The organism is Marinitoga arctica (assembly GCF_054657315.1).
Window position 1 is genome coordinate 1 of the sequence record NZ_BAAHYY010000016.1, and the last position, 44,600, is coordinate 44,600.

Annotated in this window: 47 protein-coding genes; 25 read left to right on the forward strand and 22 right to left on the reverse strand. The window is 25.0% G+C overall.

The annotated features are described in order from the left end of the window. Positions 1–30: 30 nt before the first annotated feature. Positions 31–588: a 2-oxoacid:acceptor oxidoreductase family protein gene (locus tag ACYQ44_RS05710; protein ID WP_459995883.1), complete on the forward strand. Its 558-nt coding sequence runs from the start codon at positions 31–33 to the stop codon at positions 586–588. Positions 589–624: 36 nt separating this feature from the next. On the opposite strand, the gene ACYQ44_RS05715 is transcribed toward ACYQ44_RS05710, so the two are convergent. Further along, a complete protein-coding gene (locus ACYQ44_RS05715; RefSeq protein WP_459995885.1) occupies positions 625–867 on the reverse strand; it encodes a hypothetical protein in 243 nt (80 codons plus the stop codon). Between the two features lie 173 nt (positions 868–1,040). Between ACYQ44_RS05715 and ACYQ44_RS05720 the strand changes: the two genes are divergently transcribed. Further along, entirely contained in the window at positions 1,041–1,658 is a 618-nt protein-coding gene (locus ACYQ44_RS05720; protein ID WP_459995886.1) for a LexA family protein, read from the forward strand. A gap of 8 nt (positions 1,659–1,666) precedes the next feature. Beyond that, a complete protein-coding gene (locus ACYQ44_RS05725) occupies positions 1,667–2,512 on the forward strand; it encodes a DMT family transporter (protein WP_459995887.1) in 846 nt (281 codons plus the stop codon). Between the two features lie 105 nt (positions 2,513–2,617). Here the strand turns inward: ACYQ44_RS05725 and ACYQ44_RS05730 are convergent, their stop codons facing one another. The 13 genes from ACYQ44_RS05730 to ACYQ44_RS05790 all read right to left on the reverse strand — a co-directional run bounded on the left by ACYQ44_RS05730 (position 2,618) and on the right by ACYQ44_RS05790 (position 17,050). Next, positions 2,618–2,761, reverse strand: coding sequence for a hypothetical protein (locus tag ACYQ44_RS05730; protein ID WP_459995888.1), 144 nt, complete (start codon positions 2,759–2,761; stop codon positions 2,618–2,620). A 539-nt stretch (positions 2,762–3,300) separates the two neighbouring features. Next, the gene (locus tag ACYQ44_RS05735) at positions 3,301–4,314 is read right to left on the reverse strand and encodes a fibronectin type III domain-containing protein (protein WP_459995890.1); all 1,014 of its coding nucleotides are present in this window, start codon (positions 4,312–4,314) and stop codon (positions 3,301–3,303) included. A gap of 29 nt (positions 4,315–4,343) precedes the next feature. Continuing rightward, the gene (locus tag ACYQ44_RS05740) at positions 4,344–6,884 is read right to left on the reverse strand and encodes a hypothetical protein (protein ID WP_459995892.1); all 2,541 of its coding nucleotides are present in this window, start codon (positions 6,882–6,884) and stop codon (positions 4,344–4,346) included. Between the two features lie 1,130 nt (positions 6,885–8,014). Beyond that, positions 8,015–9,991: an excinuclease ABC subunit UvrB gene (gene uvrB / locus ACYQ44_RS05745; protein WP_459995894.1), complete on the reverse strand. Its 1,977-nt coding sequence runs from the start codon at positions 9,989–9,991 to the stop codon at positions 8,015–8,017. A 10-nt stretch (positions 9,992–10,001) separates the two neighbouring features. Next, entirely contained in the window at positions 10,002–11,213 is a 1,212-nt protein-coding gene (locus tag ACYQ44_RS05750; protein ID WP_459995896.1) for a 6-phosphofructokinase, read from the reverse strand. A gap of 91 nt (positions 11,214–11,304) precedes the next feature. Continuing rightward, positions 11,305–12,477 (reverse strand): inorganic phosphate transporter, encoded by a 1,173-nt coding sequence (locus ACYQ44_RS05755; RefSeq protein WP_459995944.1) that lies wholly within the window; start codon positions 12,475–12,477, stop codon positions 11,305–11,307. A gap of 54 nt (positions 12,478–12,531) precedes the next feature. Then, a complete protein-coding gene (locus tag ACYQ44_RS05760) occupies positions 12,532–13,182 on the reverse strand; it encodes a DUF47 domain-containing protein (protein WP_459995898.1) in 651 nt (216 codons plus the stop codon). Between the two features lie 36 nt (positions 13,183–13,218). Beyond that, on the reverse strand, positions 13,219–13,653 hold the full coding sequence (locus ACYQ44_RS05765; RefSeq protein WP_459995899.1) for a J domain-containing protein: 435 nt from the start codon (positions 13,651–13,653) through the stop codon (positions 13,219–13,221). Between the two features lie 100 nt (positions 13,654–13,753). Then, positions 13,754–14,026 carry a thioredoxin family protein gene (locus ACYQ44_RS05770; RefSeq protein WP_459995900.1) on the reverse strand — a complete coding sequence of 91 codons (273 nt, stop codon included), beginning with the start codon at positions 14,024–14,026 and terminating at the stop codon, positions 13,754–13,756. 92 nt (positions 14,027–14,118) lie between these two features. Continuing rightward, a complete protein-coding gene (locus ACYQ44_RS05775) occupies positions 14,119–14,802 on the reverse strand; it encodes a metal-dependent hydrolase (protein ID WP_459995901.1) in 684 nt (227 codons plus the stop codon). 11 nt (positions 14,803–14,813) lie between these two features. Continuing rightward, complete coding sequence (locus ACYQ44_RS05780) at positions 14,814–15,773, reverse strand: calcium/sodium antiporter (RefSeq protein ID WP_459995903.1); 960 nt, start codon at positions 15,771–15,773, stop codon at positions 14,814–14,816. Further along, the gene (locus tag ACYQ44_RS05785) at positions 15,774–16,526 is read right to left on the reverse strand and encodes a hypothetical protein (protein WP_459995904.1); all 753 of its coding nucleotides are present in this window, start codon (positions 16,524–16,526) and stop codon (positions 15,774–15,776) included. It abuts the gene before it with no gap. Next, positions 16,523–17,050, reverse strand: coding sequence for a hypothetical protein (locus ACYQ44_RS05790; protein ID WP_459995906.1), 528 nt, complete (start codon positions 17,048–17,050; stop codon positions 16,523–16,525). The genes ACYQ44_RS05785 and ACYQ44_RS05790 overlap by 4 nt, the downstream gene beginning before the upstream one ends. A gap of 131 nt (positions 17,051–17,181) precedes the next feature. On the opposite strand from ACYQ44_RS05790, the gene ACYQ44_RS05795 reads away from it, so the two are divergent. The 7 genes from ACYQ44_RS05795 (at position 17,182) to mnmG (ending at position 23,915) form a co-directional block, all read left to right on the forward strand. Beyond that, positions 17,182–17,586: a PspC domain-containing protein gene (locus tag ACYQ44_RS05795; protein WP_459995908.1), complete on the forward strand. Its 405-nt coding sequence runs from the start codon at positions 17,182–17,184 to the stop codon at positions 17,584–17,586. Continuing rightward, the gene (locus ACYQ44_RS05800) at positions 17,583–18,416 is read left to right on the forward strand and encodes a hypothetical protein (RefSeq protein ID WP_459995909.1); all 834 of its coding nucleotides are present in this window, start codon (positions 17,583–17,585) and stop codon (positions 18,414–18,416) included. Before ACYQ44_RS05795 ends, ACYQ44_RS05800 begins: the two co-directional genes overlap by 4 nt. Before the next feature lie 4 nt (positions 18,417–18,420). Beyond that, positions 18,421–18,903: a hypothetical protein gene (locus ACYQ44_RS05805; protein ID WP_459995911.1), complete on the forward strand. Its 483-nt coding sequence runs from the start codon at positions 18,421–18,423 to the stop codon at positions 18,901–18,903. Further along, positions 18,896–19,795 (forward strand): ABC transporter ATP-binding protein, encoded by a 900-nt coding sequence (locus tag ACYQ44_RS05810; protein ID WP_459995912.1) that lies wholly within the window; start codon positions 18,896–18,898, stop codon positions 19,793–19,795. The genes ACYQ44_RS05805 and ACYQ44_RS05810 overlap by 8 nt, the downstream gene beginning before the upstream one ends. 4 nt (positions 19,796–19,799) lie before the next feature. After that, the gene (locus ACYQ44_RS05815) at positions 19,800–20,915 is read left to right on the forward strand and encodes an ABC transporter permease (RefSeq protein ID WP_459995913.1); all 1,116 of its coding nucleotides are present in this window, start codon (positions 19,800–19,802) and stop codon (positions 20,913–20,915) included. After that, positions 20,908–21,957, forward strand: a complete 1,050-nt coding sequence (locus tag ACYQ44_RS05820) for an ABC transporter permease (RefSeq protein WP_459995915.1) — start codon at positions 20,908–20,910, stop codon at positions 21,955–21,957. Before ACYQ44_RS05815 ends, ACYQ44_RS05820 begins: the two co-directional genes overlap by 8 nt. 86 nt (positions 21,958–22,043) lie before the next feature. Next, positions 22,044–23,915 carry a tRNA uridine-5-carboxymethylaminomethyl(34) synthesis enzyme MnmG gene (gene mnmG / locus ACYQ44_RS05825; protein ID WP_459995946.1) on the forward strand — a complete coding sequence of 624 codons (1,872 nt, stop codon included), beginning with the start codon at positions 22,044–22,046 and terminating at the stop codon, positions 23,913–23,915. Between the two features lie 10 nt (positions 23,916–23,925). On the opposite strand, the gene ACYQ44_RS05830 is transcribed toward mnmG, so the two are convergent. Continuing rightward, on the reverse strand, positions 23,926–25,656 hold the full coding sequence (locus ACYQ44_RS05830) for an HD-GYP domain-containing protein (RefSeq protein WP_459995917.1): 1,731 nt from the start codon (positions 25,654–25,656) through the stop codon (positions 23,926–23,928). 58 nt (positions 25,657–25,714) lie between these two features. On the opposite strand from ACYQ44_RS05830, the gene ACYQ44_RS05835 reads away from it, so the two are divergent. The 10 genes from ACYQ44_RS05835 (at position 25,715) to ACYQ44_RS05880 (ending at position 34,641) form a co-directional block, all read left to right on the forward strand. Then, entirely contained in the window at positions 25,715–27,157 is a 1,443-nt protein-coding gene (locus tag ACYQ44_RS05835) for an alpha-amylase family glycosyl hydrolase (RefSeq protein WP_459995918.1), read from the forward strand. 10 nt (positions 27,158–27,167) lie between these two features. Next, positions 27,168–27,755, forward strand: a complete 588-nt coding sequence (locus tag ACYQ44_RS05840) for a transglycosylase SLT domain-containing protein (protein ID WP_459995919.1) — start codon at positions 27,168–27,170, stop codon at positions 27,753–27,755. Positions 27,756–27,854: 99 nt separating this feature from the next. Next, on the forward strand, positions 27,855–29,129 hold the full coding sequence (locus tag ACYQ44_RS05845) for a glycerate kinase type-2 family protein (RefSeq protein ID WP_459995920.1): 1,275 nt from the start codon (positions 27,855–27,857) through the stop codon (positions 29,127–29,129). Next, the gene (locus ACYQ44_RS05850; RefSeq protein WP_459995921.1) at positions 29,122–29,448 is read left to right on the forward strand and encodes a DsrE family protein; all 327 of its coding nucleotides are present in this window, start codon (positions 29,122–29,124) and stop codon (positions 29,446–29,448) included. Before ACYQ44_RS05845 ends, ACYQ44_RS05850 begins: the two co-directional genes overlap by 8 nt. Before the next feature lie 81 nt (positions 29,449–29,529). Continuing rightward, the gene (locus ACYQ44_RS05855) at positions 29,530–29,607 is read left to right on the forward strand and encodes a chitobiase/beta-hexosaminidase C-terminal domain-containing protein (RefSeq protein ID WP_459995949.1); all 78 of its coding nucleotides are present in this window, start codon (positions 29,530–29,532) and stop codon (positions 29,605–29,607) included. 156 nt (positions 29,608–29,763) lie between these two features. Next, entirely contained in the window at positions 29,764–30,663 is a 900-nt protein-coding gene (locus ACYQ44_RS05860; RefSeq protein ID WP_459995922.1) for a CotH kinase family protein, read from the forward strand. Then, entirely contained in the window at positions 30,606–31,352 is a 747-nt protein-coding gene (locus ACYQ44_RS05865) for a CotH kinase family protein (RefSeq protein ID WP_459995923.1), read from the forward strand. Before ACYQ44_RS05860 ends, ACYQ44_RS05865 begins: the two co-directional genes overlap by 58 nt. A 10-nt stretch (positions 31,353–31,362) precedes the next feature. Continuing rightward, complete coding sequence (locus ACYQ44_RS05870; protein ID WP_459995924.1) at positions 31,363–33,267, forward strand: CotH kinase family protein; 1,905 nt, start codon at positions 31,363–31,365, stop codon at positions 33,265–33,267. Positions 33,268–33,271: 4 nt separating this feature from the next. Then, positions 33,272–33,958 carry a polyphosphate polymerase domain-containing protein gene (locus ACYQ44_RS05875; protein ID WP_459995926.1) on the forward strand — a complete coding sequence of 229 codons (687 nt, stop codon included), beginning with the start codon at positions 33,272–33,274 and terminating at the stop codon, positions 33,956–33,958. Positions 33,959–33,966: 8 nt separating this feature from the next. Next, entirely contained in the window at positions 33,967–34,641 is a 675-nt protein-coding gene (locus tag ACYQ44_RS05880) for a DUF4956 domain-containing protein (RefSeq protein WP_459995927.1), read from the forward strand. A 37-nt stretch (positions 34,642–34,678) separates the two neighbouring features. Here the strand turns inward: ACYQ44_RS05880 and glgB are convergent, their stop codons facing one another. The 6 genes from glgB to trpS all read right to left on the reverse strand — a co-directional run bounded on the left by glgB (position 34,679) and on the right by trpS (position 41,039). Further along, complete coding sequence (gene glgB / locus ACYQ44_RS05885; protein ID WP_459995928.1) at positions 34,679–36,880, reverse strand: 1,4-alpha-glucan branching protein GlgB; 2,202 nt, start codon at positions 36,878–36,880, stop codon at positions 34,679–34,681. A gap of 185 nt (positions 36,881–37,065) precedes the next feature. After that, on the reverse strand, positions 37,066–38,115 hold the full coding sequence (locus ACYQ44_RS05890; RefSeq protein WP_459995929.1) for a hypothetical protein: 1,050 nt from the start codon (positions 38,113–38,115) through the stop codon (positions 37,066–37,068). 36 nt (positions 38,116–38,151) lie between these two features. Further along, entirely contained in the window at positions 38,152–38,895 is a 744-nt protein-coding gene (locus tag ACYQ44_RS05895) for a pseudouridine synthase (protein ID WP_459995930.1), read from the reverse strand. Further along, on the reverse strand, positions 38,858–39,388 hold the full coding sequence (scpB, locus tag ACYQ44_RS05900) for an SMC-Scp complex subunit ScpB (RefSeq protein WP_459995931.1): 531 nt from the start codon (positions 39,386–39,388) through the stop codon (positions 38,858–38,860). The genes ACYQ44_RS05895 and scpB overlap by 38 nt, the downstream gene beginning before the upstream one ends. Then, on the reverse strand, positions 39,378–40,055 hold the full coding sequence (locus ACYQ44_RS05905) for a segregation and condensation protein A (protein ID WP_459995932.1): 678 nt from the start codon (positions 40,053–40,055) through the stop codon (positions 39,378–39,380). Before ACYQ44_RS05905 ends, scpB begins: the two co-directional genes overlap by 11 nt. Positions 40,056–40,061: 6 nt before the next feature. After that, on the reverse strand, positions 40,062–41,039 hold the full coding sequence (gene trpS / locus ACYQ44_RS05910) for a tryptophan--tRNA ligase (protein ID WP_459995933.1): 978 nt from the start codon (positions 41,037–41,039) through the stop codon (positions 40,062–40,064). Positions 41,040–41,230: 191 nt separating this feature from the next. Here trpS and ACYQ44_RS05915 point away from each other — a divergent pair, with 191 nt between their 5' ends. From ACYQ44_RS05915 to ACYQ44_RS05930, 4 genes are all read left to right on the forward strand, one after another. Next, the gene (locus ACYQ44_RS05915) at positions 41,231–41,836 is read left to right on the forward strand and encodes a DUF4897 domain-containing protein (protein ID WP_459995934.1); all 606 of its coding nucleotides are present in this window, start codon (positions 41,231–41,233) and stop codon (positions 41,834–41,836) included. Next, a complete protein-coding gene (locus ACYQ44_RS05920; RefSeq protein ID WP_459995935.1) occupies positions 41,833–42,477 on the forward strand; it encodes a DUF6115 domain-containing protein in 645 nt (214 codons plus the stop codon). Before ACYQ44_RS05915 ends, ACYQ44_RS05920 begins: the two co-directional genes overlap by 4 nt. 83 nt (positions 42,478–42,560) lie before the next feature. After that, positions 42,561–42,836 carry a LysO family transporter gene (locus ACYQ44_RS05925; RefSeq protein ID WP_459995937.1) on the forward strand — a complete coding sequence of 92 codons (276 nt, stop codon included), beginning with the start codon at positions 42,561–42,563 and terminating at the stop codon, positions 42,834–42,836. Beyond that, entirely contained in the window at positions 42,833–43,405 is a 573-nt protein-coding gene (locus tag ACYQ44_RS05930) for a LysO family transporter (protein WP_459995939.1), read from the forward strand. The genes ACYQ44_RS05925 and ACYQ44_RS05930 overlap by 4 nt, the downstream gene beginning before the upstream one ends. Here ACYQ44_RS05930 and ACYQ44_RS05935 read toward each other — a convergent pair. Next, positions 43,402–44,181 carry an alpha/beta fold hydrolase gene (locus tag ACYQ44_RS05935; RefSeq protein ID WP_459995941.1) on the reverse strand — a complete coding sequence of 260 codons (780 nt, stop codon included), beginning with the start codon at positions 44,179–44,181 and terminating at the stop codon, positions 43,402–43,404. The two genes, ACYQ44_RS05930 and ACYQ44_RS05935, sit on opposite strands and share 4 nt — an antisense overlap. A 224-nt stretch (positions 44,182–44,405) precedes the next feature. On the opposite strand from ACYQ44_RS05935, the gene ACYQ44_RS05940 reads away from it, so the two are divergent. Further along, positions 44,406–44,600 (forward strand): SDR family NAD(P)-dependent oxidoreductase (locus ACYQ44_RS05940; RefSeq protein ID WP_459995942.1); only part of this gene is annotated, 195 nt, incomplete at its 3' end.

Below are 44,600 nucleotides of genomic sequence, written 5' to 3' on the forward strand. Positions count from 1 at the left end.
TAATAAATAATGAAAGTTTTTAATATTTATTTGATTGGTGTTGGAGGACAAGGAATAGGATTATTAAGTGAAGTTATAATAAGAGCAGCAGACAAAGCAAATTTAAATGTTAGAGGTGTAGATACACATGGGTTAGCTCAAAGAGGTGGAACAGTCTCATCTAATATACGCATTGGAGATAATGTTAACTCTCCCCTTATAATGAAAGGGAAAGCTGATTTAGTGGTAGCTTTAGAAAGGCATGAAGCTTTAAGAGGAATGAACGAATATTCAAAAGATTCATCAACAGTAATATATTATGATGCAGTTTGGCAGCCACTTGATGTAAGATTAAGAAAAGCAAAAGAAATAGAAAATGAAACTATACAAAAAGCAGCCAAAAATAGAAATATAAATTTAATTAGAGTTTTTCTAAGTGATTTAAAAGATGCAAGAATGCAAAATATGACAGTTTTGGCAACAATAGCAAAAAAAAGACTTATTCCAAATGTAGAAAAAGAATATTTTTTACAAGCAATAAATGACTTGTTATCAGGAAAAGTTTTAGAAAAAAATATAGATCTTTTTGAGAAAGTATATAATTCTTGAAAAATGAGCCCATTTATATGGGCTCAAGTTTTTTATTTATGCTGAAAGAGGTTGTTTTCTTTTTTGGAACATTTCTTTTATTTCTTTATCTAATAATACTTTAATGTAGGTTTCTAATTCCTCGATTGAGTTAAAAGATATAATTTCTTTTTCAGTAATTTTATTATCTAATCCAATCAATTCAACTAAGTATCTATTTTTTTCTGAGTTTAAAATAAAATTTTTAAAATAATGTTTTTTTTCTTCATACCATTTGATCAACTCGTTTGTTTTAATCATATTGTCCCCTCCTATTTGTTTTTTATACCATTTTTATTCTACGATTTTGTATCTTGATTTTATGTTACTACAAAAAAACAACAAATACAATTAAAATATTGTAAATTTTTGGTAACAAAACTACTATATGGTAGAAAATGGTGTATAATATATATAGAAAGCGAGGTGGGATTATGAAAAACATTATTGGGAAAAGGATAGAATATTTGAGAAAGAAAAAAGGTTTATCAAGGGAAAAATTAGGTGGAATAATTGGAATTGCGGGGAATAGTGTGTATAGAATTGAAGCAGGAATGAATTTACCTTCTGCAGAAGTTATAATTGAATTAGCAAAATATTTTGATGTTCCAACTGATTATATTCTTGGTTTTAATAGCGATCCTAATTCGGAAGTTGGTAGTCTTTCTATGAAAAAAATACCTGTATATGAAAAAGTTGCCGCAGGAGTAACGGGAGTAGCAGAGCCTACAGATTATCCTATTGATGAAATATATCTACCTATGGGATCTAAAGGAGAATTTGCTGTGGAAGTTGTTGGGGATAGTATGGAGCCAGAAATAAAAGAAGGAGACTACGTAATTGTAGATCCAAATGCTTATATTGAATCAGGGAATAGAGTGATAGCATTAATAAATAATGGTTCAGATGCCTTAGTAAAAGTATATAGAAAAATTATGGATGGACCTGTAATGTTGTTTAGCTTAAATCAAAAATATGAACCAATTATTTTGACGGATGATCTAAAATGGCAAATTGTTGGTAAAGTTGTTAGTTTATATAGAAGGTATTAGGTGATAAAATGAAAAGAGTTATATTGTCTGGAATATTGATGTCCTTTATTTTTGGGACATCATTCCTTTTTACTAAAAATGCTTTAGATTTTGTTTCTCCATTTGAATTTTTAGCTTTTAGGTTTACAATTGCTTTTATTTCAATGACTATTTTAATGTTTATTGGAGTTTTTAAACTTAAAAAGAAAAATTACTTAAAATTATGGAAAATAGTTATTTTTCAGCCTATTTTATACTTTATTTTTGAGACTACTGGTTTAAACTTGGTACCTTCATCAGAAGCAGGAATAATAATAGCAAGCATTCCTATAATGATAGCTTTTATTGCACCATTTTTTTTAAATGAAAAACCACCAATAAAACATTATATTTATGTTTTTATAAGCTTTTTAGGAGCACTATTAATTATTGGATTTAATTCTTTTAAAGGAAATGTTAAAGGTGATTTATTGATTTTTGGAGCAGTATTATCAGCTACTTTTTATAATATTATCACAAGATTGATGAAAGATGAATTTACACCTTTTGAGATAACATATGCAATGATGATTACTGGAGCACTATTTTTTAATTTGTTTATACCTGATTACTCTTTAATGCTAAATAAAACAGTGTTAACTTCAGCTATTTATTTAGGCTTTTTTTCTTCAGTAATTACATTTTATCTTTTAAATTATATGATAAGTAAAGCATCCCCTATTCAGACATCCATATTTGCAAATTTGACAACAGTCATTTCTGTATTAGCTGGATTTTTATTCAGAAACGAATCTATAAATTGGTATCATATTGTTGGTATGATTTTAATAATTTTTGGAGTTTGGAAAGTAAATATGGAAAAGATAAGAATGTAATTTCTTTATTAATCAAAAAAATGATAATATTACTAAAAAACAACCCCTGCTTTTGCAAGGGTTATTTTAATCTATATTTTTCTAAACCAAGATATAATTCATAAGTTAAATTATACTTATAGGATCATCAGCTATCCATGAAAAAATTATACTATTTTCTAATGAAATTACATCATTATTTAAAGGATATAAGTATTCAATATAAGTATTTGAGTTAGCTTTATAAAACTTATAAATTTTTAAAAGCATATTTTTCCTCATCATAAACTTATTTTCCAATAATTGATGAATTTAAGAAAGGTTTTTCAAAATTAAATAATTTTTTGTTGAATTTTCAGTTTCTATTTTTGTTTTCCAATTTAATTTATATTCAAGTGTGTCATCATCAATATAAATAAATGAAGTTTCATCAATTGGGATCTCATTAGCTTCTGTATTTATCGCTGTAGCATCTGAAAATTTAATGTAAATAGAATTATATAATTTTTCAACTTCTAATTTTAATAAAGGTTCGAAAGATGATAAAGAGTTTCCTAGTGAAACAAAATCAATTTCAAATTCTCCATAGTATATAATCTTTTTTAAAGAAAATATTTCTTCTTAAGCTATTTTTTCAAAAATCCTAAAAACTTTATTCACTAATATTTTTATAATAAAACAAACCTTTCCTGCGAATCAAGCGGAAAGGTTTGTTTTCAATATGAACAACCATAAGTGATTTCGTGTATTATGTTTATAATTTTTTATTTTTCTTCTAAATTATTATTAATAATCTTCAAAATATAAAACTATTTTAATATTATCCATGAACTAAAATCTGTATCTAACTCTTTGGTTGGAGAAATCAATATAGTAACATTCTTAAAGAAAATCTTTGTATTTGGTTCGTAATTTTTTAAATCAAGTTCTAAAAAATTTCCATTAATATTTCTATTTTCAAAAAAACCAATATCAATAATAATGTTTTTTGAATCTACAGCTGGACCGTATAAAAAATCAGGATTTTCAGCATCATCAATTAAATTCATTTTTTCAATATTTATATTATTATCATATTCCAATGAAAGACTTATTCCTATTATATTTTTAATATCCCTACCTGATAAAATTAATTTATTATTTTCGAAATGCATACTAACCATAGCTTTATCTACAGTTTTAAATTTTATTTCTTTTTTTGATTGGTGGTTATTAACATCCTCTGAAATAATTTTTAAAATATACTCTTTGTCTCTTTCTAAATTATATAATACGTACGTTGATTCAGAAGATTCAGAGATTAAATCATCATTTAAATAAACATTTGTATATTTAAGTTCATCATTTTCCGGATCTGTAATAACCCATGAAAATGTAAAATTAAAAGGTATAATAGAATTATTTTCAAGACCATTAATTTTTATTATAGGTGGATTATTGGGTTTGGAATTAGCATCCGTAGTTGTAAAAGACCAAATGGGACTTGAAACTGATCCGGTATTTTTTTTATCGCTAACTTCAATTTTCCAATAATAAGTAGTGCTATAATCCAAATTTTTCATTTGATACTTTGTATCTGTGAAATTAGAAATTATTTTATTTAATGAATTTCGATTTTTTCCAAAATATAATGTGTAATATAATGTGTCGCCATCCTGGTCATCGCTATTCCATTTTAAAATAGGGTTTATTTCGATATTAATAGATTCATCTATAGGATATATATTTACTGGTATAGAAGGAAGGAAATTTATTCTATCACATGATATAAAAATTAATATAGTTGAAAAGAAAGTTAATATCCAAAATTTATATGATTTCATGTTCTCACCACCACATGATATAAAGGAAACTAATTATTTCCATAATAAAATTCAACACCTTTAGTAATTCTTGTATTTTCATTGGTCCAAATTAAAACGAAAATAGAATATTTATGACCAGATATGAAATTAGAAGAATCAATAGAAAAAGAACTTTCACTAGGTCCTAAATTCCATGAGTAAAAAATAGAATCATCAGTGTTATCGTGTAAATGTATATCTATATGATTATCTGCATAATTAATAATATTATCTCCTAAAACCCAAGAAATATCAACATTACTACTTGCAGGAATAGTATCATTATTCAAAGGTGAAATAATAGAAAAATCATTCAAGTCAGAAGTAGGGAAAATATGACCTAAATGATAAGTCCTTTTTTCAGATGAACCATCATTGAAAAATACCGTAAGAGTATAATCTTGATTTTCATAAACAGGTATATCTATATCGCTAATATTAAATTTATAATAATAATCATTTGGATTATCGTTGGTATCATTATCAGTTAGATTAATATTAAATCCTCCTGATTCATTGGAAACTTCGATGTAGTCAATATTTGAATTATCAGAAATATGAGGGTAAAGTTCAATGATAATGTTATTATTTTCAGTATTGGCTGATACAAAAAAGTCTTCTATTATTGATTTTTCCCCGTAATATAAAAAAGTAGATATTCTATATTTATTATCATAATTATTACTTAGCCAAATTTCAACTAGATATCTTTTCCCTTTTTCAAAATTTTCAAAAAAGGTAGATGGAATATTAATTACACCACTATTTGCATCAAAATCCAATTCATTTATAAGAGAAGAACGCTCTTCATCATAAAAAACTATCCAACTATTAGAATAACTATAATTTTCATCTGTTTTTTCAAATTGCAAAATAAAATTTTGATTAATTTGAATAATAGAATCTTCAATATCTGAAGTGATTCGTATAGGTTTACAAGATTCACCTATATATATTTTTCTTTCAATAATTTCTCCATCATTTAAAGTAGCTTTTATAGTATATTCTGTATTAACATAATTTTCAAATAAATTTGGTGGTTCTATGGAATAAAAACCTTCAAATACATTTCCAACATTTTCATTTTTAGTTAATTCAAATAGTACCTCATCATCATTTTTTACTTCTATAGAATTAACTTGATATTCATCCTTTACTTTAACATATCCACCTAAATAAGCATAAAATCCACTTGTTAAGTCAGGCGCAGAATTCAAATGCAATTCTAAATCAATGTGTTCAAATGGGTTTATAATAGGATCATCTTGAATTTCTATCCAATTAGAATAATCAATGTCTACCATTTCAATATTTTCGTTAAGTGCAGTAATATTATTAAATTTTACATTAGTTGTAGCTGCATTTAATTCGTAAATAGGTATTTGAACTATAGTACCTTCGTCAATATCATTAATATTTGATAAATCAATTTCGTATTGTTCTAATTCATTATATCCAGAATATGCAATAATGATTCCATTTTTACCCTCTGCACTTCCGAATTTAATATTTTTATTTTTTTCTAGAATAATATTTAATGCTTTTATGTTAGATAACAAATGACCTTTTAAATATAAAATGTCATCATTTTTATTATATTCAAATGTTATAGCAGGAGTATCAATAGTACTAAAAACTCTTGTAGCAATAGTTGTAGCTGGAATAACATTGGAGTTTACTATATCAGTTGCAATAACTGTTAAAAGATAATTTTTAGGATAGTCAAGATCTAGTGTATATTCTAAAGAAGAAATATTCTCTCCAACTTTTTTATCATTTAAATAGACATCATATACTAAATTGTTTAAATCAGGATCAGTATATTTTAATTTTAAAGTTTTAAATCCTCCATAAATATTATCATTTTGTGAAGGATATAAAATATCTATAACGGGTGGTCTATTTGCTGATTTTCTATAATTTACAGCAAAAACAGCAAAATCAAAAATATTTACTATACCATCTGGATTACTTATACTAAAAATATTTTCAAAAATTCCACTTCCTTTAGATGAAGGGAATATATCATAATCTGGATTATAATTATTATCGGAAACTTTAGTTCTATAATGTGATTTAAAAAAGGCAAAGTCGGTTATATCGACATAGCTATCATGATTAAAATCTCCTAAAAGTTTTTGGGAAGCATCTTCAGAAGATTTAATAGTTGAAGAAATATCAGAAACACCAATAGCTTTTATAATTTTATAATTTGAAGGTAAAGCAAAAAGATTAGTTCCAATTTTTTTAAGTTTTCCAAAGGATATAGAAATAATAGTTGTATTATTAACATAATTAATAATTTTAAAAGGAACATTATTAAATTTGAATTTATTCTTATCGATAACGCCTTCAAAAGTTAATTCTATAGCATATATATCTTTTTTTAAACTAAAATAGGATAAATTATTTTCAATTTTTTGAGAAATAAATTCGTTTTTGAAAAAGATATTACTTTTTAAATCTTTTTTTTCCTTGATTAAACAGGAGTTTAATATTAAAATTAAACCTATAAAGAAAACAAACAAAAATATGCTCTTCTTTTTCATTTTAATCCCTCCTATAAAGTAATATATAATATTAACATTAACCTATTTACCTTTAAAAAAAATTAAAAAATAAATTTATTTTATATTATTTTTTATTTACAAAATTATAACAAATATATATTCGAATTATATCATTTTTTTTCTATTGTGTCAATAAAAAACAAATAAATAATTTCTGTGAATCAAAGGTAGGAAGAACTTGTAAATGACTTGAAAAAGGGTATAAATTAAATAAAGAAATAAGGATTTCAATTTTTAAAATGTGAAGGAAAGGAATGAAAAAATATAAAATTCGTTAATGGTTAATGAAAGACATGGATACACTCTTCCAATATTTCTATTATGAAAAATTTAAAAAAAATAATTGCATAACAAAGGTTATTAAGCAGATAATAGCAGATAATATAGGAAAGTAGCAAAAAAGGTTCAATCTTTGCGATATATTAAAATACATTACTTAGCAACAATAGATGATGTAAAAACAACTACAAGAATGTTAAAAAAAGGGAAAATAAAAAGATATGTAAAAAAACTACAAGAATATTAAAAAATGGTAAAATAAAAATGTGCAAGAAAGAATTATGTATTAGAAACAGAATTAGCGAAAAAATCTATTTTTTCTTTTAATCTATAAGAATCCCTTTTAATAGAAATAATATAAGTTAGAAAAAATGACAATTTATTCCCATTGTTTTCCCATACTTTTAATAATAAGGTATTTTTTGTCTTATTTTTTCAAATTCCATAATTGCAATCTCTGCAAACTCTAGATTTGGCGTTTGATCTATTTAAACATTTAACAATAATTTTCTGTACTTTGATCGACATTTTAAATGTATTCTTAACTATAGTATATACATATCTGAACTTCGATTTTTGGAAAAACTGTTTGAATTGCATCTGCCAAATCTATTAATCTTTCAATAGAAAAATTAAAATATCCTTTATACCTCTTGCTTCAAGTATTTAAAACACACATTTTGAATTTTAAGATTCAGTATTTTCAATATATTACCAATATATCCTTATAAAACATCGAGGTTAATGCGAAATATTGCATACAACTTTTTACTTAATCTTCAACAACACCCCAATCTTTAACACCATTTTTTAATAATATTTTCCAGTTCTCAATCTCTTATTTTATATTTTTTCTTAACTTTTTTTATTTCATCTCTAAATTTTGCTGCATCTTCATATCTTAGTTCAGAAGCTGCTTTAAACATCTCTAATTCTAATAACTGTATATATTCTTGTGGGGTAGTGTTTTCAGCTACCTCAAATATGAACTCTGGCTTTTCAACTTTCTCCATAAATTGTTCAAAAATATTTTTTGGTAACTCCTTTATTATAGATTTAGGTTTTATTCCATTTCTTTCATTATAATCTTTTTGTAATTTTCTCCTTCTATTTGTTTCAAATATAGCATTTTGCATTGCGTTAGTGATTTTATCAGCATAAAGAATTACTTTACCATTTACATTACGAGCTGCTCGTCCAATTGTTTGAATTAAAGTAGTTTCAGATCTTAAAAAACCTTCTCTATCAGAATCCATAATAGCTACTAATGAAACTTCTGGTAGATCTAAACCTTCTCTTAATAAATTAATCCCTATAACAACATCAACATCTCCGCTTCTTAATTTTCTTACAACTTCGGATCTTTCCATTGCATCGAGTTCTGAGTGTAAATATGTAGATTTTATACCTAATAAATTTAAATGATCTGAGAGCATTTCTGCATCCTTTTTTGTTAAAACAACAGCGATAGCTCTTTCGTTTTTTGATATTACAGATCTTAATTCTGATATAAAATCATCAACTTGACCTATAGTTGGTTTTACTACCACTTCAGGATCAATAAGGCCTGTCGGTCTTATAATTTGTTCTACTATTTGTTCAGAATGCTCAAATTCAAAAGGGCCAGGGGTTGCAGAAACAAAAATTGTTTGTCTTATTTTATTTAAAAATTCTTCAAATTTTAGTGGCCTGTTATCAAATGCAGAAGGTAATCTGAAACCATAATCTATTAAATTTTTCTTTCTTGAATGGTCTCCAGCCCACATAGCTCTTAATTGAGGTATAGCAATATGTGATTCATCAATAAATGTAATGAAATCTTCGTCAAAATAATCAAGTAATGTCCAAGGTGGTTCTCCAGGTTTTCTATTATCAAAGTGCCTTGTATAATTTTCTATACCTTTACAATGACCTAATGTTTCAAGCAACTCCATATCCATTAATGTTCTTTGTTTTATTCTTTGAGCTTCGAGTAATTTTCCAATTTTTTGAAATTCTTCTATTCTAATTTCTAATTCTTTCTTTATAGAATCAATAGCTTTTTTTATTTTTTCTTCTGTAGTGACAAATTCATTTGCAGGATAAATGGTTATCTTATCAAAAAAATCTATTTTAGTTCTATTTAATATGTCAAAAGAATAAATTTTTTCAATTTCATCATCAAAAAATTCTACTCTTATTCCAAAGTCTTCATATGGAGGATAAATTTCTAATATATCCCCTTTAAATCTAAAAACTCCACCTGAATGTTTGTCTTCTGAACGTGTATATAGCATTTTTGCTAATGATTCTAATATATGTCTTCTATTGTAATTATTTCCAACTTCTAATTTTAAATTTATTAAAGCGAAGTCTTCGGGATTTCCAGAAGCATATATAGTAGAAACGCTTGCAACTACTATTACATCTCTTCTAGTCAAGACAGATTTAAGAGTAGATAGTCGCATTTTTTGTAATACTTCATTTATACTTGCATCTTTTTCAATATATATATCTCTTCCTGGTAAATATGCTTCAGGTTGATAATAATCATAATAACTGATAAAAAATTCAACTTTATTTTCTGGGAAAAAATCTTTAAACTCTCTATATAATTGAACAGCTAATATTTTATTTGGAGATAAGATCAACGTAGGTTTATTTAATTTTTCAATTACATTTGCCATAGTAAAGGTTTTTCCAGATCCAGTAACGCCTAATAAAGTTTGAAATCTATATTTTTTTTCTATACCTTGAATCAATTTTTCAATGGCATCTGGCTGATCACCTTGTGGTTTATATTTTGAATGTAGTTTAAATCGGTTCATAAAATCACCTCTATTTGGTTTCTAATTTTAATCTTGCATATACAGGAATACCATTTAAAAATGGAGGATAATATTCGCCTTCAATTAAAGGTAAAGCATATTCAATAAATTTTTCATTCACAAACATGCCATCATCAGTTATATATTCATCAGGAATTAATTTTGTTTCATTAGCTACGTCATCAAGGGAAATCAATTTAGTACTACTTATATATGGAGAGTTCATAATTCTTTCTATACCAACCATATATCCACTATGTCCTTCAATTGCATATTTAACAGCCATTGCTCCAACTTTAATAGCTTCATTTACATCAACTTGACTAGAAATATGTCTTCCACTTCTTTGAAGATAATCAGGTACAGCGTAATGTGTTTTTATGTTTAACTGATTTTTAATCATATTTGCTAAAGTTGAACCAATTCCACCAAGTTGGACATTTCCAAAATTATCTTGATAGCCTCTTGCAGCAACGAAAGTACCATCTTCATATTTAATTCCTTCTGAAGCAGCTATCGAACAATATCCATATTTATTTATAGATTGTATTACTTTTTCAAAGAATTTTTTTTCATTAAAAGGTTTTTCTGGCATTAATATAATATGTGGGCCATCATTTTCATACCTTTTTGCTAAAACTGTGGAAGCTGCAACCCATCCAGCATGTCTTCCCATGGTTTCAAGAATAAATACCTTAGTTGAATCAGCAGCCATGCTTTTTACATCTAAAGTTCCTTCTAACATAGCAACAGATAAATATTTTGCTATAGAACCAAACCCTGGAGTATGATCAGTTTCCGGTAAATCATTATCTACTGTTTTTGGAATTCCGATAACTCTTAAATCATATCCAATTTTTTGAGCATATTTGTGAATTTTATTTGCAGTATCCATGGAGTCGTTACCACCATTATAGAAGAAATAATGAATTTCATATTTTTTGAGTATTTCAAATATTTTTACTAGTTCTTCTTCTGTTTTTATTTTTCTCCTACAAGATCCAAAAGCACTTGATGGTGTGAATTTTAATAATTCAATTTGATCTGGATCTTCATTTTTCATATTCACTAATTTTTCATTAAAAACACCATTAATGCCATTAATAGCAACATAAATATTATCAATCTCTTTTGAATTTAAAATAGTTTTTATTACGCCGTAAGCTGAAGCATTTATTACGCTTGTTACACCACCAGATTGAGCATATAAAGCATTTTTCATATTTATCCCTCCAAATAAAATAGTCTTGCACGAGGCAAGACTATTTTAACATATTAATACTTCTAAAATTTAAAGATTTAAATATGTTATCTTAAATAAATAGTGCAAATATTTTAAATATTATATATGATACTATTGCAGCAGCTGGAACTGTTAAAAACCATGAAAGAAAAATATCTTTTATAACTCCTAAATTAATAGAACCAGTGCCTCTAGCTAATCCATTACCAATAACAGAACCTACCACAGTATGAGTCGTTGAAATTGGCATCCCCATATTTGAAGCTAAGAAAACAGTTGTAGCAGTTGAAAAATCTATAGCGAATCCTCTAGAGTTATTTAATTCTGTTATTTCAGTACCGACAGTTTTCATAACTCTGCTACCCCAGACAGCGACACCAATAGCTATTCCTAAACCACCTAAAGCTAATATATATCTTGGAATTTCTGCTTTAGCTCCTACAGTTCCTGTAACTACTGCTGCGTATATAGCAGCTACTGGACCTATAGCATTTGCAACATCATTAGCTCCATGAGCTAATGCAACATAACATGAAGTGATAACTTGAGATTTTCTAAATATTTCCTCAACATAAACATAAGGATCATCAGATACGCTTTTTAATTTCATAATAATATATAACATTATTATGAGAGATATTAATATTCCAAATAAAATAGCATAAATAATAGCTTTAAACGTAATAGGCATATGTAAAGTTTTTACAATAAATGAAAGACCTATAATAAAGGCAGCTAATCCTAAAAAGAAAGGTATCCAAATTTTAGAATTCTTTTTGATATCTTTGCTGTGAAGTATTGTTGCAGAAATAGCTTTAAACATAACATAGGAAACGGCCAAACCAACTAAAGGTGATATAATCCAGCTTAATGTAATGGTTACTATTTTTGACCAATTTATTACTGTTAAACCACCTGCAGCTAAACCATATCCTACCATACCACCAACAATTGAATGAGTAGTAGATACTGGCCATGATTTATAAGTAGCAATAGCTAACCATATAGTGGCTCCAATCAATGCTGCCATAGAACCCCAAATAACCAATTTAGGGTCTGCTAAAATATCTAGATGAAGGATTCCTTTTCTGATAGTATCAGTTACTTGTTTTCCAAAAAAAGTAGCACCTACAAATTCTAAAACACCAGCAATAACAACTGCTTGTTTTGGAGTAATTGCCTTAGCACCTACAGCTGTAGCCATAGAATTAGCAACATCATTAGCCCCAATTGCTAAAGCCATACCAAAACCTATTAATAATCCAAGAATAAGGATAACGCTCACAGTATTCCTCCTTTACTCATTTATAAGTATGTGAACTCTGTCGCAAACGTTTTGAGTTACATCGGCTATCCTTGATAGCAATAGGACTAATTCCCTTATATAAAGAAAATCAACTGGGTGGAAATTATCTTTTTGAGAATACAACCATTTTCCAAATTCAAATAATTTATTGTCAATATCTTTTTCAAACCATTTCATTTCAGAAATATCTTTTTCTTCAGCAGAAACAGCGTTTTTAGCAAAATCAGATTCTAAAATAACATTTATGTATTTTACTGTTTTTTTGAAATGATCTAACATTTTTTCTATTTCATCAACAACAGAAAAAATCATATTTTTATGCTCTTCATCAAATGTTATCTTATTAAAAGTCATTTTTTTGGCTACATCTTCTATTAAATCAATTATTTTATCTTGCATATCTATAAAATCTAGCAAATCAGTTCTTTCAAACCTGTATAAATGGCCTTTTTTAAGATATTGTCTAAAATTTCTCTTTATATCATCTGCATCATCTTCCAATTTATCTATTATTTCAACAATATCTTGAATATCTTCGCCATCTAAATATCTTTTAAATAATTCTGGTAAATAATCAGATGCTTGTTCGACTATACGAGCATGTTTAATGACTTCTTCGATGGGATTAAACTTTTGAAACATTTTTCCCCAAATAGTAATAACAATCACCTCCAAAATTTATTTTACATACTTTAAAAGAAATTCATAAGCTTCATTTATTTTTTTAAATTTTTCTTCGCATTTATTTTTATCATCAATACATTTATCAGGATGATATTTTTTTGTTAATTCTCTAAATCTTTTTCTAAGTTCATCTTTTGTAAAATTTTCTGGTAAATTTAATAATGATCTATAGTAATCATATTTTTGTCTTAAATCGTAATAATTTTGGTAATTATTATTTTGTTTTCTATTATTTTCATAATAATTTCCATAAGTTTTTCTATATGTGTAATACTTAAATTTAAAATTTCTAAATAATAAATAAATTCCTAGTATTGCAAATATAAAAAGAATTGGATATCTAAATAAAATAATAAAAATAGCTCCAACAAATCTGAAAAAAATAGAAATAACTACCAATAATCCAATAAATGTTAAAAGAATTTCCATAATATTCCTTCTTTCTGTAATTTCATAACTATTCTAACATAACAACATTTATAAAATGTTTCTTTGTTTTTTCAAAAAAAATAGACTCGTATCAACGAGCCTATGAATTCATTATTGATAAATATCTATCTATAAATGCTTGTACTTCCATCATTCCAAAATTTCTATAAAATCTTGTTAATTCTCTATTATTTTCATCTACAAATACTAGCGTAGGAACAGAGAATACCAACATTTGTCCAGATACATCTGGCTTATCTTCAATATCAACATATTCTAATTCAATATTATTTTCATTCATTAATTTTTCTACTTTTGGCCATAATCCCTTGCAGGTTCTACATGTTTTATTGGCGAAATAATACGCTTTCATAATCCAACCTCCTTTAAAATTTTTTATTTCAGGAGGATTTTAACAAAATTAATTTAAATATTAAAGAAAAATAGTTAACAAGATTGAACTTTTTAAATTTCTAAAAAATCACCCGGTTTTAATATATCACATTTTATTTTTAAGTTTTCCACCCTTTCTTTAAAAATATTAGCATCAGCATTAATTATTTCCCATGTGTTATAATGGAAAGGAATAACGATTTTTGGATTTATTATCTTTGCAGCAATTATAGCGTCTTCTATATCCATGACAAAATTTCCACCTATTGGCAAAAAAGCTACATCTATATTTTCTAATTTTAATAATTCCATATCTTTTGTTAAACCAGTATCTCCAGAATGATATATTTTTTTGTTATCTATTTCAATAATAAACCCTCCGGGAGTCCCACCATACACAATGTTATTGCCTTCAATTATTCCAGAACCATGTAAAGCAGGAGTCATTTTGATTGTGCCAAAATCAAAATGTTTTCTTCCTCCAATATGCATAGGATGTAAGTTTTTTAACCCTTTGAAAGAAAGGTAGTTTATAATTTCAAAATTAGAAATAACAGTGGCGTTTGTTCTTTTAGCTAGTTCAATAGTATCTCCTAAATGATCTCCATGACCATGGGTAACTAAAATATAATCTAATTTATCAAAATCTTCTACTTTTTTTGTTGATTGAGGATTTCCATTAAGAAAAGGATCTATTATTATATTTTTTGAACTTTCAATATACACAACAGCATGACCTAAAAAATGAATCTTCATTTTCTCCCTCCTTATCCCAGTTTGATGTTAAAAATAATATAAAAAACATATGATAAAAAGAGAATTAATCCTTTAAAGAATCCAGCTTCTTTTTTTCTGATTAAAAATATTTCAGTTAAAGTTATAGTTGCAACCATATAAATAGCATCAAAAACCACGCTTCTGTCAGGTATAACGGGGTGTATAGATGCAGTTATTCCCAAAACAACTAGGATGTTAAATGCATTTGATCCAACTAAATTTCCAATCAGGATATCGTTTGTTCCTTTTTTAGCAGCAATTATACTAGTTACTAATTCTGGTAAAGAAGTTCCAATAGCTATTATTGTTACACCAATAAGTGTTTCGGTTAATCCTAATAATTTAGCAAAGTGAGAAGCGCCTCTTACAGTAACATCTCCGCCAATAGCTAACATAACTATTCCTAATAATATTAAAAATATAATTTTATTCCATGTTAATTCCATATTTTTAGATTCTTTCACTTCTTCTAATAATTGTTCTTGTATAGTTTTATCGTTTTTTGCCATATTATACATATAGGCTATAAAAATTATTAAATAAGTAATTAATATAAACCCATCATAATTAGATAACTGACTGTTACCATCTAAAAGCATAAATAAAAGAGTTGAAGATATTAAAATTACAAAAGGAATTTCATATAATAACGTGCTTTTTTGAATATAAGTTTTTCTAATCATTAAAGATAAACCCAATATTAAAGCTATATTTGTTATATTACTTCCAATAACATTTCCTAAAGCTATTCCAGAAGCACCTTTTAATGCAGCACTAATACTTACAAATAGTTCAGGAGCACTAGTTCCGAATGCAACTAAAGTTAAACCTGTGAATAATTCGGATACTCCAATTTTTTTAGAAAAACCAATTGACCCTTCTATTAAATAATCTGCACCTTTTATCAAAAAAAACATACCTACAATTATTAAAAATAAGTCTAAAAACATTTATTTAACTCCTTTCAAAGTACTATATAAATTAAAAAAAGTATTATCAGAAATAATAGAATATTTTGAAAGTAGCATAAAAAATTCATCAAAGTAGTCGATTATTAATGGATAATCTAATACTTTTGAATAAATATCATTTCTTTTTTTATAATTAGATATTATATGGTTATATAAATCTATATTCGAATCTTTTAAATATTTTAATCTAAAAGATTCACACATTATTTCCGGCCATATATCTGTTGTATTTTTTCTCTTAATAATATATCCAAAATTATAATGAGAAAGTTCATGTAAAATTATTCCATTGTTAGCGTTGTTTATAAAAAAATAATTTTTTGGAATGAAAAAAGATTGATTGTAATTAGTTTTAAATATGTAAATTTCTTTTGGAAGTTTTAAATTATGCTTTTCAAAAAAAATAAGTATATTTTTAATGTTATCTATTTTTAGTTGAGTATTTATAACAATATTGTTTTGTGAAAATTTTTTTAAATTTTTTTCATATAATAATACTACATTTTGATTTACTATTGAATAATTAGAATTATTAAATATTATTTTTTCACCAAAACTTTCAAAATAAATTAATAGAGTATTATTTAAAGTAAATGATTTTATTAATCCATATCCACTAAAAAAGGAATTGTCATTTATTACATTAAATTTCGGGTAAATTGATGGATTAATAATTATTACCTTATTATCATATATAATTATTATTTTAAAAAAACTAATAGCAAGTATCACCAGGAAAAAAATAAGTAACCTTCGGTATTTCCTCCACTCCATAAATGTTCTCCTATTTTTAATTTTGTTTTACCTAATAAAGGTTGGGTTAAAAACAAAAAGTTATTTTTTATATTTTCTATATTCATAATTTCAAAATTCGGGTTTATTATTACGTTTAAGCTGTTATCAATATTAGAAATATCATTTAGAAATATTTCTTTTCCATCACTTAATTTAAATTTAAATGAATTTGCTAATTTTAAAGCTTCGTATGGTTTTTGAATGAATAGCTGATATTTTTTTTGATAAATTTGTGCAGTAATAATTGTGCAATTATTATAATCTGCCAATGCAGATAAAAAATCTTCTATCTGCTCATATTCTTCATCTGTTAAAGAACCATTTTTAAAAGGATTTCCGTTGATAAAGAAAAAAGATAATTTTTTATGATACACAAAATCCATTATACTTTCTATAAACTCTAAATTATCCTCTAAGGAATTCAATAGGTTAAATTGCAATGCTAAAAAATTTAATTTCATATTCTACCTCCTCTCAAAAATATTATATCATAATTTTTTTTGCCTTTTTACTATATAAAAGTGACAACTTGTCTTTTTAAATCAAAAAAACAATAAAATTATTGTATAATAAATTCGTGGGAGGTGGAATAATGAAAAGGGAATTATATAGATCTAAAAAAGATAAAATGTTAGGTGGAGTTTGCGGAGGTTTAGCGGAATATTTTGACATTAGTTCTACATTAGTTAGATTAATATGTTTAGGATTAATAATAGCAGATGGAATAGGATTAATATTATATATTTTAGCTTGGATAATCATTCCAGAAGAGGGGGATTTTGAAGATAAATCAGAAGCCGTAGAAGAAAAAAATAATTTAGATAAAACATCAGATACCTCCAAAAAAAACACGATAATAGGTCTAGTTTTTATTTTGTTTGGTTTATTTTTTCTTTTAAATAATTTTTTTCCAAATATATTATCTTTTAGTTTGATGGTTGGAATTTCTTTTTTTGTTTTAGGTATATATTTAATGATTAAAGGAGGAAAACAATGAGATATATAATAGGATTATTTTTTATATTAATGGGAATATTATTTGTTTTTCAAGGATTTAATTTTGATTTGTTATTCCGCATAGCCACTAATTTTTCTAATTTTTGGTCATTTATTCTGATTATTATAGGAGTTTCAATAATTTCAAAAAATATAAAATGGTTAAAATGGTTAAATATAATTCTTGTTTTGTTCTTTTTAGTATTATTGATTTTTTGGGATTTTGATAAAAGTTATATTGATATAAGTTTTAAGAAAGATAAAAATTATGAAAAAATGAACTTTGAAATATTACCTGATTCAACTAATATGAATATTTACTTTGTAATTCCGGCTTTAACTTTAGATATTTCTATAGATGAATCTTCGGATAAAATATATGGTTATTATTATGGACTTAATAGAATAAAAATTGATCAAAGCAAAAGTAAATTAAGATTTTATAATGAAGATTCTACAGTTTCTAATAATTATAAAATACATATAATTTTACCTAAAAAAATTACATATAAAATATTTGTTAATAATAAGGTGTCTAATGTATATCTTAATAATTTAGATAATGTTATTAAAAATTTATATATAAATTCTGGAGTAAGTAATTTAAATGGTAGTATAAAAACATTTAAAGAAACTCTTTTTTTAAATGTTGATAGTGGTGTATCAAACATCAATTTGGAGTTACCCAAAAACACAACTTTGGATTTAAATTATGATAGTGGTGTAAAAAACATTAATATAGACAAAAATATAATAAGAAGGAACGAAGGAGACTTTAAAATTAACATAGATTCAGGTGTATTTAGATTAAATTTAAAAGCAAAGGAGTGATTTAATGAAAAATAATATTTTAGGTGGATTAATTTTTATACTATTAGGTGGATATTTAATAATATCAAATATTTTTGAAATAAATATAGATTGGAATTTATTATGGCCAGTAATATTATTATATTTTGGTTTAAAATTTGAAATAAGTTTTTTTAAGGATAAAAAAAATCCAGGAATTTTGGTTCCAGGAGGTATATTAATATCTGTTAGTATACTATTCTTTTTAGTTGCAATTTTGGGGTATGAAATGATGAAATATTTGTGGCCTGGATTTATATTAGCACCAGCAATAGGATTGTTGCAATTGGCTATTGCTTCAAAAAAAGTAAAAGAATATATTTTTCCAATAATATTTTTAAGCGGTTTATCAATATTATTTTTTATTGAACAGTTTATTGGTATTGATATATGGAATTATTTTATAGGATTAGTATTTATTTCTGTAGGAATTAATATATTAACCAAAAGGAGAAAAAGTAATGGGTAAAATTATTGAAGTACAAAATTTGAAGAAATATTATGGAAAAATAAAAGCGGTGAATGATATATCCTTTGAAGTGAAAAAAGGAGAAATATTTTCGCTTTTGGGTCCAAATGGTGCTGGTAAAACAACAACTTTAGAAATAATTGAAGGATTAAGGAAAAAAGATGATGGAGAAATAATATATTTTGAAAAATATACATCTCCTGATGATTTTTATATTAAAGAAAGAATTGGTGTTCAATTGCAAAGTAGTGCTTTTTTAGAAAATTTAACTGTTATAGAAACATTAAAAATGTTTTCGGGATTATATAAAAATTCGTTAGATATAAATTATTTAATATCTAAAGTTTTTTTAGAGGAAAAGAAAAATTCGATGGTTAAAGAATTATCTGGTGGTCAAAAACAAAGATTAGCTATAGCTGTTGCATTAGTAAATAATCCAGAAATAATTTTTTTGGATGAACCAACAACAGGATTAGATCCTCAAGCGAGGAGAATGATTTGGGATTTAGGTTTGGAGCTTAAAAAAGATGGGAAAACAATTATATTAACTACTCACTACATGGAAGAAGCTGAATATTTATCTGATAATATTAATATTATTGATCATGGTAAAATAATAGCTAGAGGAACAATAGATGATTTAATAAAGCAATTAAATATGGAAACAATTATTATTTTTAAAACGGATTATGTTAAAGAATTTCAACAAAAGTTTAAAGGTACTGTATTCGATAAAAAAATAGAAATAAGTACAAATAATTTAGAAAGTACATTATTTGAAATAATAAAATATTCAAAAAATAATAATTTAATCCTTGATGATATAGTTATAAGAAAACCTAATTTAGAAGATGTTTTTTTAAATTTAACCGGTAGAACTTTAAGGGAATGATGGTATGAAAAGGATATTAAATTTATCTTATTACCAGTTAAAAAGTGATATAAGAGAATTTAGTTCTTTTTTCTGGTCATTTATTTTTCCTCTGATACTATTTGCTATATTAGTTTTTATATTTGGGAAACCTATCCAATTAGATATAAATGATTTTAAAGTGGGTATTGTATATGAAAAAAATATTAACATAATATCTAAAGCGATTTTGTCAAATGCATTTAATAATATGCCTATAGAAAAAAGTATTATTAATGATTTAGATATAGCAATAAAACAATTAAAAAATAATGAAATAGATGTCGTTTTATTTATTCCAAAAGAAATGAATTTGATAAATGAAAAACCTAAAGTGGATTTATATTTTGTTGAAGGGAGAAACAGTTCGAATTTTTCAAAAAACATAGTAAAAATATTTCTTGATTATATCAATATTGAAATGATAAAAAAGGCAAAAAAGGTTAAAGATAATATAGAAATAGAAAAAATACCTGTTAGTTCTTTGAGAAAAGAATTTTCTTATAAAGATTTTATTTTCCCTGGAATACTTATAATGTCAATAATGTCTATTGCGTTTTTTAATATTCCATTCAATTTACTTTTTTCAAGAGAGATAGGTATTAATAAAAGATTTTTATTAATACCTATTAAAGGGTATTCATATTTTTTTGCATTAATTATTAGTAGTATAATAATGGTTTTTATCTCAAGTGGATTTGTTTTAATAGAAGGGTTATTATTTAAAGTAACTCCTAAATTTTTTACTATCGAATTTATTTTATTTTATTTATATTCCTTAATAACATTATTTTCTATTGGATTAATATTTGTATCATTATCAAAAAAATTATCAACATCAATAGTAATAATAAATTTCTTTTTTCAAATTTCAATGTTTTTAGGTGGGCTATATTTCCCGATATTTAATATATCTTGGATAATTAAATGGTATGTATATATAAATCCTGTAACTTATTTAGTAGAAGGAATGAGAAGATTAATAGGTTTTAATATAGCCCCTTTTATGGATATATGGATATATATCGTACCTTCAATATGGATGATATTTGCATTGATTATATTTTCATTTAACTATAAGAAGGTGCTAGGATATGAATAAAATATTATGGCTGTCAAAATATATTACAAAAGAAGCTTTTAGAAACAAAAGCGAATTGTTTTTTACATTATTCTTTCCATTGATGTTTTTGATAATGTTTGGTTTTATATTTGTTGATCAAAATGATGATTCTATAATGAGTATAGCGATATATACTGATGATAAGAAAATTGTAGAAGAATTATCAAAAGTATATGAAATTAAAAAAATATATGAAAAGGACAAAGTATCGAAAAATATAAAAAATGGAAATTATGATATAGGAATAATTATAGATGGTAACAAAATTGAATTATATTATGACGAAACAGTTCTTAATAATATAGCCTTGATCCAAGGTTTGGAATTAAATTTAAAGAAAATCATATTAAATAAAGATAATAATTTTGAATATATTAAAATTAACGAAAAAAATGTTAATCTAACCTCAATAAAAGCACATTATATAGATTATCTTTTAACTGGTGTAATTGCAATATCCCTTTTATCAAATGGAATGTTTTCCGTAATTACTGTTTTTGGAAGATATAAAAGATTAAATGTTTTAAATAGATTCATTTTAATACCTATAAAACCATATACTTTTATTATTGGATTAACATTAACTAGGATAATATTAGGTTTTTTTTCTTTAGTACTATTAATTATTGTAAGTATGATTATATTTAATCTATCTATAGTTATTAATTGGCCAATGTATATATTATTATCTTTTACTTCCACTATAGGGATGATGGGGTTTGGATTACTTTTCCTTTTTTTATTTAAAAAATCTGATACTGCACAAAATGCCGCAACAATATTTTTTTCTTTAATGATGTTTTTCTCAGGTATATATTTTCCAATAGAATTTTTGCCTAAATTATTTAAAAATATATCTTATATATTACCTATAAAATACATAGTGGATTCATTCAGATACATTTCTGGAATAAATATTATGAGTTTTGGTACGTTTGTTTTAATAAATTTAACAATGTTTTTGTGTGGGAGCATATTATTATACATAGCCTCTAAAAATTTTCTATCTCCAGAGAATTAATAATATTCACAAATTATATTCTTAAAAGAAAAAAAAAAGAGGTATAATTGAAAAAAAGATTTGTGAAGTTGGAGGGAATTTTTGTGATAAACTATGAGGAAGACTTGAGATTTGATGTAATAGTAGTAGGTGCAGGTCATGCTGGTATAGAGGCAGCATATGCTGCAGCTAGAATGGGAATGAAAACACTATTGCTTACAATTAATTTAGATAATGTTGGGTGGGCACCGTGTAATCCAGCAATTGGTGGTCCGGCGAAAGGTATAGTTACTAGAGAAATAGATGTATTAGGTGGATTACAAGCTAAGGTGACAGATAATAATATGATAAATATTAGAATGTTGAACACTAAAAAAGGTCCTGCGGTAAGGGCATTAAGAGCACAAATTGATAAATATGATTACTCACAGAATATGAAAGAAATATTACATTCCACACCAAATTTACTTTTAAGATATGGGTTGGTTAAAGAATTAATTGTTGAAAAAGGAAAGGTTAAAGGTGTTATTACAGAATTAGGCGTAAAGTATGATGCAAAAGCAGTAATTTTAACCACAGGTACTTTTTTAAGAGGTAAAATTTTTGTTGGTAGAAGCGTTTTTGAATCAGGTAGAATGGGGGATTTTCCCGCTAATGGATTAAGTAAATCATTATCAGAAAATGGTATTAAATTGGGAAGATTTAAAACAGGTACACCTGCTAGAATTTTAAAAGATAGCATTAATTTTTCTAAAATGGAAAGACAGGATACATCAGATGAACCTTTGGCTTTTTCTTATTTTTCTCAACCAAAGGTTTTAAATAAAGATTATCCATGTTGGCTTACAAGAACAACGAAAGAAACACATGAAATTATAAAGAAATATTTGATGTTCTCGCCTTTGTATGGAGATGTAAAATTAATAGAAAGTGTGGGTCCTAGGTATTGTCCATCTATTGAAGATAAAGTCGTAAAATTTAATAAAGAATCACATCAATTGTTTATTGAACCAGAAGGGATAAGAACCAAAGAATATTATATAAATGGTTTAAGTACAAGTTTACCATATGAAGCACAAATTCAAATGGTAAGAAGTGTCCCTGGTTTAGAAAATGCTATTATTGTAAGACCTGCATATGCAGTTGAATATGATTTTGCATATCCAGATCAACTTCAACATTCATTGGAATCGAAGATTATAGAGGGATTATTTTTTGCTGGTCAAATTAATGGAACTAGTGGATATGAAGAAGCAGCTGGTCAAGGTTTAATTGCTGGTATTAATGCAGTTCTTAAAATTAGAGGAGAAGAACCGTTTATTCCAAATAGAACGGAATCTTATATAGGTGTATTAATAGATGATTTAATAATAAAAGGGACAAATGAACCATATAGATTATTGACCTCAAGAGCAGAATATAGATTGCTATTAAGACATGATAATGCACATTTAAGATTAGCAAAGTATGGATATAAATACGGATTAATATCGAAAGATTTTTATGAAAAAGTATTGAGATTAGAGAAATCAATTGATGAAGAAATTGAAAGATTAAAGAACATAAAATTAAAACCATCGAATAATATTAATGATATATTAGTAAAAAAAGGGACAACCCCTATAAAAAACGGAATGAGTTTATATGAAATTTTAAAACGTCCACAGGTTTTATATTCTGATATAAAAGAGTTTGATCCGAAAATAATTGAAGATAAGGATTTGCTAGAACAAGTTGAAATAGCTATAAAATATGGAGGATATATAAAAAGAATGAAAGATGATGTCGAAAGAATGAAAAAACTTGAAAAAGAAAAAATACCTAAAAATATTGATTATAAACAGGTACCAAATTTAGCTTTTGAAGCTGTTGAAAAATTAAGTAAAGTAAGACCAGATTCAATTGGTCAAGCTATGAGAATTCCTGGAATTACTCCAGCTGACATAATGAATTTAACAATGTTTTTGAAAGCAAAATAGCGGCATTCCGCTATTTTGCTTTATTATAATTTTCTATAATCTTTTTAATTTCTTCTTTTTCATTTAAAAGAATTTTTACAATTTTTGGATCATAACTCTTGCCAGATTCTGATTTTATTATCATTAACGCTTCTTCAAATGTATATGCTTTTCTATAATTTTTTTCTGAAATAAGAGACATTAATCCGTCCGCAATCGATACTATTCTTCCTTCTAATGGGATTTCATCTTCATATAGTCCGTATGGATAACCACTTCCGTCCCATTTTTCATGGTGAGATATTATAATTTTTCCAATTCTATCAAAAGGATGAGTTTTTAAATCATTTAACAATATAAGTCCATATTTAGGATGGTTTTTAATTATTTTCCACTCTTGAATACTTAGCTTTTCTTTTTTTAAGATAATATTTTGAGGAATAATAATTTTTCCTAAATCATGAATTTTTGCACCAAAATATAATCCTTTTAAAGATAAATCATCTAAATTCATCCTTTTTCCCAAAAACAAGGAAATTTCTGAAATGATGAGATTATGGTTTAAATTATATTCATTAGCCTCTGATATTTTTCCAATTATGTTAAAAAGGTTTTCTAATTGGTTGTAGTAATTTTCTTTAATATTTTCTATTTCTAGAATCTTTAAGCTTAAATTGCTATATAAATTACTTAAATTCTGTTTTAATAATTCTGATTCAAAGGGTAATTCATCCATTAATCTCTTAACAACTAATTCAAAAGTTTTATGATTATATTGTTCATATAAAAGTTTTTTAAATGAAGATAAGAAATGTATAATAGCTATATTTTCTTTTTCTAACCTGTTTATTTTCTTTTTTAATAGAGTATTTTCAGAAATAACATTTTGTAAAGGTGTTTTTAAAAGATTAATTTTTTCTAAAAATAAATCAAATAAATCATCAAATTCAACTATGTTAGTTCTGAAAGCATTTAAATTTCCTTTGGTTTTTAGAATAGAATTTAATGAAATTTCTTTTATTAAAGATTTATTTAAATAAAATTTATTTATCAAAAAATGATAAATAATAAAATAATATATACTAATAATAATGAAAGTTAAAATAGTTGAATATAAGTAAACTTTAAAATAATTTATTGGGTTATTAAACGTAGTAATTTTATAAAAAGCATGCAGATTTAAAATTGGAGTTTCTGCTATATTAAAAAACTCAAAAGAACTTTTATAACCCTTCCCAATTTTATAATATTTCCCTGAATAAATATTTTTATTATATTTTTTATAAAAGTCATAATTTCCGTAAATATATTCTCCATTAATATCAGTAATATAATAATTAAAACCCAAATCTAATTTAGAAAAGGTTATATCAAAAAAAGAATCTAATTTTAATTTTAAGTAATTATTATTGTTATTATTATTAATTTTTAAAAAAATATATTTGTCCTTAATTCCTAAATAATATATATTCATATTATAAATTTTTTTTAAAAAAGAAGCATTTTTAAAGTTAGTATTTTCTATTCTAGATATAAAGGAAGGTTTAATTTTTGATGAATAATAATCTATAATACTATTTTCAAAATCATTTATAATAACATCATCTATGACTTTAATTGTTAATTTTATATTTTCATAAAATTTATCTAATTGCTCTTTTTGTTTTAAAAAAGATGATACTATAATATAGGATATAGAAAATGAAATTAAAATGATTAATATAGTAGCAAAAGTAATTACTCTCATATTTATTGTTTTCATGTTTTCACCTCATTAAATATTTCGTATATATTATATCATATAAGAAAGGGGATAAAATATGTTTTTTTATGAATTATTTGTAAGATCATTTTATGATTCAAATAATGATGGAATCGGTGATTTGATGGGAGTTACAAGAAAACTAGATTATCTAAAAAATTTAGGAGTTGATGGGATTTGGTTATTACCTATAATGCAATCGGCTGCATTCCATGGTTATACTATAATAGATTTTTATTCTATTAATCCATCTTATGGTACAATTGAAGATTTTAAGGAGTTAATAAATGAAGCGCATAAAAGAGATATAAAAATTGTGTTAGATATTCCTATTAATCATACTTCAGTAAAATGTGAATGGTTTCAAAAAGCTATAAATGGAGATGAAAAATATGAAAAATATTACGTGTGGGCAAATGAAAAAACAGATTTAAATGAAAAAAGACACTGGGATGACAGCTTAATTTGGTTTAAATATAAAGATAAATACTTTTATGGATTATTTGGATCTTCTTCACCGGATTTAAATTTTGAAAATAAAGAGTTGTGGGAAGAAATAAAAAATGTATTTAAATTTTGGATTGAATTAGGGGTGGATGGATTTCGTTTAGATGCAGCTAAACATATTTTTGATTATGATATAAAAAATATGAAATTTAAATATCAACATGAAAGAAATATTGAATTTTGGAAAGAAATAACAGATTATATAAAAAGATTAAAATCTGATGCTATTATAATTAGTGAAATATGGGATTCGCCAGAAATTGTAAAAAAATATCATGGACTTTTTGATATTGAATTTAATTTTCCATTTTCTTATTATTTAAAAGATACTATAAAATATCATGATCCAAAAATATTAGTTAAAGGAATAAAAGAAACATTAAGACATTATATGACAGGGGATTTTGAATCTATTGCAGGAAATTTTTTCGGGAACCACGATATGGAAAGATTGATGTCTGAATTTAATGAAAATATTAACATGGTAAAGATGGCTTTTAATATATTATTTACCTTACCAGGATATCCTTTTGTTTTTTACGGCGATGAATTGGGAATGCGTGGAAAAATAATAGATGTTAATTTTACTGAAGATTCTCAAGAACCAATGCAATGGTATGAATTAGGTTTTGGTATTGGACAAACAGAATGGAAAGGATGTAAATATAATCCGCCGTATTCAAATATTTCAGTTGAAGAACAATTAAAAGATAATAATTCAATTTTGAATCATGTTAAAAAATTGTCTAAATTTAGAAAGAAAACTAAGTGGATAGAAAAAGCTAAAATTTCTGAATTAAAAAATAACAGATTCGTTATAAGCTACAAATTAAAATTAAATGAAAAAAGTATTTTAGTTTATCATAATGTTAAACCTCAAAAAGCAAATATTACTTTAGATAATTATAAATCTTATCAAATTTTTGGGGGAACAGAAATAAACAAAGATATTGCACAAATTGATGGGTATTCAACTTTAATAATAGAAATTTAGCACGGAGGTGGTGCATATAAAGAAATATTTTTTAATACTAATACTATTTTTATCAGTTATTACTTATGGAGAAACTAAAGATTATTATTTTACAAATGAAACAAATATCAAATTATTTTTAATGGATTTTATGAACAGAGAATATAAACTTACAACAGGAAAAGAATTAAAACCAGAGAGAAAGATGTTATTGGCCGAAAGTATTTTATTAGCTTCGAAAGAATTTGGGATATCACCATTATTGATTACTTCTATCATGGATATAGAAACTAACTTTAGAAACGTTATAGGATCATATGGAGAAATAGGATATATGCAAATTAGGCCAGAAACAGCTAAATACATTGTAGAAATGTATTTAGAAAAATTTAAAAAATATGGATATGATAATATTAATTTAGAATGGATAAAAGATAGGTTGTTATATGATCCGAAATACAATGTTTTAGTAGGAACAGCTTATCTTTATTATTTGAAGGAGTTACATGGCGATATTACACATGCTATAGGTTGGTATAATGGTGGAGGGAATTCATATTATTTAGACAAGGTTGTATATAAGATAGCTCAAATAACAATTGAATATCCAATAATCTAACGGGAATCGTTTCTACGGTTCCCGTATTTTATATTAATTAAAAATCTTGATAATTGCACATATGTGTTCTTTTGTATGTTATAATAATAAATAGAAAAAATGAAAGAGGTGATTAGAATTTTAGTGGATGATTTAAAAAAAATAATAAATTATTCTATTAATTCTGTGCTTCCTGAAAATGCTGTTAAGGAAAATTTGAAAAGGTTAAAAATCAATGAGGAAAAATTATTTCTTCTTTCAATTGGTAAAGCTGCTTGGAGAATGGCGAAAGCAGCTAAAGAAGAATTAGGAGAAAAAATAAAGAATGGTATTGTTATTACAAAATATTTTCATAGTCAAGGAGAAATTAGTAACTTTGAAATTTATGAAGCTGGCCATCCTATCCCAGATGAAAATTCAATAAAAGCAACAAAAAGAGCATTAAAACTAGTAGAAAATTTAGATGAAGGATATGGTATATTGTTATTGATTTCTGGTGGAGGATCTGCTTTATTTGAATTGCCAGAAGATGGTATTACTTTATATGATTTACAAGATATTACTAATCAGCTATTAAAATCTGGTGCAGATATAACAGAAATAAATGCTATAAGAAAAAGACTATCCAAAGTAAAAGGGGGGAAATTTTCAGAAATTTCTAATTCAAAACAAATATATGCTTTGGTTCTTTCGGATGTTTTAGGAGATAAATTAGATAGTATTGCATCAGGACCAGTATATGTTGATAAATTTAATACTGATAATATAATAAAAATAGTAAACAAATATAATATTAAAATTTCTGAGAAAATAAAAAATATTTTAACTAAAGAAACTCCTAAAAAAATAAAAAACGCAAAACATATAATAATAGGGAGCGTTGCTACTGCTTGCAATTCAGCAATAAAAAAAGCCAAAGAATTAGGATATAATACTTTACTTTTAACCACAACATTAAATTGTGAGGCCAGAGAAGCGGGGAAATTTTTTGCAAATATTGCCAAAGAAGAATTAAAATCAAATAATCCGATAGAAAAACCTTGCGCAATAATAGCAGGCGGAGAGACAGTAGTTTCAGTTAAAGGAAATGGGTTAGGAGGACGTAATCAAGAATTGGCTTATTCTTTTGCTTTAGAAATAGAAGGATTAAAAGGATTAGCTTTTTCTTCTTTTGGAACAGATGGTACAGATGGTCCTACTGATGCTGCTGGTGGAATTGTTGATGGAAATACAATAACAAAATTAAGAAATAAAGGATTAGATCCCCACATTTTTTTAAAAAATAATGATACTTATAACGCTTTAAATGAATCTGATAGTTTATTGAAACTAGGACCTACTGGGACAAATGTAAATGATATTATTATATTATTGGTGGGTGATATCAATGAATAAGTTGGCAATTATATGGGCAACAAAAGAGAGTGAGGTTTTTGAAAAACTTATCTATCCGTATGCTTTGAATTCGAAAAAACAAAAATGGTTTGAAGAAGTTGTATTAATTATTTGGGGACCATCCCAATTAACAGCTTTAAACTATGAAAATTATATAAAAAATTTAATTAATAATGGTATAAAAGTCGAGGCATGTAAATGGTGTAGTGATCAATATAACATATCAAATAAATTATTTGATATGAATATAGATATAAAATATATGGGGAATGTTTTAAGCGATTATTTAAAGGATGATTATAAGGTTGTGAGTTTTTAATGAAAAAAATGTATATATTTTTTCTGTAGAAAAAGCTATTAATCCAATTTTTTCTAGAGATTCAGGATTTTATAATAAACCATTTTTTTAAGTATTTCTTCAAATGCAAAAAATGCTAAAATATATTATACATTGGATGGCTCTGAACCTACACCTTGAGAAAAAAATACGTATTTATATAATAAACCTATTGAGATTAAAGATATAACTTCGAAAAAGGGTATAGAATACATCAAAACATCTCCTGAATGGGAAAAACCAAAAGGAAATGTTCTTAAAGGTTTTGTTGTTAGAGCTAAAACAGTATGGAATAATATGGAAAGTGAGGTTGTGACGAAATCGTATTTTATAGGCAAAAAATATGATTTACCAGTAATATCCATCGTAGTTGATCCGGAGAAATTATTTGATTTAAATAAAGGCATATATGTGCCAGGTGTTGATTACGATGAAAACAGTGAATATTCTTCATGGAGTGGAAATTATTATAGAAGAGGTGAAGAAAGTGAAATAAAAGTTCATGTAGAATTTTTTGAAAATGGTAAGTTACAATATAAAGATAATTTAGGCATGAGAATTAGTGGAAATTTTTCAAGAATGTATCCAATGAAATCGCTTAAATTTTATGCAAGAGATAAATATGGAAAGAAAAAGATTGAATATCCAATTTTTCCAGATTTAAAAGACATGAATGGTGAAATAATAAGAGAATATGATAAATTTATGATTAGAAATGGAGGAAATGAGTTTGGGAAAATATTTTTTAAAGATGCATTTATGCAAACAGTAGTTTCAAATATGGGATTTGAAACCCAAGCATATAGACCAGCTGTTCATTTTATAAATGGAGTATATTGGGGATTAGTAAACTTAAGAGAAAGATATAGTAAAGATTATTTTAAAGAACATTATCTTACAGATGATGTATCTATTATAGAACAAACTTCTGAATTCGAAGAACATTTTGTTTTAGCTGAAGGAAGTGAAGAGGCGTTAAAGGATTTCAAAGATTTAAGAAATTTTATAATAAGTAATGATATGAGTAAAAAAAATTATGAATATGTAAAATCAAAATTAGACATTCAGAATTATATTAATTTCCATATAGCTGAAATGTTTTTTGATAACAGAGATTGGCCAGCTAATAATATGAAATTTTGGAAAAAAATAATAGTAAATATGATATTAAAGGCTATGATGGAAAATGGAGATTAGCAATTTATGATATGGATAATGGCATGTACACCATTAATTCAAATATGTTTAAGCATTCTATAGATGATCATCCGGAAGTTGAAGATCACCCAAATCCAATTTGGTCTACAATTATGTTTAAAAAGTTATTAAACAATAATGATTTTAGAGAAAAGTTTATAAATAGTTGTTTAGATAGACTGAATACAAATTTTTCATATACAAATACATCTAAAATATTTTTAAATATGTTTAAACAATATTCCCCTTATTTAAATGAACATTTAAATAGATGGAATTTAACAGATTATGAAAATTTTAAAAGTGAAGTAGAATATAATTTGTCTTTTTTGAGAAAAAGACCAGAAATTGTAAAAAAACAAATGGAAGAATATTTTAATATAAATTTAGTGAAAATGTATTTAAATGGATTTTCAGGTAAGATAAAAATAAATACAGTGGAATTTACAGAAGGCCAAATTCTTGAATATGCTAAAGAAATACCAATTACTTTGACAGCTATAGGCGAATTTAAGTATTGGTTAATAAATGGAGAAAAATTATATGAAAAAACTATAACAGTAATTCCTAAAGATAGATTAGAAATAAAACTGGTGTTTGAAGAAAATAAAAATAACTTTTTAATTCCCTTAATAACAGTTTTTATATCTTGTTTAGGAATATATTTTTTATTAAATCCTTCAAAATAGGGGGCATAATATGAAATTATTAAAATTAATAGTTTTGTTTTTATTTTTATCATCAATAGTTTTAGGAAAAACCTTAAAAGAATTAAATCCTATTTTTTCTAAAGAAGCAGGATTTTACGATACACCTTTTTATTTAGAATTATCTTCAAATGTAAAAAATGCAAAAATATATTATACTTTAGATGGTTCTGAACCTATACCTGGAGAAAAAAATACATATTTATACAATAAACCAATTGAAATAAAATCAAGAGAAAATGAAAAAAATGTTTTTTCAAATATAAAAACATCAATTTTTTGGAATCCTCCTAAAGGGTTAGTTTTCAAGGGTACTATTATTAGAGCAAGAGCTTTTTTAGGAGATAACAAAAGCAAAATAATTACAAAAACATATTTTATTGCTCCAAAAAATAAGTATTCTTTTATTGTGATTTCTGTTGTAACAGATCCTGAAAATTTATTTGATTATGAAAAGGGAATTTATGTTTTAGGTAAAACATTTGAAGAAGATAAATATAATTCAGAAGAGTTTAAAGGGAATTTTCATCAAAATGGTAAAGAATGGGAAAGAGAAGCTCATATTGAATTTTTTGAAAATGGAAATTTAGTATATGAGGATGATATGGGTATAAGAATACATGGAGGTTTTACAGCAACATTTCCGTTAAAATCATTAAGATTATATGCTAGAGATAAATATGGAAAAAAGAAAATAGAATATCCTGTTTTTCCTAATAATTTTGATGTCAATGGAAAATTAATAAAAAAATATGATAAATTGATTTTAAGAAATGGTGGAAATGATTTTGAAATTACTATTTTTAGAGATGCTTTTGTTCATGAGTTATTAAAAAATATGAATTTTGACATACAAGCATTTAGACCAGCAATTCATTTTATTAATGGTGAATATTGGGGGATAATTAATTTAAGGGAAAGATATGATGATGATTACTTAGAAGAACATTATAAGTTAAATAAAAAGGATATAGTTATTTTAGAAGCTACTGATGATCCAGAAAATAAAATACATTATGAAGTTGATGAAGGAGAAAAAGGAGATGAAAAATCTTTTTTAGAATTAAAAAGATTTATAGTGAATTACGATATGAGTATTCCTCAAAATTATGAGTATGTAAAATCTAGAATAGATATAGATAATTATATAAATTATGTAGTTTCTGAAATATATATTGATAATAGGGATTGGCCTGGAAATAACGTAAGATTATGGAGAAAAAAACAAAATTTTTCCCAAGAATATAGCCATGATGGGAAATGGAGATTCATGCTTTTTGATACCGATAATTCACTATTTCTATATGATTATAATACAATAAAGCATGCCATTGATGGAAATCCAAATGTGGTTTTTCCAAATCCAATTTGGTCAACTGAAATGTTAAAGAATCTATTAGATAATAATGATTTTAGAAATAAATTTTTAAATACCTTTATGGATCATATAAATACAACTTTTTTATATGATAACACAACAAAATTGATTGATAAATTTAAAGAATTATATATCTCTGAAATAAAAGAACATATAAATAGGTGGAATTTTCCTAAATCTTTAGAATATTGGATAGATAATGTTGAATATATGAAAGAATTTTTTAGGCAAAGACCAAAATATATAATTAAATATTTAGAAGAATATTTCAATATAAAATCAAAGTCTATTTTTTTACAAGAATTTATAGGCGGGCATATAAAAATTAATTCAGTATATTATTTTAAATCTCAAGAAATAGTTTATTTTAATAACATACCTATTCATTTGTCAGCTGTTAATGAAAATGGATATGAATTTAAATACTGGATTATTAATGGTAAAAAAGTTGAAAATAAAGATTTATTGATTAATCCTAAAAATGTGAATACTATTAAACTTGTATTTGAAAAAGAGTGATATAGTGGAATTAATAAATAAATACTATAGATATGAGTTAAAATATTTGATAAATATACATGATTATTATATTATAAAAAATAAATTAATAAATTCGATGACATTGGATCCAAATGCAGATAAAAATGGTTTTTATCATATAAGAAGTTTGTATTTTGATGATTTTTTAAATTCCGCATATTATGATAAAATAAATGGTGTAATGAACAGGTATAAATATAGAATTAGATTTTATAATCTAATTTTAGCTACAATCAAACTTGAAAAAAAGATAAAAAAAGGTAATTTTTCTACTAAAATAGATTATAGAATATTCATGGATGATTTTTATAATATTATCAATAACAATTATGAATATTTATTAGACTATAAAAATGAAATTTTAAGCGAATTTTATTTACTATTGAAATATAAAGGTTTACATCCCGTCATTATTGTTGATTATGAAAGAGAAGCATATTTTTTTGATAGTGTAAGAATTACTTTTGATAAGAATTTAAGATCTAGTAATAGAGTCAGTGATATTTTTAATAAAGATATACAAATGATAAATATTTTAGAAAATAATAAAATAATATTAGAAGTTAAATATCAAAAATTTATACCTTCTTTTATAAAAAATATTATTCAAAATTCAAGAAGCGCTATAGCTATTTCAAAATATATTTTATGTAGAAGTATATATATGTGAGGTGAATGATGAATATATTATTAAAAGATTTATACAATATTTTTTTAGAACAATTTAAGACTAATATACCATTGTCACAAATTTTGTTTTCTTTAATACTTTCTTTTTTTGAAGGATTGATAATTTATATTGTATATAAAAAAACTTATCAAGGAGTTGTATATGTAAAATCATTTAATGTTTCATTGGTAATTTTAACGTTAATAACATCTATGATAATATCAGCAATTAGTTCTAATTTTGTACTTTCTTTTGGAATGGTAGGTGCTTTAAGTATTGTTAGATTTAGAACGGCCATAAAAGATCCATTAGATACAGTTTATATGTTTTGGGCTATTTCTATAGGATTAGTAAATGGCGGCGGATTTTATTTATTAGGATTTATAGGTACTATTTTTATCTCTATAATTATTTTATTTTTAATTAAATTTCATAGATTTTCTACACCTTATTTGCTAATAATAAGTTTTAATAATATAGAAAATGAAGAAAAAATAGATAATTTTATAAAATCTAATTTTTCAAAGTACAAGGTAAGATCAAAAATAATAAATGATATAATTGAAATTACATATGAAATCAAATTAAAAGATTCAAAAATAATTAATGATTTAAAAGAAATAGCAGAAATAGAAAAAATTACCTTAATAAGTTATAGTGGTGATTATATAGAAACAGTATAACCCTTCCATATTTAGGAAGGGTTATTTTTTAATATAATTATTTTTCCTTTTGCCATTTAAAAAATATTCCTGCAAGTGGAGGCAAGGTTAAATTTATTGAATAATTTCTCCCATGAAAAGGTATTTTTTCCGTGTATAATCCTCCCATATTTCCAAGGTTGCTTCCCCAATAAATTTCAGAATCTGTATTCAATATTTCTTTATAAAATCCTTCTCTTGGAACGCCTATTCTGTAATTATATCTTACAACAGGTGTGAAATTAAAAATAGCTACAATTAATTCATCAGGATCTTTTCCTTTTCTTACAAAAGAAATAACGCTATTTTCAGCATCGTTATAATCTATCCATTCAAAACCATCAGGAGAATGATCCAATTCGTATAATGCGGGATTTTCCCTATATATTTTATTTAAATCAGTTATTAATTGTAACATTTTTTTATGTGAATCAAAATCTAATAAATTCCAATCTAATGACTTTTTACAACTCCATTCGTTAAACTGAGCAATATCATTTCCCATAAATAGAAGTTTTTTACCAGGATGTGCAAACATATATGAATAAAATAATCTTAAGTTTGCAAATTTTTGCCAATAATCTCCAGGCATTTTGTTTATCATTGATCCTTTTCCATGTACAACTTCATCATGAGATAAAACTAAGATATAATTTTCAGAATAAGCATAAACCATAGAAAAAGTTAATTCGTCTTGATGAAACTTTCTATATAAAGGATCCCGTTCAATATATCTTAAAGAATCGTTCATCCATCCCATGTTCCATTTCATTGAAAAACCTAAACCACCAAAATCAACAGGTTTAGATACACCAGGCCAAGATGTGGACTCTTCTGCGATAGTTAAAATACCTGGGAAATATTGGTGAGTTACAGTATTAAAATATTTTAAAAATTCAATTGCTTCAAGATTTTCTCTCCCCCCATATACATTTGGTACCCATTCTCCATCTTTTCTACTAAAATCTAAATATAACATAGAGGCTACCGCATCAACTCTTAGCCCATCAATATGAAATTTATCTAACCAATAAAGAGCATTAGAAATTAAAAAGTTTTTTACTTCATTTCTCCCATAATTAAAAATATAAGTTCCCCAATCAGGATGTTCTCCAAGGCGTGGATCCATATGCTCATATAAAGCAGTGCCATCAAATTTGCCAAGCCCGTGAGCATCTTTTGGGAAATGGCCTGGAACCCAATCCAAAATTACACCTATATTATTTTGATGCATATAATCTACAAAATACATAAAGTCTTCAGGTTTTCCATATCTACTTGTAGGAGAAAAATATCCAGTAACTTGATATCCCCATGATTCATCTAAAGGATGTTCCAAGATTGGTAATATTTCAATATGAGTGTATTTGTGTTTTTTTACATAATCAACTAATTCATGTGCTAATTCCCTATAATTCATAAATTCATCATCATTTTTCTTTTTCCAGGATCCTAAATGTACTTCATATATGGAAATAGGTTTTTCAAACCAATTAGTTTCTCTTCTTTTTTTCATCCATTTATTATCTTTCCATTCATATTTTTTGTGAAAATCATAAACAATTGAAGCGTTTTTGGGTCTTAATTCAGTATAAAATGCATATGGATCAGCTTTTACCAAAAGCTCATTATTTTTTGTCTTTATTTCAAATTTATAAATATCCCCTTCTTGAACAAGAGGAATAAATATTTCCCATACCCCAGAAGATCCTAAAACTCTCATTTGGTGTACTCTTCCATCCCAATTATTAAAATTTCCTATTACACTTACCCTTTTTGCGTTAGGAGCCCATACAGCAAAATATGTACCTTTAGTTCCATCAATTTCCATTGGATGAGCTCCCAATTTTTCATATATTTTATGATTGTTTCCTTCATTAAAGAGATATAAGTCGTAATCAGTTAAGATTGGTAAGAAACTATAGGGGTCTCTTGAACTCCATATATTTCCTTCTTTATCGGTATATATAAACTCATATTTGAAAAAAGTCTTTCTTTTTAAAACTCTTTCAAATAAACCATCAGGATGAATTTTCTTCATTTTATATTTTCTTTTTGTTTTAGTGTCTAGATTCACAATTTCAATATTTTCTGCGAAAGGATGAAATGTTCTAATAACAACTTCATTTTCTTTTAATTTATGAATTCCTAATATTGAAAAGGGATCATGATGTTCGGCATTAACAATTTTTATCATTTCTTCATTTAGCATTGTACTCACGTCTCCACCCCCTATGTTTATATAAAAAAAAAGAGATTTTTAAAGTTTATCGCTTTTATTTAATTATAACATAATTTTTTTCTCTGTCAAGAGGAATAATTACTCTTTTAGTATAAATTATATATTAAAGAAAGAAATATAATAAAAGGATAGTTTGCTGAAGGTAGAACGAAGCTGAAAATAATTTAATATTCAATATATTTAATTATTTTTTGATATAACATATCTAGATAAATTACAGCATATAGTATAGATCCTCTAATAGTAATTAAATCCCAATCAGAAAAATATGTTTCTTCATTTCTTTTATTACCTAAATAAAAATAAGAAATTAAATCAAAATTTCTTTCACCTATGTTTTCATCACCAATGTTTGGTATTTCAAGAAAGTTTGCGTCAATAAGAATATGAGTTAAACCAAATGATAAAGCATATATATTACCATTATTATCTAATTCAGCTCTAAAGGATCCAGGGAAAAATCTAGATTCTTTCATTATTATAGACAAAATTAATTCTATTGGTATATGATTTAATTTAATAATATTTGGATACAATTCAGAAGATGTATAATGTAATCTTTTTAATTCAATATTTGAATTAACATAAGTATATACTATATCAACTAAAAATTCAGAATATTTTTTTATATCAGAATCATTTAAAGCCTTATCTTTATAAAAGTAATCAAACCATTGTTTGAAGGTTGAAGATGAGAAATAGTATTCTTTTATCTTTTTATATACTCTATCTACTAAGAAATTTCGTTTTTCAAATAAATCAATTATTTTGGGGTTTAAATAAAAAAAATTTATATCAGAATTTACTGGTATTTTTTCATCAAAGTAATCTATTAAAAATACTTCTGAAGAATTATTATTAAAATGATTTTCTGTTATATTTTTTATATAATTTTTAATATCTGGATCATAATGTGGATCATTATCTATATTTTTTGTTTTAATAGTGTTATTTATTTCACCAGTAAAATATTTATAAAACTCTAATACATCATCATCATATTTATAATTAATATCGTTAGATAATTCTTTTAGTTCTTCAAAATTATAATTTCCACCCTTATTGTAACCAGTAGCAATTAAACGAATTAACAAATTTTTCTGATTATTTGTTAAATCAGAAAAATTTGTATCTTCTATTATATTATTATTTTTAATGCATGAAGACAAAATAATAATTACAAAAAAAAATATTAAAATTAATTTCATTTTCATAATATCATTCCTTATATAAAATAGGATCATTAATTCTTATTTTTTTAAATATTCCTTAAATATTTCTATTTTTTTTTTATCAATTTTTTTAATATCACCTGGGTTTTTAACTTCATCAATTGTCCAAGGACCAAATTTTATTCTTTTTAATTTCATTACATTATATCCTAAAGATTTAAACATTAATCTAATCTGTCTTTTTTTACCCTCATGTATACTTAAAGTAATTTCAGAATATTTTCCTTTTTTTTGAACTTTCTCAATTCTTGCAGGTTGAGTTTTATATCCGCCTTCAATTATAATTCCTTCTTCTAATTTTTTTAAATCTTCCTTTTTTATAAATTTATTTAATAATACTTTATATGTCTTATATATTTTATGCTTAGGATGTAATAATAAATTAGCTAAATCCCCATCATTAGTTAATAACATTAATCCAGAAGTGTTATAGTCTAATCTCCCAACATGAAAAACTTTTTCCTTTATTTTTGATTCAATTAGATCTGATATGGTTTTCCTTCCTCTATCATCTTTTAAGGCAGATAAATATCCCACCGGTTTGTGGATTAAATAATATACATAATTATTGATTTTAGTTAGAAATTTTTTAACCAATATTTTTTCCCCATGAATTTCGATTATATCTTCTTCAACAATTTTAAACCAAGGTTCTCTTATAATTTCACCATTAACTTTCACTTTTCCTGAAATAATTAAATTACCTATTTCTCTCCTTGAGCCTTTACCTATTTTCTGAAGAAATGTTTGAAGCTTTATCAATTTTAGCACCTCTTAATTCATTTATAGTTTTTTCTGGTAATAATTCAAAAAATATTTCTGATAAATCATATAAATATCTATTTTTTGAATTTTCTTTTCTTCTTTTTATTATTAATCCCATTTCTAATAATTTTTTTATTTGGTGGTAAGATGATTTTCCTCTAGATTTTTCTATTTCTGTAGTAGATGATGGACCGTTTAACAATAATATAGCTAATATTTCAAATTGTGATTCAGTTAAAGAAAAAACTCTAGGTTTAGGATTTAAAATAGATTTAATTTCATTTTTTATTGTAAATCTATATTTTCCTTCAAAGTTTTCTAATTCTATACCATGTATTTCAGAATTATAATGTTCCCATATTTTTATAAGAACAGAATTTATTTTTTCTTCTGTTTCGTTTAATTTTTCAGCTATTTCTTTTGCAGAAAAACCATTAGTTTTTGAAAAAAGCATTGCTTCTATAATAGGCATAAGATGCTTATCCTGCACTTGTTGACACCTCTTCATTGTTTTTTATAAATTCGTAGTTTTCATTAATGATATGTAAACCATTTCTTACCAAAACTAATGATGCGAGAAAATATACTATAAAAGTTAGTCTTCTCTTGTCAGATATAATATATAAATCTTTTAAAGTAAATCTATCTTTGTTTTTTAGTTTTTCGATAGCTTCTTCTACAGTAAATCCTTCTCTTAATATTTCTAATTTTTGCTGTATTTGGATATAGTCTTGCATATAAAGTTCTAATTGTTCATATATTTTATTTTTATCAAATCGTGATGATTTTATTTTTACAGGTTTCTTGGTAGAATTTTTTCCAAAATCTTTTTGTAATTTTTCGATAGCTTCTTTTATTTTTTCATAATCTTCAATAATATTATAAAGTGTATTTCTCTCTCGGGTAAATTCTTTATCCTCTTCTGAACGCGGTAATAGTTCTTTGGATTTTAATAATGTTAAGTAAGAAGCAATTCTTAAAAATTCTCCAATATCATCAAGATTATCAAAATTTTTTTCAATATAGTTATTGAATATATCAGCAATTTTTGAGACAGATAATAATTTAACAGGTATTTTTTTTTCTTTAATAAGCTGAACTAAAACCTCAAAAGGGCCAGAAAATATATCTAATTCAATTTTTAAATCTGAAAACATAATTTTTCACCACCTAAGATTCATAGCCTCCCGAACTTCTTCTAAAGTTTTTTTAGCAACATAAGAGGCTTTTTTATTTCCTTCGTGGATAACATTTAAAACATCAGTATCAGAAATTTTTGCATATTTTTCCCAAATTGGTTTTAATTGTTCTTCCATGTTTTTTAATAAAACCTTTTTACACTGAACACAGCCTATTTCAGCATTTTTACAACCATTTACTACCCAATTTAGTTCTTCTTCATTATGCGTAAATGCTTTATGATAATCCCAAACTGGACATTTTTCAGGATCTCCTGGGTCAGTTCTTCTCATTCTAGCAGGATCTGTCATCATAGGCATAATCTTTTTCTTTAAACTGTCTGAATTTTCATCTATCATTATAATATTCCCATAACTTTTAGACATTTTCCTTCCATCAGTTCCAGGCAATTTGGGAATTCTTGTTATAATTGGTTCGGGTTCAGGAAAAACTTCTTTATACAAATTATTAAATCTTCTAGCTATTTCTCTGCTTAGTTCAATATGATAAACCTGATCTTCACCAACAGGTACTCCGGTAGCTTTATATATTAAAATATCAGCTGTTTGTAAAACAGGGTAAGTTAAAAATCCTGCTGTAGATAAATCTCTGTTTGATAAATTTTCTTTTAATTCTTTGTAGGTAGGAATTCTTTCTAAACGACTTACAGAAACAAGCATATTAAATAATAAATATAGTTCAGCATGTTCTTTAATTGCAGATTGTACAAAAACAACAGATTTTTCAGGATCAATTCCAGCCGCTAAATATCCTCTGACTATATCAAGAGTAGATTGATATATTTTATCGCTTTCTTCTTTATGAGTAGTTAAAGCGTGCCAATCAGCAACAAAAAAATAAGTTTCATGACCATCATCTTGAAGTTTTTTCCAATCTTCTAAAACTAAAATATGCCCTAAATGTAATTTTCCTGTTGCACGCATACCACTTAATATTCTCACTTAAATTCCTCCTTTATCTTTATACTTTTTACTTTTTATATTTTAACACATTTTATAGTATATCTGATTAAGATTATACCATCATTACTAGATTATACAATAAATTTAAAATTTGACATTAGTTATAAAATGCTTTATAATAAAGATGCAATTAAATTATTTGATTAAATTTATTTTGAGGAGGTATTTAAATGTCAGAAAAATCGCAAAGAAGAGGTTCAACAAATTTCATTATAATAGCATTAATATTTATAGCAGGAATTAGTGTAATAAATATTTTTATGGCGAAAAATGCTAGAGTTGATTTTGACATAGTGAAAAATGATAATTATTATTATATTCAGGACAATGAAAATGTTATTATGTTATCTGAAGTTAGTGTACAAGCTAAAGATGAGAAATCATATAATAATTTATTATCCAGTTATAAAAAACCAGATTCAGAAAAACGAAAAGTATATGAAGATTTTATAAATAATTTAACAAAAAAAACTGGGAGACAATTTGAATTAATAAGTGTCCAATCCACAGTTTCAGTAAGTGATGGTTATATAATAAATGTAATAGAAAAATCTCAAATTAAAGGCTTTGTACAAAAACTTGATGGCAATAAATACGAATTTTCTTTGCCGGATCAAAAAATTAATTTAAATAATGCTACTTTATATATTTATAAACCTGAAAATTGGGAATTTATTGAAGTTATTCCAAATCCTAGTGAAATTAATGAAAATTATTTATTATGGAAAAATACAGGAGAAATACAATTTCCTAAAATTACTCTAGAAAGGAAATGAAAATGGTAACTTTTATTATTTTTATATGGTTAATTATTTTATCAATAGTTTCATTAATTAATCTTTCTTTATTAATATCCTTATGGAGAAAATTTAATAATTTTTCTATATCAATTGATTCATCGATAGAAGATCAATCTAATACTTTGCTTGCTAGATTTCAAAAAATAACTTCTTCAAGGCTACGAGCGTTAGATAACAAGATAGAAATTTTAGATCAATTGATAAAAGATGCAGATGAAGCATATATGAAATCTTTTTCAATGCTAACAGATTTAGAAAAGAAAAATGATGAGTTAAAAAGAATTAAAACATTTGAAAGAGTAAAAAAAGAAAAGTCACATTTTTCGTCAGTTGATTCTGAGAAAATAGAAATTCCAGAGCCAATAAATCGTAAAGAAAAGAAAAATGTGAGGAATGAATATTATTATCTTCAAAATAGTTTTAAAAATTCAAATTCTTCAGATATTCAAAATGAATCAAAAGAAGAAAAAAATAAAAGTCCTGAACAAATCTTAAAAGAAAAAATTATCGAATATTATAATAAAGGTATGAGCATAAATGAAATAGCAAAAATGTTAGATAAGGGGTCTGGTGAAATAAAATTAATAATAGATTTATATTATAAAAATCATAATTAATAAAAAATTTTTAATAAAATATAATAGTAGAATAATGCGTGTAACAACTAATGTTGCTGCTTTTTATAATGTGGGGTGAGATAATGCTTTATTTAATATTAATATCATTTATATTTGGTTTTATTTTAGGAATAGGAAAAAAATTAAAAATTTTAAAAAAATGGAATATTGTTACTATTATAACAGTGTTATTGTTATTCTTTATGGGTTTTGAACTAGGTTCAGATAAAAATCTTATAAAACAACTTTCTGAAATAGGTTATCTTTCATTTATAATAGCATTTTTTGCAATTATAGGTAGTGCATTATTACCAACTATTTATGAGAAACTTTTTTTAAATCGAGATGATGAAAAATGATATTATTAATATCTTCTGTAGTTGCTGGTATAATAAGCGGATATTTTATTAATATTAATATTCCTGATAACTTAATTACACTATTGCTTATGGCACTTGTTTTTTCTGTAGGTGTTGATATAGGCTCAGAAGAAAAAATTCTTTTAAAATTAAAAATCAGTTTAAAAATAATTTTTATTCAATCGTTCTTAGTAATTATAGGGAGTCTTGTTTTTGGAGGTTTCGTTTCGTTTTTTACACAATTAAATTTTAAAGAAGCCATGGGAGCAGCTGCGGGAATGGGATGGTATTCACTTTCAGGTGTTATGATAAGTTCAATATATTCTCCATTTCTTGGTGCTGTAGCTTTTTTATCGAATGTTTTTAGGGAAATTTTGGGAATTCTTTTTATACCACTATATGTTAAAATTTCTCAACATGGAGCTATTGGAATAGCAGGGGCTCCATCAATGGATACACTTCTTGGAATAGTTTCTAAGAGCGTAAATAGAGATAAAGTACTTATAAGTTTTGGTCAGGGAGTAATACTTTCTGTTGTAATTCCAATTTTAATTACACTTATTTTTTAAATCAAAAATCCTTTTATAATATTACAATATAAGTGAGATTTTTCCAAAAATGCTGCATGTCCTGCATTTTCTATAACAATCAAATCAAAATTTATTAATTTTTCATTTATATATTTCATGTCTGCAATAGGAGTTAAAATATCTTCTTCTGCTGCGATTAGTAATGTTTCATTTTTAATTTTTTCCAATTCGTCACTTATATCAAAATTTATATTAGATGATGCTAATCTATAGAAACTATCAAACCACTCTTTAGTTAATAATTCTTTGAATAATTTTCTTCTATTCATTAACCATTTTAAATTATCATTATAAAATGTTTTCGAGTAAATATAAGGTAAAGCCAAATCAAAAAATTTTTCTCCATCATACATTTTAGCAGCTATTTTCCATGATTCTCCAATCGAAGCTAAAAAGTTATCAACTTTATAAGTAGTATTAGATAAAATTAACTTTTTAATATATTGTGGAAATTTTAAAGCAAATAATTCAGCAACTTGACCGCCATAAGATAAACCTAATAAATTTACACTTTCTAAATTTAGGTGTTTAATGAGATGATATAAATCTTCTACATGAATGGAAATATTATATCCTTCTTTCAACTTACTTGATTTTCCCTGATCCCTTATATCATATACTATTACTTTAAAATATTTTTTTAAAACTTCTACATGTTCCTTCCAGCTTATAGTACTCATCATTATTCCGTTTAATAGTATTAATGGTTCTCCATCTCCACGAACCTCGTAATAAATACCTGATTTATCAAACATGTGAATCACCTCTCATTTTTTTAAATATTATATCGTAAAAATTAAATATTTACAAAATAGAAATATTGCAATTTTTATATGTAAAATCAAATATTTTGCTTAGATTACAAATAATAAAACGTAAACTAACATAAATATATTTTTTATTATTTGTAAAAAGAGTTAAAATGAGAAGTGATTCATAATTTATGAGAAGTGATTCATATTAAAAGGAGGACAAGATAATGAGATTAGAGGGTAAAGTATGCATAGTAACAGGAGGAGCAAGAGGGATAGGAAGAGCAATGGTAGAAAAATTTGCAAAAGAAGGAGCAAAAAAAGTATATGCATGTGATTTAAATGAAGAAGCATTAAAAGAAATAGAAGAAAAATATAATAATGTAAAAGGATATAAATTAGATGTAACAGATAGAGAAGGA

Bases quoted from the DNA above. Each gene is read 5' to 3' on its own strand.
- ACYQ44_RS05730 (WP_459995888.1), bottom strand. From the start codon at position 2,761: ATGCTTTTAAAAATTTATAAGTTTTATAAAGCTAACTCAAATACTTAT.
- ACYQ44_RS05860 (WP_459995922.1), top strand. From the start codon at position 29,764: ATGGAAAGTGAGGTTGTGACGAAATCGTATTTTATAGGCAAAAAATAT.
- ACYQ44_RS05915 (WP_459995934.1), top strand. From the start codon at position 41,231: ATGTCAGAAAAATCGCAAAGAAGAGGTTCAACAAATTTCATTATAATA.
- ACYQ44_RS05765 (WP_459995899.1), bottom strand. From the start codon at position 13,653: ATGGAAATTCTTTTAACATTTATTGGATTATTGGTAGTTATTTCTATT.
- ACYQ44_RS05880 (WP_459995927.1), top strand. From the start codon at position 33,967: ATGAATATATTATTAAAAGATTTATACAATATTTTTTTAGAACAATTT.
- ACYQ44_RS05790 (WP_459995906.1), bottom strand. From the start codon at position 17,050: ATGAAATTAAATTTTTTAGCATTGCAATTTAACCTATTGAATTCCTTA.
- ACYQ44_RS05850 (WP_459995921.1), top strand. From the start codon at position 29,122: ATGAATAAGTTGGCAATTATATGGGCAACAAAAGAGAGTGAGGTTTTT.
- ACYQ44_RS05835 (WP_459995918.1), top strand. From the start codon at position 25,715: ATGTTTTTTTATGAATTATTTGTAAGATCATTTTATGATTCAAATAAT.
- ACYQ44_RS05720 (WP_459995886.1), top strand. From the start codon at position 1,041: ATGAAAAACATTATTGGGAAAAGGATAGAATATTTGAGAAAGAAAAAA.
- ACYQ44_RS05920 (WP_459995935.1), top strand. From the start codon at position 41,833: ATGAAAATGGTAACTTTTATTATTTTTATATGGTTAATTATTTTATCA.
- ACYQ44_RS05795 (WP_459995908.1), top strand. From the start codon at position 17,182: ATGAAAAGGGAATTATATAGATCTAAAAAAGATAAAATGTTAGGTGGA.
- ACYQ44_RS05770 (WP_459995900.1), bottom strand. From the start codon at position 14,026: ATGAAAGCGTATTATTTCGCCAATAAAACATGTAGAACCTGCAAGGGA.
- ACYQ44_RS05805 (WP_459995911.1), top strand. From the start codon at position 18,421: ATGAAAAATAATATTTTAGGTGGATTAATTTTTATACTATTAGGTGGA.
- ACYQ44_RS05845 (WP_459995920.1), top strand. From the start codon at position 27,855: ATGAAAGAGGTGATTAGAATTTTAGTGGATGATTTAAAAAAAATAATA.
- ACYQ44_RS05830 (WP_459995917.1), bottom strand. From the start codon at position 25,656: ATGAAAACAATAAATATGAGAGTAATTACTTTTGCTACTATATTAATC.
- ACYQ44_RS05870 (WP_459995924.1), top strand. From the start codon at position 31,363: ATGAAATTATTAAAATTAATAGTTTTGTTTTTATTTTTATCATCAATA.
- ACYQ44_RS05820 (WP_459995915.1), top strand. From the start codon at position 20,908: ATGAATAAAATATTATGGCTGTCAAAATATATTACAAAAGAAGCTTTT.
- ACYQ44_RS05740 (WP_459995892.1), bottom strand. From the start codon at position 6,884: ATGAAAAAGAAGAGCATATTTTTGTTTGTTTTCTTTATAGGTTTAATT.
- ACYQ44_RS05810 (WP_459995912.1), top strand. From the start codon at position 18,896: ATGGGTAAAATTATTGAAGTACAAAATTTGAAGAAATATTATGGAAAA.
- ACYQ44_RS05760 (WP_459995898.1), bottom strand. From the start codon at position 13,182: ATGTTTCAAAAGTTTAATCCCATCGAAGAAGTCATTAAACATGCTCGT.
- ACYQ44_RS05800 (WP_459995909.1), top strand. From the start codon at position 17,583: ATGAGATATATAATAGGATTATTTTTTATATTAATGGGAATATTATTT.
- ACYQ44_RS05890 (WP_459995929.1), bottom strand. From the start codon at position 38,115: ATGAAAATGAAATTAATTTTAATATTTTTTTTTGTAATTATTATTTTG.
- ACYQ44_RS05750 (WP_459995896.1), bottom strand. From the start codon at position 11,213: ATGAAAAATGCTTTATATGCTCAATCTGGTGGTGTAACAAGCGTAATA.
- uvrB (WP_459995894.1), bottom strand. From the start codon at position 9,991: ATGAACCGATTTAAACTACATTCAAAATATAAACCACAAGGTGATCAG.
- ACYQ44_RS05925 (WP_459995937.1), top strand. From the start codon at position 42,561: ATGCTTTATTTAATATTAATATCATTTATATTTGGTTTTATTTTAGGA.
- ACYQ44_RS05735 (WP_459995890.1), bottom strand. From the start codon at position 4,314: ATGAAATCATATAAATTTTGGATATTAACTTTCTTTTCAACTATATTA.
- ACYQ44_RS05725 (WP_459995887.1), top strand. From the start codon at position 1,667: ATGAAAAGAGTTATATTGTCTGGAATATTGATGTCCTTTATTTTTGGG.
- ACYQ44_RS05780 (WP_459995903.1), bottom strand. From the start codon at position 15,773: ATGTTTTTAGACTTATTTTTAATAATTGTAGGTATGTTTTTTTTGATA.
- ACYQ44_RS05815 (WP_459995913.1), top strand. From the start codon at position 19,800: ATGAAAAGGATATTAAATTTATCTTATTACCAGTTAAAAAGTGATATA.
- ACYQ44_RS05905 (WP_459995932.1), bottom strand. From the start codon at position 40,055: ATGTTTTCAGATTTAAAAATTGAATTAGATATATTTTCTGGCCCTTTT.
- ACYQ44_RS05755 (WP_459995944.1), bottom strand. From the start codon at position 12,477: ATGGCTTTAGCAATTGGGGCTAATGATGTTGCTAATTCTATGGCTACA.
- ACYQ44_RS05775 (WP_459995901.1), bottom strand. From the start codon at position 14,802: ATGAAGATTCATTTTTTAGGTCATGCTGTTGTGTATATTGAAAGTTCA.
- ACYQ44_RS05930 (WP_459995939.1), top strand. From the start codon at position 42,833: ATGATATTATTAATATCTTCTGTAGTTGCTGGTATAATAAGCGGATAT.
- ACYQ44_RS05935 (WP_459995941.1), bottom strand. From the start codon at position 44,181: ATGTTTGATAAATCAGGTATTTATTACGAGGTTCGTGGAGATGGAGAA.
- ACYQ44_RS05715 (WP_459995885.1), bottom strand. From the start codon at position 867: ATGATTAAAACAAACGAGTTGATCAAATGGTATGAAGAAAAAAAACAT.